This window comes from Brevibacillus sp. BD137 (assembly GCF_041644655.1).
GTDB lineage: Bacteria > Bacillota > Bacilli > Brevibacillales > Brevibacillaceae > Brevibacillus > Brevibacillus brevis_D.
Window position 1 is genome coordinate 173,014 of the sequence record NZ_JAOTNO010000010.1, and the last position, 57,671, is coordinate 230,684.

Annotated in this window: 52 protein-coding genes (2 of these 52 only partly in view); 32 read left to right on the plus strand and 20 right to left on the minus strand. The window is 45.9% G+C overall.

Annotated elements, in window-relative coordinates; translation table 11 throughout:
- Window positions 1-841, minus strand: the 5' portion of a protein-coding gene (locus ODZ53_RS20810; RefSeq protein ID WP_372679699.1) for an SMI1/KNR4 family protein. It extends 230 nt beyond the left edge of the window; only the first 841 of its 1,071 coding nucleotides appear in the window; its start codon is at window positions 839-841; its stop codon lies beyond the left edge, outside the window.
- A gap of 31 nt (window positions 842-872) precedes the next feature.
- Between ODZ53_RS20810 and ODZ53_RS20815 the strand changes: the two genes are divergently transcribed.
- Together ODZ53_RS20815 and ODZ53_RS20820 are read left to right on the plus strand one after the other, a co-directional pair.
- On the plus strand, window positions 873-1,628 hold the full coding sequence (locus tag ODZ53_RS20815) for a metallophosphoesterase family protein (protein WP_372679701.1): 756 nt from the start codon (window positions 873-875) through the stop codon (window positions 1,626-1,628).
- A 1-nt stretch (window position 1,629) separates the two neighbouring features.
- A complete protein-coding gene (locus ODZ53_RS20820) occupies window positions 1,630-1,776 on the plus strand; it encodes a hypothetical protein (RefSeq protein ID WP_238351883.1) in 147 nt (48 codons plus the stop codon).
- Window positions 1,777-1,814: 38 nt separating this feature from the next.
- Here ODZ53_RS20820 and ODZ53_RS20825 read toward each other — a convergent pair whose 3' ends face one another.
- Together ODZ53_RS20825 and ODZ53_RS20830 are read right to left on the minus strand one after the other, a co-directional pair.
- Window positions 1,815-3,431 carry an MDR family MFS transporter gene (locus tag ODZ53_RS20825; RefSeq protein ID WP_372679704.1) on the minus strand — a complete coding sequence of 539 codons (1,617 nt, stop codon included), beginning with the start codon at window positions 3,429-3,431 and terminating at the stop codon, window positions 1,815-1,817.
- Entirely contained in the window at window positions 3,419-3,868 is a 450-nt protein-coding gene (locus tag ODZ53_RS20830; RefSeq protein ID WP_372679706.1) for a MarR family winged helix-turn-helix transcriptional regulator, read from the minus strand. The genes ODZ53_RS20825 and ODZ53_RS20830 overlap by 13 nt, the downstream gene beginning before the upstream one ends.
- A gap of 274 nt (window positions 3,869-4,142) precedes the next feature.
- Here ODZ53_RS20830 and ODZ53_RS20835 point away from each other — a divergent pair, with 274 nt between their 5' ends.
- Window positions 4,143-5,870, plus strand: coding sequence for an amidohydrolase (locus tag ODZ53_RS20835; protein WP_372679708.1), 1,728 nt, complete (start codon window positions 4,143-4,145; stop codon window positions 5,868-5,870).
- A gap of 607 nt (window positions 5,871-6,477) precedes the next feature.
- Here ODZ53_RS20835 and ODZ53_RS20840 read toward each other — a convergent pair.
- A complete protein-coding gene (locus ODZ53_RS20840) occupies window positions 6,478-6,786 on the minus strand; it encodes a DUF3139 domain-containing protein (RefSeq protein ID WP_372679710.1) in 309 nt (102 codons plus the stop codon).
- Between the two features lie 311 nt (window positions 6,787-7,097).
- Between ODZ53_RS20840 and ODZ53_RS20845 the strand changes: the two genes are divergently transcribed.
- Together ODZ53_RS20845 and ODZ53_RS20850 are read left to right on the plus strand one after the other, a co-directional pair.
- A complete protein-coding gene (locus ODZ53_RS20845; RefSeq protein ID WP_372679712.1) occupies window positions 7,098-7,808 on the plus strand; it encodes an MBL fold metallo-hydrolase in 711 nt (236 codons plus the stop codon).
- On the plus strand, window positions 7,789-8,265 hold the full coding sequence (locus ODZ53_RS20850) for a GNAT family N-acetyltransferase (RefSeq protein WP_372679714.1): 477 nt from the start codon (window positions 7,789-7,791) through the stop codon (window positions 8,263-8,265). Before ODZ53_RS20845 ends, ODZ53_RS20850 begins: the two co-directional genes overlap by 20 nt.
- Window positions 8,266-8,335: 70 nt before the next feature.
- On the opposite strand, the gene ODZ53_RS20855 is transcribed toward ODZ53_RS20850, so the two are convergent.
- Both ODZ53_RS20855 and ODZ53_RS20860 read right to left on the minus strand, forming a co-directional pair.
- On the minus strand, window positions 8,336-9,043 hold the full coding sequence (locus tag ODZ53_RS20855) for a response regulator transcription factor (RefSeq protein WP_372679716.1): 708 nt from the start codon (window positions 9,041-9,043) through the stop codon (window positions 8,336-8,338).
- Between the two features lie 35 nt (window positions 9,044-9,078).
- Window positions 9,079-10,242, minus strand: a complete 1,164-nt coding sequence (locus tag ODZ53_RS20860) for a sensor histidine kinase (protein WP_372679718.1) — start codon at window positions 10,240-10,242, stop codon at window positions 9,079-9,081.
- Between the two features lie 228 nt (window positions 10,243-10,470).
- Here ODZ53_RS20860 and ODZ53_RS20865 point away from each other — a divergent pair, with 228 nt between their 5' ends.
- The 10 genes from ODZ53_RS20865 (at window position 10,471) to ODZ53_RS20910 (ending at window position 23,810) form a co-directional block, all read left to right on the plus strand.
- On the plus strand, window positions 10,471-10,854 hold the full coding sequence (locus tag ODZ53_RS20865) for a MarR family winged helix-turn-helix transcriptional regulator (RefSeq protein WP_372679720.1): 384 nt from the start codon (window positions 10,471-10,473) through the stop codon (window positions 10,852-10,854).
- A 38-nt stretch (window positions 10,855-10,892) separates the two neighbouring features.
- Window positions 10,893-14,024, plus strand: coding sequence for an efflux RND transporter permease subunit (locus ODZ53_RS20870; protein ID WP_372679722.1), 3,132 nt, complete (start codon window positions 10,893-10,895; stop codon window positions 14,022-14,024).
- Window positions 14,025-14,044: 20 nt separating this feature from the next.
- Window positions 14,045-15,274 (plus strand): efflux RND transporter periplasmic adaptor subunit, encoded by a 1,230-nt coding sequence (locus tag ODZ53_RS20875; RefSeq protein ID WP_372679724.1) that lies wholly within the window; start codon window positions 14,045-14,047, stop codon window positions 15,272-15,274.
- A 189-nt stretch (window positions 15,275-15,463) separates the two neighbouring features.
- Window positions 15,464-16,915: a polysaccharide deacetylase family protein gene (locus ODZ53_RS20880; RefSeq protein WP_372679726.1), complete on the plus strand. Its 1,452-nt coding sequence runs from the start codon at window positions 15,464-15,466 to the stop codon at window positions 16,913-16,915.
- Between the two features lie 159 nt (window positions 16,916-17,074).
- The gene (locus ODZ53_RS20885) at window positions 17,075-18,082 is read left to right on the plus strand and encodes an ABC transporter substrate-binding protein (protein ID WP_372679728.1); all 1,008 of its coding nucleotides are present in this window, start codon (window positions 17,075-17,077) and stop codon (window positions 18,080-18,082) included.
- A 176-nt stretch (window positions 18,083-18,258) separates the two neighbouring features.
- Window positions 18,259-19,026 (plus strand): ABC transporter ATP-binding protein, encoded by a 768-nt coding sequence (locus ODZ53_RS20890; protein WP_372679730.1) that lies wholly within the window; start codon window positions 18,259-18,261, stop codon window positions 19,024-19,026.
- 13 nt (window positions 19,027-19,039) lie between these two features.
- Window positions 19,040-20,917, plus strand: a complete 1,878-nt coding sequence (locus ODZ53_RS20895; protein WP_372679732.1) for an FtsX-like permease family protein — start codon at window positions 19,040-19,042, stop codon at window positions 20,915-20,917.
- A gap of 190 nt (window positions 20,918-21,107) precedes the next feature.
- Complete coding sequence (locus ODZ53_RS20900) at window positions 21,108-21,731, plus strand: hypothetical protein (RefSeq protein ID WP_372679734.1); 624 nt, start codon at window positions 21,108-21,110, stop codon at window positions 21,729-21,731.
- A gap of 505 nt (window positions 21,732-22,236) precedes the next feature.
- Window positions 22,237-22,896, plus strand: coding sequence for a uridine kinase family protein (locus tag ODZ53_RS20905; protein ID WP_372679736.1), 660 nt, complete (start codon window positions 22,237-22,239; stop codon window positions 22,894-22,896).
- Window positions 22,897-22,934: 38 nt separating this feature from the next.
- The gene (locus ODZ53_RS20910; protein WP_372679738.1) at window positions 22,935-23,810 is read left to right on the plus strand and encodes a hypothetical protein; all 876 of its coding nucleotides are present in this window, start codon (window positions 22,935-22,937) and stop codon (window positions 23,808-23,810) included.
- Window positions 23,811-23,916: 106 nt separating this feature from the next.
- Here ODZ53_RS20910 and ODZ53_RS20915 read toward each other — a convergent pair whose 3' ends face one another.
- Window positions 23,917-24,732, minus strand: coding sequence for a DUF4097 family beta strand repeat-containing protein (locus ODZ53_RS20915; RefSeq protein ID WP_372679740.1), 816 nt, complete (start codon window positions 24,730-24,732; stop codon window positions 23,917-23,919).
- A 432-nt stretch (window positions 24,733-25,164) separates the two neighbouring features.
- Here ODZ53_RS20915 and ODZ53_RS20920 point away from each other — a divergent pair, with 432 nt between their 5' ends.
- From ODZ53_RS20920 to ODZ53_RS20960, 9 genes are all read left to right on the plus strand, one after another.
- Entirely contained in the window at window positions 25,165-26,184 is a 1,020-nt protein-coding gene (locus ODZ53_RS20920) for an ABC transporter substrate-binding protein (protein ID WP_173626976.1), read from the plus strand.
- Between the two features lie 20 nt (window positions 26,185-26,204).
- Window positions 26,205-28,265: a Fe(3+)-hydroxamate ABC transporter permease FhuB gene (gene fhuB, locus ODZ53_RS20925; RefSeq protein WP_372679790.1), complete on the plus strand. Its 2,061-nt coding sequence runs from the start codon at window positions 26,205-26,207 to the stop codon at window positions 28,263-28,265.
- Between the two features lie 113 nt (window positions 28,266-28,378).
- Complete coding sequence (locus ODZ53_RS20930) at window positions 28,379-29,968, plus strand: helix-turn-helix domain-containing protein (RefSeq protein WP_372679742.1); 1,590 nt, start codon at window positions 28,379-28,381, stop codon at window positions 29,966-29,968.
- Window positions 29,969-30,085: 117 nt separating this feature from the next.
- Window positions 30,086-31,111, plus strand: coding sequence for an ABC transporter substrate-binding protein (locus ODZ53_RS20935; RefSeq protein ID WP_372679744.1), 1,026 nt, complete (start codon window positions 30,086-30,088; stop codon window positions 31,109-31,111).
- Window positions 31,112-31,363: 252 nt separating this feature from the next.
- Window positions 31,364-32,422, plus strand: a complete 1,059-nt coding sequence (desA, locus tag ODZ53_RS20940; protein WP_372679746.1) for a Delta(5) desaturase DesA — start codon at window positions 31,364-31,366, stop codon at window positions 32,420-32,422.
- A 63-nt stretch (window positions 32,423-32,485) separates the two neighbouring features.
- Entirely contained in the window at window positions 32,486-33,628 is a 1,143-nt protein-coding gene (locus ODZ53_RS20945) for a sensor histidine kinase (protein WP_041749242.1), read from the plus strand.
- Window positions 33,625-34,224, plus strand: a complete 600-nt coding sequence (locus tag ODZ53_RS20950; protein ID WP_012684534.1) for a response regulator transcription factor — start codon at window positions 33,625-33,627, stop codon at window positions 34,222-34,224. The genes ODZ53_RS20945 and ODZ53_RS20950 overlap by 4 nt, the downstream gene beginning before the upstream one ends.
- Window positions 34,225-34,390: 166 nt before the next feature.
- A complete protein-coding gene (locus ODZ53_RS20955) occupies window positions 34,391-34,960 on the plus strand; it encodes a helix-turn-helix domain-containing protein (protein WP_372679749.1) in 570 nt (189 codons plus the stop codon).
- A 184-nt stretch (window positions 34,961-35,144) separates the two neighbouring features.
- Complete coding sequence (locus ODZ53_RS20960) at window positions 35,145-36,398, plus strand: CynX/NimT family MFS transporter (protein ID WP_372679792.1); 1,254 nt, start codon at window positions 35,145-35,147, stop codon at window positions 36,396-36,398.
- A gap of 149 nt (window positions 36,399-36,547) precedes the next feature.
- On the opposite strand, the gene ODZ53_RS20965 is transcribed toward ODZ53_RS20960, so the two are convergent.
- The 7 genes from ODZ53_RS20965 to ODZ53_RS20995 all read right to left on the minus strand — a co-directional run bounded on the left by ODZ53_RS20965 (window position 36,548) and on the right by ODZ53_RS20995 (window position 40,197).
- Entirely contained in the window at window positions 36,548-37,114 is a 567-nt protein-coding gene (locus tag ODZ53_RS20965; RefSeq protein ID WP_372679751.1) for a hypothetical protein, read from the minus strand.
- A gap of 193 nt (window positions 37,115-37,307) precedes the next feature.
- Complete coding sequence (locus ODZ53_RS20970) at window positions 37,308-37,601, minus strand: spore coat protein (protein WP_016741119.1); 294 nt, start codon at window positions 37,599-37,601, stop codon at window positions 37,308-37,310.
- Window positions 37,602-37,613: 12 nt separating this feature from the next.
- Complete coding sequence (locus tag ODZ53_RS20975; RefSeq protein WP_012684540.1) at window positions 37,614-37,808, minus strand: hypothetical protein; 195 nt, start codon at window positions 37,806-37,808, stop codon at window positions 37,614-37,616.
- A gap of 30 nt (window positions 37,809-37,838) precedes the next feature.
- Complete coding sequence (locus tag ODZ53_RS20980; protein ID WP_372679754.1) at window positions 37,839-38,975, minus strand: zinc-dependent alcohol dehydrogenase; 1,137 nt, start codon at window positions 38,973-38,975, stop codon at window positions 37,839-37,841.
- 15 nt (window positions 38,976-38,990) lie between these two features.
- Window positions 38,991-39,362: a spore coat protein gene (locus tag ODZ53_RS20985; RefSeq protein ID WP_012684542.1), complete on the minus strand. Its 372-nt coding sequence runs from the start codon at window positions 39,360-39,362 to the stop codon at window positions 38,991-38,993.
- A 13-nt stretch (window positions 39,363-39,375) separates the two neighbouring features.
- Window positions 39,376-39,621 carry a spore gernimation protein GerQ gene (locus ODZ53_RS20990; protein WP_188067117.1) on the minus strand — a complete coding sequence of 82 codons (246 nt, stop codon included), beginning with the start codon at window positions 39,619-39,621 and terminating at the stop codon, window positions 39,376-39,378.
- A gap of 222 nt (window positions 39,622-39,843) precedes the next feature.
- On the minus strand, window positions 39,844-40,197 hold the full coding sequence (locus tag ODZ53_RS20995; RefSeq protein ID WP_142498677.1) for a DUF805 domain-containing protein: 354 nt from the start codon (window positions 40,195-40,197) through the stop codon (window positions 39,844-39,846).
- A 205-nt stretch (window positions 40,198-40,402) separates the two neighbouring features.
- Between ODZ53_RS20995 and speD the strand changes: the two genes are divergently transcribed.
- Entirely contained in the window at window positions 40,403-41,212 is an 810-nt protein-coding gene (gene speD / locus ODZ53_RS21000; protein WP_372679757.1) for an adenosylmethionine decarboxylase, read from the plus strand.
- A 446-nt stretch (window positions 41,213-41,658) separates the two neighbouring features.
- Here the strand turns inward: speD and ODZ53_RS21005 are convergent, their stop codons facing one another.
- From ODZ53_RS21005 to ODZ53_RS21025, 5 genes are all read right to left on the minus strand, one after another.
- Window positions 41,659-43,377, minus strand: coding sequence for a hypothetical protein (locus tag ODZ53_RS21005; RefSeq protein WP_372679759.1), 1,719 nt, complete (start codon window positions 43,375-43,377; stop codon window positions 41,659-41,661).
- Window positions 43,378-43,581: 204 nt separating this feature from the next.
- The gene (locus tag ODZ53_RS21010; RefSeq protein ID WP_372679761.1) at window positions 43,582-44,247 is read right to left on the minus strand and encodes an ankyrin repeat domain-containing protein; all 666 of its coding nucleotides are present in this window, start codon (window positions 44,245-44,247) and stop codon (window positions 43,582-43,584) included.
- Between the two features lie 284 nt (window positions 44,248-44,531).
- Window positions 44,532-46,001, minus strand: a complete 1,470-nt coding sequence (locus ODZ53_RS21015; RefSeq protein ID WP_372679763.1) for an S-layer homology domain-containing protein — start codon at window positions 45,999-46,001, stop codon at window positions 44,532-44,534.
- A 238-nt stretch (window positions 46,002-46,239) separates the two neighbouring features.
- Window positions 46,240-46,932 (minus strand): response regulator transcription factor, encoded by a 693-nt coding sequence (locus ODZ53_RS21020; RefSeq protein ID WP_372679765.1) that lies wholly within the window; start codon window positions 46,930-46,932, stop codon window positions 46,240-46,242.
- Between the two features lie 15 nt (window positions 46,933-46,947).
- On the minus strand, window positions 46,948-48,411 hold the full coding sequence (locus ODZ53_RS21025) for a sensor histidine kinase (protein ID WP_372679767.1): 1,464 nt from the start codon (window positions 48,409-48,411) through the stop codon (window positions 46,948-46,950).
- A 169-nt stretch (window positions 48,412-48,580) separates the two neighbouring features.
- On the opposite strand from ODZ53_RS21025, the gene ODZ53_RS21030 reads away from it, so the two are divergent.
- The 3 genes from ODZ53_RS21030 (at window position 48,581) to ODZ53_RS21040 (ending at window position 51,842) form a co-directional block, all read left to right on the plus strand.
- Window positions 48,581-49,378, plus strand: a complete 798-nt coding sequence (locus tag ODZ53_RS21030) for a carbon-nitrogen hydrolase family protein (protein ID WP_372679769.1) — start codon at window positions 48,581-48,583, stop codon at window positions 49,376-49,378.
- A 108-nt stretch (window positions 49,379-49,486) separates the two neighbouring features.
- Window positions 49,487-49,735 carry a hypothetical protein gene (locus ODZ53_RS21035; protein WP_012684553.1) on the plus strand — a complete coding sequence of 83 codons (249 nt, stop codon included), beginning with the start codon at window positions 49,487-49,489 and terminating at the stop codon, window positions 49,733-49,735.
- A 721-nt stretch (window positions 49,736-50,456) separates the two neighbouring features.
- The gene (locus ODZ53_RS21040) at window positions 50,457-51,842 is read left to right on the plus strand and encodes an L-cystine transporter (protein WP_372679771.1); all 1,386 of its coding nucleotides are present in this window, start codon (window positions 50,457-50,459) and stop codon (window positions 51,840-51,842) included.
- A 340-nt stretch (window positions 51,843-52,182) separates the two neighbouring features.
- Here the strand turns inward: ODZ53_RS21040 and ODZ53_RS21045 are convergent, their stop codons facing one another.
- Entirely contained in the window at window positions 52,183-53,814 is a 1,632-nt protein-coding gene (locus ODZ53_RS21045; RefSeq protein WP_372679773.1) for a peptide ABC transporter substrate-binding protein, read from the minus strand.
- Window positions 53,815-54,036: 222 nt separating this feature from the next.
- Here ODZ53_RS21045 and ODZ53_RS21050 point away from each other — a divergent pair, with 222 nt between their 5' ends.
- From ODZ53_RS21050 to ODZ53_RS21065, 4 genes are all read left to right on the plus strand, one after another.
- A complete protein-coding gene (locus ODZ53_RS21050; RefSeq protein WP_372679775.1) occupies window positions 54,037-54,600 on the plus strand; it encodes a hypothetical protein in 564 nt (187 codons plus the stop codon).
- A gap of 260 nt (window positions 54,601-54,860) precedes the next feature.
- The gene (tnpB, locus tag ODZ53_RS21055; RefSeq protein WP_199927288.1) at window positions 54,861-55,970 is read left to right on the plus strand and encodes an IS200/IS605 family element RNA-guided endonuclease TnpB; all 1,110 of its coding nucleotides are present in this window, start codon (window positions 54,861-54,863) and stop codon (window positions 55,968-55,970) included.
- Window positions 55,971-56,147: 177 nt separating this feature from the next.
- Window positions 56,148-56,963 carry an SDR family oxidoreductase gene (locus ODZ53_RS21060; RefSeq protein WP_372679777.1) on the plus strand — a complete coding sequence of 272 codons (816 nt, stop codon included), beginning with the start codon at window positions 56,148-56,150 and terminating at the stop codon, window positions 56,961-56,963.
- 95 nt (window positions 56,964-57,058) lie between these two features.
- A protein-coding gene (locus ODZ53_RS21065; RefSeq protein ID WP_372679779.1) for a hypothetical protein crosses the window boundary here: on the plus strand, window positions 57,059-57,671 show its beginning. Its footprint extends 692 nt past the window's final position; only the first 613 of its 1,305 coding nucleotides appear in the window; it begins with the start codon at window positions 57,059-57,061; the stop codon falls past the right edge of the window.

Consider the following 57,671-nt stretch of genomic DNA (forward strand, 5'->3'; position numbering starts at 1 on the left):
TATTATCCAGTGGGGTCAGCTCTAAAGCACTAAATGATACATGTTCCATGTAGAGGGAGACGACAAGGTGATCGTTGACCTTGGTATACTCTGAATATCCCCCCGCAAGCATGAAATCACCCGGGCAAAAATATTCAAACTGAAACAAAAAGTCATTGTTTAGCTTGCGTACGTGCAAATCCCTAACATTTCCGCCAAGCTTCACATCGGTAATGACGCATTCAAACTTGTCGTTTTGTTCCAAGTAGGCCAATCTGCGGGTCATCTGCTGATTGAGCCATTTGAGATAATACGCTGCAAACGAATCACTGACGAAACGCGCACCCTGTCCATTACAGGTATCGATGTAGTACAGCTTTCCGGCAAGCTCACCTGATACAATCATGACAATAAAATACCCGCAACCATCGTTATGTAGGGTGATGGTACCGTGAAGTGCCTCCGTAATCATCTGATCATATCCATTGTCCGTAATCGTATCGTCTTCTGTCTCGTCTAAATCATCGTCAAAGCAACGGTTGCAATTGTCCAAGGAAAAGGGGAGACTCATATATTCTAAGCCAACAGTTTTTCGTAAGCTTTCTTCCAAACACCCCGTTGCATGTGACAAGGACAAGGGGAACTGTTTGGCGTGTTTCCCACCATTTCCGATGTGGAGCAGGAAATCTTTGTAGTCTTGCGGTAATACTATGTGAGCCGAGGATTCGAACTGTTCGATTTGCTCCAATGTCAATCGTTCATTCAAAACATACGGACAATTTCCGTCATAGAGGCTGTGGTATTGATCCAGCATTTCTTCGACCTTTGTAATGAACGCGCTTTTGGGGGAGGTATCTTTCATCCTGTCTAGCACCTCAATTGTAAAGGAGTATATGACCTTGAGCCAAAACAACCATTCCATCGCGGTGATCTCTGACGTACACAGCAACGCCTATGCATTAGAAGCTGTTCTGCACGACATAGATTCCCGCGGAATTGAAACCATTGTGAATTTGGGCGATACCTTATTCGGGCCGCTTGATCCGATCAAAACAGCAGAGCTCTTGATGGAGCGAGCTGAAATCATCCACATCATGGGTAATTGTGACAGATATTTACTGGGAGAGCAAATGGAGTCAATTACCTTCCAATACGTGAAACCACTGCTTACAAAAGAAATGCTCAGCTGGATCGGGTCATTCCAAAAACAATGGACACAGGATGATCTGTTATTTTGCCACGGAACACCTTTTGCCGATGATGTCTATTTAGTGGAGAACGTCGCTCCCTACGGAATAGAAGACAAAAGTGCGAATGCGCTAATGATTGAGCTGACAGGTATCCAACAAAAAGTCATTTTTTGCGGACACTCTCATGTGCCCAAATCCGTGTGGCTCCCAGATGGGAAGCTCGTAGTAAATCCGGGGAGTGTCGGATTGCCAGCGTATTTTGAAGAGACGCCGTACCCGCATTCGATGGAATCGAAAACCCCGCATGCCAAGTACGTCACGGTAAAACCACAAGGTGGCTCGTGGCTTGTGGAGCATGTATTGGTTCCGTATGATTTCGAGAAGGCAGCGAGAAGAGCGGAAGAAAACGGACGCAGAGACTATGCGTATGCGATCCGAACGGGAAGAGCAGAGCTGTAGCATGTTTAGAGGAGCGCAATTAAAAGGAGTAACCGGTTTAGAAGAAGCTACTATCATAAGTATTAATATCGGTACCGTCGAGCAGCCAGACATTCTTGCCGGAGAAGAAGCGAGAAATTGGCTCATACAGCAAATCCATACCCCATGAAAAAAGGAAGAGGACAAGCGCCCTCTTCCTTTTCCCTATTAAGCCTTTCCTGCTTCGCCCTCAGGCTTCTGTCCCATCTTCCCACTACGCAGTGGAATTTCCTTCAGGAACAGCGCGATGATGACAGCCATACCTGCTACAATCGCCCCAGTCAAAAACGTAGTCGTAATTCCATAGCTCATCGCTTCCCGGATCATATCCAGCATGTGAGTAAACAGCGGCTGCAAATCCGGTGGCAGACTAGCCAGCGTGGCTTCAATTTTCGGCTGATCCAACAAATTTTGCGGATTCGTAAAGAGCGACAGCTTCTCTGCCAGAGCAGGATCGGCTGCAGCGGGATTGTTCACCTGACCCATGGCTCCCGACAGCTGCGTCATTTTCGCAGTCATGCTGGCACTCATGACGGTTCCCATGACAGCAATTCCAATGGTCCCACCGAGGTTGCGGAAAAGCTGGGACGTTGCTGTAGCAACACCCAATTGCTGCGGTGCGACTGCATTTTGCACGGTCAAGGAGAAGACCGGCATCGCAATTCCGATCCCCAAACCGAGAATAATCATGTAGATCACGAGCAAGTAAATCGGTGTGGTTGGCGACATGAAATACATCAACACCATGCCAAAGGTCATGACGAGAAGTCCACCCAGCGCCATCTTTTTATATTTTCCCGTCTTGGTCATGATTTGTCCGGCGATTGCAGAGGTCGCGAGCATGGCAATCGACATCGGCATCGCTACATAACCAGCCATCGTCGGAGAGATGCCTTTGACCCCTTGGACAAAGAATGGCACATAAATGATAGCGCCCATCATCCCCGCGTTGAGGAAGAATCCGACCAGATTAGAGACAGTAAAGATACTGTTTTTGAACAAGCCCAGCGGAAGCACGGGAGTCTTTACTTTCCTCTCAATCATAATAAACACGATCAACGCAATGATTGTGGAGGCAAACAAGCCAATAATTTGCCACGAGCCCCAAGCGTGTTTGCCTGGGCCATTACCTGCCCATGAGAAGGCGAGCAGCATCGGTACGATGGTAAGTGTCAGGAACAGCGAGCCGAAGTAATCCACAGACTCTCCTTCTTGCTTCGGTACTTTTGGGAAATGAATCATGATCAACAGAAAGGCAATTACGCCAATCGGCAAGAAGATCCAGAACACCCAATGCCAGTCGAGATGGTCGACGATATAGCCGCCCATCAGAGGACCAAGCACACTGGATACGCCGAAGACGGCACTCATGATTCCGCCCCATTTGGCGCGCTCGCGAGGTGCATACAGATCTCCCATGGCGGTAAAAGCAGTGGACATGATGATCCCGGCACCCGCCCCTTGAATACCACGATACGTAATCAGTTGAAAAATATCGGTAGAAAACCCGGACAACAATGCTCCGATACTAAACAACGCGATACCCGTCAAAATAAACGGTTTTCTTCCATATATATCGGAGAGCTTCCCAACCAGTACAGAAGCGACGGTTGAGGTCAGCAAATAAATCGTAATCGCCCACGAATAGTAATCCATGCCACCCAGCTTCGAAATAATACGCGGCATGGCAACCCCGATAATGGTCTGGTTGATCGCGGCGAAAAACATGGCCGTAATAATCGCGATCATAATCGTCACTTTCTTTTTCTCTGTTAACTGTTGCAATCTTGATGCTCCTCTCTTTGTTGATCTATATTCTTCAGAACCTGGTGATAGATGCGGACTAAGTGTTGTTTGTCTTCATCAGATACGCCTGCAAAAAACTGTTCAATCGTGCTCCTCACCACGGCTTTGTATTGCCGCAGGATATCTTTTCCTTGATCGGTTATGTCCAGTTGCACGACGCGGCGGTCCGTACTGTCACGATTTCTCGTGGCATAGCCGCAAGCAATCAATTTATCAGCGAGACTCGTAACGGCTCCGGGGGTAATGCTCATACGTACTGCAATAGAAGATGCTTTCTGCGGACCGCTCATATCTAGGATTCGCAAAAGCATCGCTTGTGATCCTGATACGAGTGGGTCCAAACGCTTGTGTGACTCAGCGGAAACCTTTCGTTGGAGTTGTATATAAAGTTCTTCAAAATTGACTTGGCTTTGCATCGAACCCTCTCCTGTTTTCATTGCTTAATTATATACGGTGTTAAATATTTACCCCCTAAAACATTTATGAGTATACATCGATTCATGAAGGAGAGTCAAATTAACCTTTTACCAATTTGACCAATTCAGGTGGTCATTATGTGATCAATTTCGGCATAAATCGGGGAAAAATACTATTTTTCGACCGGACTTCATGGAATTTTCAGAGTTGCGATGCTACAATCAGTTTTGGCATTCTTTTCATCTTAGATAAATAGATAGGTGGGATCTTAACGTGTTTGGGAAAAAATTAACCAGCGCATTGCTCGCCACAGCGCTGATGAGCCCGATGTCGGCTTTTGCCGCCCAAGAGACAAAACAGCCAGCAGATGTCGTATTAACGAACGGTGCGGTCTACACAGTGGACAATAAGAACAGCTGGGCAGAGGCAGTGGCCATTCGCGGTGATGAAATCGTCTTTGTCGGTGCAGATGAATATGCGAAAGCACACATCGGCAAGAATACGAAAGTAATCGATCTGAAAGGACAAATGGTATTGCCGGGCTTTATTGACAGTCATACGCATGCAAGCAAAACGACGGGACTCATTTACTCCATTGATTTGTTTGACGGAGGCTCTGTCGAGGAATACGTTGCGACCATCGGGAAATTCGTAAAAGAGCATCCAAACGAACCAACATTGCAAGGACGCGGCTGGAGCAATCCGGTAGTGCCTGGTATTGGTCCGCGCAAGGAAGTATTGGATACAATCGTGCCAACGACGCCAATCGCGCTGACCTCCGACGATGGACATTCTTTGTGGGTGAACTCGGCAGCATTGAAGTTGGCTGGAATCACGAAGGGCACGACAAACCCTGAGGGCGGCATTATCGAGCGCGATCCGAAAACAGGAGAACCATCTGGAACGCTGCGTGAAAGCGCAATGAATCTGGTGCTTTCAAAAATCGGGGGATACACCGTCCAGCAATACAAGTCCGGAATTGAAGCCTACCAGGAAAAAGCCGTTGAACGCGGTGTAACGACAGTGCGCGACCCGGATATGCTGCGCTATCCGAACGTCTTGGAAGCGTACGAGGAGCTCGCGAAAGAGGACAAGCTGACCATTCGCTTCCGCAATGCGTTGACAGCGAACCCAGAAAAAGGACCTGAGCAGATCGCGGAATTTGTAAAAATCCGTGAGCGTAATCAAAATCAAAATCCGCTATTCCAGGTGAACGCCGTCAAAATCTTTTTGGATGGAGTCGTAGAAGGCGCCACAGCTTACCTGGAAAAGCCGTATGTCCATAAGGAAACAAACGGAGAATTAATCTGGAAGCCAGAGGTTTACAATCAAACTGCTGCCGCAGTAGACAAGGCAGGCTTCCAATTGCACATTCATTCCATCGGGGATGCTTCTACCCGCATTGCACTAGACGGTATGGAGCTCGCTGAAAAACAAAATGGCAAGCATGATGCTCGCCACTCGCTCGTTCACTTGCAACTGGTCAATGAGCCAGACATCGAGCGCTTCAAAAAGCTGGGTGCAGTCGGAATCGTGCAGCCATTCTGGTTTATGCAGGAAGAGGGCTACTACGATGAAATCGAAGTGCCGTACTTGGGCCACGAACGCGCAGAAAAAGAATACCCGATGAAGAGCTTCCTGAAAAAAGGGGTCCATGTAGCTTCTTCGTCTGACTACATCGTAACGCCAGAATTCAATCCACTGCACGGCATTCAACAAGGCATTACCCGGATCGAGGAGGGTGTAACCGATCCACGCAAAATTGCCAACCCGGATGAGCGTGCAACGCTTGCAGAAATGATCGCCAGCTTCACGATTGATGGTGCTTACGCCAACCACGTGGATGACATCACAGGCTCGATCGAAGTCGGCAAGAAGGCTGATCTTATCGTTATCAATAAAAACTTGTTTAAAATTCCAGCCACTCAAATCAAGGATGCAAAAGTCGTGCTGACCTTGGTTGAAGGCAAGGAAGTTTATCGTCAGAAGGAAGCAAAGTAAGAGGGGAAAAATGGCTGTCCTTGTTTAGGAGGCAGCTGAAAAAGTTGTGTTTTGGCAAACAACAAAAAATTTAGGGGGGGAAAATTATCTCTCCCTGAACGCGAAACAAGCCTTAGAAGCAATAAAATGTACCCTATAGGGTGACTTTTTTAGTGTCTACTCTATAGGGTACATTTTACGATTCTACAGGCTCGTTTTTTTTACAACTTGATACCTCTACCAAGAGATTTCATCGAAAAACGGTGTCACCATGGTTTAAGGGATATGGTGCAGGAGACAACCCGTGTATTGATGAACTCATTGATTAATTTAAGTGTAATCAAGGAGCGCATCCAAAATACTCTCCCTTGACGGTCGAGACGCTGTAACACTGAAAATCCAGGGTGCTTACAGGAATTAGAAACATTACACGAACGCATCCGCAAATACCCTTGAACGACCACTTTTCGCTAAATGAGCAGGACATAATCGGAAAAGGGATAATCCCCCAAAACAGAGAAAAACGCCCCGGAATTGAGGATTCAGACGTATGTTTTCATAATGCCTATGATCGGGACCAAATAAAGCTGAGGTGACAGGGGGTGGGGTAGTACCAGTGTCCGGGGACTCAATTATGTTTGTATTCGTATCCTTTGGGTTTAAGCGTTGAATGTAAAGTTATTATTTTTCCGTTTTTTTCAGTATAAAAGTATTTTACATCGGGTTCATCAGCAAAAATAACTTCTACACTATAGAGCGGAAGCTTCCCAAAAACGCCACCTACACTAACTATTGTTTTCTCATCAATATTTTTCTCGGTAATGAGATGTTGGCGTACCTGATTCTCTAAGCTTAATAGGGTTCCTTGAACATATATAGCTGGAACAGAGATAAGGATTAAGCCTAGGAAAACTATAATCATTATTTTTTTGTTCATATTCGCTATCCCCCAAAAGTGATTGTATATGGCCTTTGATAAACCACAATGTAGGAACGGACTACGGTATAATTCACGTTCATCCAAAAGGACCCGGGATCGTTCCAAGTGGGGGTTCAACCGAGATATACACGCTGTATCTCGATTATACCCCAAATAAAGGGAAAAATATAAAAAAGAAGCCTTCTTTCCATATGTCTTCCGTAAATTCTAAATGGCCATTTTTTATGGACCAACAAACGGGAAGGGAGAGGATTATCCCCTTCTTTTAGGGAATCATTCATACCATTCAGATTCAAGCAAATGTGGAGGTGTCCGATTTGACCCAAACAGAAGGAATCAAAACGATCAAACTGGAGATAAACGCAGGAGGCAATCCATTCGTCGTCCACACCGCAGTGCTATGGGATGAGAATGAAGCCATTCTTGTGGATACAGGCATCCCCGGACAATTGGAGCTGATTCAGAACGTACTGGCGCAAGAAGCGATTCCTTTTGAAAAATTGACGAAAATCATCATTACCCATCAAGACCGGGATCATATCGGCAGCTTGCCTGAAATAGTAGCAGCAAAGAAAGGAAGCGTACAGGTGGTTGCTCACGAGGTAGCGATTCCGTATCTGGCAGGAGAAACGCCCTTGATCAAAAGTGGGGTACTGGCCCCTCCGGTAAAAGTGGATCATGCCGTACAGGATGGCGATGTTCTCCCTTACTGTGGAGGTATCCAGGTGATTTATACGCCCGGTCATTCCCCCGATCACATCTCTTTGTATCATATTCCGAGCAAGACGTTGATTTCAGGAGACGCCCTCACAGCACAAGATGGGGTACTGATGCCTTTCAATCCCGAATTCACGCCAGATCAAACAACAGCTCTCCAATCGATCCGCAAACTGCTTGAGTTCGATATAGAGACAGTGATTGCCTATCACGGCGGTGTTTGTACAGGGGGTATCAAACAACGTCTAGCGGAAATCGTAGCAAAGGAGGGCATGAATTCAGATGAACATCCGCAGAGGTAAAGGAAAAGAAGCAAGCGAACTGAGTGAGCTTGCCTATCGCTCCAAAGCTTATTGGGGATACAGTGATGAATTCATGGAGGCTTGTCGCGATGACCTGACGCTATCACCTGCCTATATCAAGACGCAGGAAGTATATGTGTTAGAGGACGAGGGTAGCATCAAAGGCTTCATGAGTTTGGAAAAGGATGCAGAGCAAGAGCAGTGGCTATTAGGCTATTTGTTCATGGAACCGGAGGCAGTTGGAAAAGGTTACGGAAAGGCTCTGTGGCAGCATATGGTGGAGGTGGCACAAAAGCTGGATATCCCAGCCGTCACCATCCACAGCGACCCCTACGCAGAACCGTTTTACTTGTCGAGAGGGGCAAAGTGCGTAGGAGAAATCGCATCTACCGTTTTCCCGGGCAGAACATTGCCGTTGTTGGAAGTAGAAATCGAAAAGGAACGGAGTGTGGAATAGCTGCAGTCTATTCCAAGCAGCTTCAACGCTCAAGCATGTAAAATGCTTGGGCTTTTTACGCTTCTCTTCCTTATTTCACGATTTTATACCGGATTGCCTTGGCAACTGCCTGTGTACGATCTTCTACGCCCATTTTCTGCAAAATCCGATGGATATGCGTCTTGACGGTTCCCCCTGAGATAAGCAGGTGCTGCGCAATTTGATCGTTACGTTTACCGTAGGATAGCTGCTCAAGTACGTCCCGCTCTCGATCGGTCAACTGATCAAACATGACAAGGGGTGGAAGCGCAGAGTCACAGTCAGCATCAGAGTCAGGCTCGTGATTCTTTTGTTGAAATTGTAGAACCTCCGCGAGAGCCTTGGCAGCTGTAGCCGTGTAGAACAGTGCCTCTCCCTGATGGGCCCTGCGAATGAGATCCAACATATCCTGTGAATCGGAATCCTTTAGCATATAGCCGACAGCACCGGCGCGAATACCGTCTACGATGTAATCGTACGTGTCAAATGTAGTGAGGATTAATACTTTTATCGAAGGATGGAGGCGAGTGATTTCTCGTGTTGCATCGATTCCTGACATATTCGGCATTTGTACATCCATTAAGACTACATCAGGAATGATTTCTCCGACGATCTTCACGGCTTCTTCTCCATCAGAAGCCTCCCCGCTTACTTCCATATCCTTCTGCATTTTGATGACATATCCCAATCCTTGACGGATCATCGTTTGGTCATCGACTAAGACAACACGAATGGTCTCTTTTTTGTTTGGATTTTCCATGCTGGCATTCCTCCGTATTTATCGCTATTTGTTTATTAAAGCGGAAAGCTGATGTCAATTTGAAAGCCGTGGGGCTCTCGAATGGAATAGGAAAGGTCTCCGTTTAATTGCTTGGTTTGTTGGACGATACCTGTTAAACCAGAGCCCAGCTTGATTTGATGATGATTCGTTATATTCCCATTGTCCCAAATAGCCAGGTATAGATAGTTTTGCTTTTTTTCAATCGTGATGAAAATCTCTGTTGCATCAGAATGTCGTATGGAATTGGTAATCGCTTCTTGGAGAATCCGGTAAAGCGTAATGGTTATCTGCTGAGAGAGAGGAATGTCTGGATTGGGACTGATCAGCTGCATTTTGATGTCGGTATGCTGTTGGGCTCGTGACAAGAGTATACGCAGTGGTGTGATTCCCAGAGAGGATTTGTCTGCAGCCAATGTATGTACAGACGAGCGTATATCATCGAGGCTTTGCTTAGACACCGTAAGCATGTCTCGGACAACCTCCTGTGCGTCACTCGGTCCACCCTGCAGCATGTATTTCAAAGCATTCAATTGAACGATTAACGATGTGAGACTGTGTCCCAAAGCGTCGTGAACATCACGGGCGATTCTGGTCCTCTCCTCGAGGACAGCGGCACGAAGTGTATTCACAGAGGCCTCTTGAAGTTCAGAATGAGCTTCCTGGAGTTCGACATGTGCCTTTTGCAATTGTTTCAGATGCTGCTGACTCGATTCCTTTGCTTGATTTTGAAGAGATAGACCTCGTGCCCCGAGATACCATCCGATATAGGTCACGATATAGCCGATAACCTCTTCAAACATATAGTCTTTAAGAAAAAACATGTAAGAAAAGGAGCATGAACCAAAAAAAGTTGCATAGTACAATGCTCGCCGTTCAAGAATGTGAAATCCAATAAATGCCACCAATGGCAAGGATAGACCGACCTCTTGCCCTACATATAGAACCTTTATAAATGACACGGTACCAATAACGATAATGGCGATGTCTTTTTGAAATGGTTTCCAATTCTTTTTGGGTCTGAGAAACATCAGCAGGAAGCAGAAGATGATGATCATCGAGATGATAAATGGAATGGTGGGCTCATGAATGTATGCACTTGGAATGAGAAAAAATGAGATCAATACAAAAAAACAAATGAGCAGGAAACGGGAACGGAAAGATGCAGCTGAAGCGTTCAAGAAGACAACCTCCTTTCTTGGTATACGTACCCATTATATTTTCATTTTAGCATGCGCTGTCGTCTATCTCCGGGTGTACGGTCTTCTATCTCTGGATAGATAAAATCAAATTCCACAATTTGACTACCCGATAGACTTCGGGGACGAATCGTATAAGTACAATTTGATCTATGGAGGGGAACACCCCAAACGATAGTCCGAAAAATAGAGATTGGGTAGGAGGCTTTTATGAACGAACTGTTTCAGTTAGCGAAGATTCTAAGAGATACGAGCACCGTATTTTCCACACTTTCCATGCAAGCATTGGATTCAAGTGATATCACCTGGCAACAAGTTCTCATTCTGGAGCAAATTGCGATCAGCCCGAAAACAATGGGAGAAATCAGCAAGGCGATTGATCTTTCCTATAGTACGACCTCAGGTTTAATCAGTCGGCTGGAACAAATGAACTTGGTGCGCAGATTTCGTGATAAATCGGATCGGAGAATTGTGTGGGCAGCATTGACGGAGCGTGTAGCAGCGAATTGGACGGAAGAAGAAGGAAGTGCTTGTACACCTACATCGCTGCATTCCTTGCGAGCGCTTATTTTGGAGAAAGAAATACTGAGCTGATACGCTGAGCCCCCTATAAACGAAGAGGTGAGAAAATTTTGAATATATCAGAACTGTCCATTAAACGTCCGGTCACGATGATTATGATATCCATAGCCATCTTCATTTTTGGTTTGGTTACCTTTCCTCGCTTGGCTATTGAATTAATGCCATCGCTGAATGCTCCTGTCGCCGTAGTTGTTACCTCTGTGGAGGGGGCGGCTCCAGCTGAGGTAGAAAAGCTGGTTACCAAGCCGATCGAAAATGCACTAGGCACGGTTCCGAATTTAGACAAGGTCACATCAACCTCTGTTAATGGCTCCTCCTCGGTCATCGTCCATTTCAAGTGGGGAACAGACATGGATCAAGCGACGTTGAATATGCGAGATAAGGTAGATTTGGTCCGAGGGAGCTTGCCTGAGTCAGCTGGTTCACCAAGGGTGTTGAAATTTGATCCGACAAGTCAGCCGATACTTGATCTGGCTGTAACTGGCGATCAAGATGTCAACAAACTGAAAAAAATCGCGGACGATGTAATCAAGGCCCGTTTGGAACGAATTAACGGTGTTGCTTCTGTCACGGTCACTGGTGGGCAAGAGAGAATTGTCGATATCATTGTAGACCCAGCCAAACTAGCCGCCTATGGATTGACATTGGATCAAATAAAGGCAGCACTAGAAAACAGCAATGTATCAGGATCAGCGGGTGCGATACGGGAAGGTGACGCAAAGACCAGTATTCGCGTGCAAGGAGAATTCACCAATGTGGACACCATTGCACTCACGCCGATCTCTGTCGGTGGGAGCTTCATCCGATTGAGTGATATTGCCAACGTAACAGACACCATCAAAGAAGTGACCAATTTGAGCTACATTGATGGAAAGCCAAGCCTGGGAATTTCCGTGATGAAAGGCACAGGCGGCAATACGATCAAAATCGCAAAAGACGTAAAGGCTGAGCTGGAGAAGATTAATAGCACGCTTCCAGCAAATGTAGAAACAAGTATCGTTCTCGATACCTCTACCTATATCCAGAGCTCCGTTGACAACACGGTAGTACATGCTCTTGCAGGTGGTGCCATTGGCGTACTCATGCTGTTCTTCTTCTTGGGCAGTCTGTCGTCTATGCTTATTGCGGTCATTGTCCTGCCTGTATCGATCATATCAACCTTCCTCTTGATGTATATGACAGGTCAAACAATCAACCTGATTTCCCTGGCAGGTCTCACGCTCGGATTGGGATCATTAGTGGACTTCGCGGTTGTTATGCTGGAAAACATTTTCCGTCAGCGGGAACAAGGTAAAAGCATGATGGAAGCGGCATTGGTTGGTTCCAAAGAGGTAGGAACTGCGGTGATGGCATCCGCATTGGCACAAATTTGCGTATTCTTACCGATTGCACTGACAGAGGGTATTGTTGCTGAGCTTTTCGCACCGTTGGCATTGACGGTCGTTTTCTCACACATCGCAGCACTCGTTTTCACCTTCTTGCTGGTTCCAATGATGAGTGCGCGCCTGTTAAAAACTGTCCCGGAGCATACAAATCATGAAAACTATCGAGGCTTTAATCCACTAACCTGGTTTAACATCGGATTTCATAAGGTGGAAAAGGGCTATCAAAGGGTTCTCAAATGGGCATTGGGTCATCGAAAAACCGTGATTGGATCTGCTTTTGCCATGTTGATTGGCTCATTGATGCTAGTTCCCACTCTCGGAGCAGGGTTTTTCCCGGATATGGACCAAGGAGTAATCCAAGTAGAGATCAAGCTGCCGAAGGGTACTGTCTTGACGGAAACAGAAAAAGTAATGAAGCAAGTAGAAGAAGTGGTCAATCAAGTGCCAGAAAAGAAATTGGTCAAGTCCTCGGTCGGGGGTGGCGACGGTATTTCAGAGAGCGGTGCATCTACTTCTCATAACGCAACGATCGAACTTCACGTAGGAGAGATTACTACGAGACAGCGATCGACAGAGGCAATTGCTGTGGGCCTGCAAGAGCAAGTCAAGCATATAGCAGGAGCAGATATCAAGGTGAAATCCCTTTCCGGTGGTATGGGGGGCGGAGCAGCCATCTCGATTGAAATTCGCGGAGATGATCTGGACGTCTTAACCGAACTGAGTGAGATTGTAAAAGGGGAAATAGCCAAGGTACCGGGAACGATGAATGTATCTACCAGTGTTAAGGAAATGAGTCAGGAGTTCGATGTGAAGGTCGATACAGAGAAGGCGAGCTTGTACGGGTTGACAACAAATGAAATCCTTTCTGCTGTGCGAACTTCTTTCCAAGGTCAAACGGTTACCCAGTATCGTACGGGTGAAGATGAAATTGATATCAATCTCAAGCTGCCAGAAGACTATAAGGAAGATATCAATTACTTGAAGAACCTGCGTATTTCCACGCCAACAGGCGCTCAAATCAGTCTCACTTCCGTAGCGACCATTAGCAAAGTCGAAGTACCACCATCGATTGAGCGCAAAAACATGACGCGTGAAGTGACGGTCACAAGCGATTTGATCGGGGATAACCTGCAAGCGGCCGCGACGGAGGTTACGAATATCATCAATAAGCTGAATGTTCCGGATGGCTACACCATCGAAATGGGCGGACAGAGCGAGGATATGGGAAATTCTTTTGTGAATCTGGGTCTCGCGATCATCTTGTCCGTCGTGCTTGTGTACATGGTCATGGCTGCTCAGTTTGAATCACTTTTCAGTCCATTTATCATCATGTTCTCGGTTCCTCCGAGCCTTACTGGAGTCATATTGGGGCTTTTGTTTACAGGAACACCTATTACCGTATCGGTTTTGATCGGGTACATTTTGCTGATCGGTCTGGTCGTGAACAATGCGATTGTGTTAATCGATTTGATCAATCAGTTGCGTGCAAAAGGTTGGGAGCTACATGAAGCGATTTTACATGCAGGACCTGCTCGTCTGCGTCCAATTTTGATGACAACCCTCACGACGATTATGGCCATTGCCCCGCTCTCCGTTGCTGCTGGGTCTGGTTTAGAACTGCAAGCGCCCATGGCTACTACCGTCATGTATGGCTTGATTTTCTCCACCATGATCACGCTCATACTCGTACCTGTGGTTACCGTATGGTTTGATGAGATGGGACAAAAGAGACGCAACAAACGCAAGCAAAAGCAGGAAAAGAAAATCCGTACCACGTTAGAATCGACAAATGCATGAGAAAAGAGGAGGAACCATTCATGATCAAAAATAAAAGAATCGCGATTGTGGCGCTACTTTCCCTTACCTTGATCACAGGCTGCGCAAGCCAGGAGGATGCAGCGACGACTGCTGCTCCTCCAGCAGAAACGGTTACCCCTGTACAGGTTGCAACGGTGGCACACGGCGTGGTCACATCGGAGGCTGGATTGACTGCAAAATTGGCACCAAGTGAGGAAGTCCAAATGTCACCAAAAACTAGCGGGAAAATTGCATCTCTCCCAGTAAAGCTGGGTCAGGCCGTAACAAAAGGACAATTATTGTTTACACTCGATACGAATGAGTTGTCTAACAGTGTAAGAGAGCAAGAAGCAGCTCTCCGTGTGGCAAAAGCGAACTTAACCCAAGCAGGCAGCACTTCTAACCAAAGCTTGGTGGAAGCACAAAATGATTTGACGGAAGCAGAACGAGCGCTTGCTGACGCCAGACTGAATCAACAACGTAATCAGAAGCTACTCGCAGAGGGAGCGATTGCTACTGAGAAAATGGAAGAGGTAAATACAACGCTCACAAAAGCCCAGATTGCCTATGACAATGCAAAGCAGAAGCTGCAAGGCGCGAAACAAAAAACGGGTGTGCAAGTATCGGCAGCGAGTGTAACGGAGTCCGAGGTCAGACTGCAAAATGCTCGTGAGCAACTGGCAAATGCAAAGGTTGTCTCCCCCATCGACGGATTTGTCGCAAGCGTGACCGGAGCAGTAGGGCAAATGGCAGGCCAGCAACCCATTGTGACCGTCGTCAAAACGAATCCACTTGTGGTCAAAGCAAATTTGTCTGAAGCAGATGTAACGAAAGTAAAAGTAGGAACAGTCGTCAAAGTAAACGTGCAGTCTACAGGCAAAACGATTGATGTAAATGTAACGGCGATTAGTCCTGTCATGGATTCGCAGCTCAAAGCCTATCCGGTAGAAATCACGATTCCGAATGCTTCGCATGAATTGAAGTCCGATATGGTCGTGAATGTTACCTTCCCGCAAAGCTCAGATGGAGCGAAGTCACTCGTCATTCCTCGCAAGGCCGTATTTGAGCGTGAAGGCAGACAATACGTGTTCAAGCTGGAAGGGGAAACAGCCAAGCAAGTGGAAGTGTCAACGGGCAACTCGACAAGCGAGTTGATTGAAGTAGTATCCGGCCTAGCGAATGGAGATAAAGTCGTGGTAAAAGGACAGACGCTGCTTGCAGATGGCGGCAAGGTGAGTATTCAGGAGTAAGTAGATAGGGAAGAAAAAGAGGCGGAGCAGATCCGTCTCTTTTTGTTATGAAATGGTAAAAACATTTACTCTACCAAATATGCTAAACAGAGTATAATTTTAGCTATGATCAATGGAGAGTTAAAAATCAATGCCTCGAACTTTTGCATAATCCCGACATCAAAGCAATGAGGGGATAAGGAGTCATACGTGATTATATCTACAAAACTGTGCAAAGGAATTGCACTGCTCATGACAGTCGTGCTCGTCTCTGGATGCTCGATGTTTGCGAGCAAAGATGAATCCACAGAGCGCCAGAAGACAGAGAAGAAACAGAATATCACTCGTTACACGGGTGAAAAAAGCAAGGTGCTGCCTTATGTATACACGGGGCGCAAGGAACTGGCCCTGACGTTTAACGGCATGGGCGACGATAAGATGATGAAAAGTCTTTTGGAGCAGCTAGATGCCCATAAGATCAAAGCCACTTTTTTTCTGCCGGGTATGCGTGTCGCCGAGGAGCCAAGCATCGCCAAGGACATTTTGGCCCGGGGTCATGAAATCCAGAACAACACATTGAATCAACTGGATATGAGCAAGCTCAGCTACGAGCAAATTTATCGGGAGATTCAGTTGAGTAATGAAGTCATCAAACGCGAGACGGGTATTTCCCCTCGCTATGTGAGAACTAAATCTGGCGATGTGACGGATGACGTCCGTTTGGCAGCCGCCCATCTCGGGATGGAAGCGGTCGTCAGCTACAATATCAACCCAAAGGACCGTGATTTGCAAAAAGACGCCAAAACCATTGGAGATTACATAACTCGCTACATGTCCAGAGGCAGCATTATCTCACTCAATACAGACATCAATCCTGAGGTGATCCCAGCCATTCCGTTGATCGCCAAGGCAGCAGCGGATATCGGCTACCAGTTTGTCCCGCTCAGTGAGATGGTGAAAAACGGCGGTGAACGCAAGCCGCTGGAACAAATACCAGGCTTTGACGCAGTAAAACTGAATCCGCAATTCGAAAATGCCGAGTACAAAATCATCTCTCAGGTCGACACAAATAAAAAACAGATCGCGCTCACCTTTGACGACTGGGGAAGCGACAAAACCGTAACGAAACTATTAGACATTTTGGCAGAGCATGATGTCAAAGCGACGTTCTTCTTACGGGCAAAAGGGGTGGAGGACAATCCAAATTTGGCGAGAGCGATGGTGGAGAGTGGTCATGATGTGGCCAACCATTCGTATAGCCATCCGGTCATAACGACGCTGACAGCGGAAGAATTACAAAAGGACGTGGTCAAAGCACACCAGGTCATTACTGAAGCTATCCAACAGCAGCCTGTCATGCTGTTCCGTCCGCCGACTGGCGTAGTAGACGATCATACAGCCAAAGTGATTGCAGCTACGGGATACAAGGTCATTGCGTTGTACGATGTCACCACATTGGATTGGGACAATAAAAACAGCGCCCAAGATATCGTAAATGGCGTCATGAGCAAGACGAAAAATGGCAGTGTCATTTTGCTGCATATGCTCGATGACATCCACACGATTGAAGCACTCCCAATTGTACTGGAAAGCCTGAAAAGCAAAGGCTACACCTTTGTAAAGATGGACGACATGATCAAACAAAGCCGCTCCGACAACTAATCCCTTTCTCAGAAAGGGATTTTTTTTGCTTTTTTTCGCAAAGCTCGGGCGATTGACAGTAAAAATACTGTTTGTTATAGTTTTATCGATAATGATAATCAATATCGATTATGACATTACTTACATCTATCTTACAAACGTACATAAGGGAGGCTCATCATGCTTACGAACCAAACAGTAAAGGCTGTCCTTGCTGTCATTTTGGTGTTCTCGCTTTTTTTGACGGCATGCGGTGGAGCAAATACAGCAACGCAAGCACCCGCAACGGATTCTGCTTCCAAGCCAGCTGACAAGTCAACAGCAGCCCCTACTGAGAACAAAATGCGCAGCATCGAAACACCCAAAGGGACCATTCAAATTCCTGACAAGCCACAGCGTATTGTGACGGATTACTACGCAGGCGAGTTGATTGCAGTAGGCGGAAATGTAATCGGCGCAGAGACGGAAGCTTTTAAAAGCCCGTTTACCGTTGAACCATTAAAAAATGCGCAGGACGTGGGCAGCCCGCGGATCAATGTGGAGAAAACGTTAGAGCTGGCTCCTGACCTCATCGTCGTCATGTATGACGATAATTATGAAGCCTTGTCCAAAATCGCTCCAACCGTTTATCTTCCGTACGGTACGGCGACAAACATTTATGATACCCTCAAATTGTTCGGAGAAGTGGTTGGCGATAAAGAAAAGGCAGACAAGTTCATTGCAGACTTTGACAAAAAGGCTGCCGAGGGGCGCGAAAAGCTGAAAGGCATCGTGGATGAGAATGCAACAGTTGGTCTCTACGAGCTGACGAACAAAGGAGATTTGTGGATCTTCGGCGATCACGCAGGGCGCGGTGGTCAAACCGTGTACAATGCATTGAAGCTGAAAATGCCGCACGCAGACAAATCCAAAGAGCAAACCTTACAGCTGTCCATGGAAACCTTGCCAGAATACGCTGCGGATTACATGTTCGTGACTTTCTACAATCCGGAAAAAAATAGTGAAGCCTTGAAGACCTTACAGGAGTCTGCTGTCTGGAATGCTACCCCTGCTGCGAAAAACAATCAGATCTTCTACAACGACTACGATACATTCTATCGCTATGACCCAATCGCGATCACAGCACAGATTGATATGTTCGTAGATATGCTGATCAAAAGACACGAAGAGAACAAGAGCAAAAAATAGATCACAAGAAAAGTCATTCCTCGCCGGATGACTTTTTTTCGTCTTACGAAATAAACCTTACAAAATGTAAAGAAAACTGTAAGGAACATCAATAGCTCCTATTCTGGAATTTGGTTACAGTTAATAGCGACGGAAACAACGAACGCGAGTCAATAGATAGAATGGAGGAACGTAGAATGAGTACTGCTGTACTAGAAGTGAAAGACGTTCAAAAAATATATGGGTCAAAAGGTGAAAGCCAATCGCATGCCTTAAAAGGCGTATCGATGACCATAGACAAAGGTGAGTTCGTGGGAATCATGGGGCCATCCGGTTCGGGTAAGACGACTTTGCTCAACGTGATTTCCACACTGGATCGTCCAACAGAAGGCTTTATTGAGATTGCGGGAACGAACATTACACAGATGAAGCGTAATCAGCTCGCAGATTTTCGTTCGCAAAAGCTCGGCTTCATTTTTCAAGATTTCAACCTGCTAGAGAATTTGTCCGTGTATGAGAACATTGCATTGCCGCTGTCTCTGCAAGGGGTCCCTTCCAAAGAGATCAACACCAAAGTAAGTAAAGTAGCACAAACACTCGGGATCGAAGAGATTTTGCAAAAATATCCGGTTCAAATTTCCGGGGGACAAAAACAACGCGCCGCGGCAGCACGCGCACTTGTGCATGATCCTGCGATTTTGCTGGCGGACGAACCGACAGGCGCCCTCGACTCCAAGAATGCGAAAAGCTTGCTGGAAACGATGACAGATTTGAACGAGAACCACCAAGTATCAATCATGATGGTTACGCACGACGCCTTTTCTGCGAGTTATTGCAAACGGATCTTGTTCATTCAGGACGGCAAGCTGTATATCGAGATTCAACGTACGGGAGATCGTCAGCAATTCTTCAAACAAATTCTGGATGTACTGGCCGAGCTAGGTGCATCACATGATGTACGCTAGGAGGTAACGATTCATGCTTTTCAAGCTATCCTTGTCCAGTATGCGGAAGATGATGAAGGACTATCTGGTTCTGCTCGTGGGTCTGGTCATCTCCATTTCGATTTTTTACATGTTCCAGACGCTTGCCCTCAATTCTGATTACACGAAAAACAACGCGATGATTTCTTCGATTCAGATCGTTTTCAATGTAGGGGCATTCCTGCTGGCGTTTATCACGATTTTCTATATTTTCTATGCCAACTCATTCCTACTCTCGCTGCGGCGCAAAGAGCTCGGAATGTACATGGTCTTAGGAGCGAAGAAGGGGAAAATCAGCCAGATTTTGTTCCTGGAAACATTGACGATGGGGATTATTTCCTTAGTGATCGGTAGTTTGGTTGGTATTGCGCTCGCAAGCGGCATCGGCGTCTTGCTCATGAATCTGCTGGAGATTTCGACAGATGGGTACTATCCTTTTTATCTGCCAGCGGTTTGGATGACATGGGGATTCTTCCTCATTCTGTTTATCATCACATCTACGATCAATGCTGCTCGTTTGGCTCGCGCAACTGAGCTCGCTCTCATCCGTGCTGAGCAGCAAAATGACCAAATCAAGTCAAAAGGAATCGGAGCCGTTTTGGTCGCTATCCTTGGCGTGATTCTGTTGGCTCTGGGCTATACATGCTTGCACTTGATTATGTACCTGCAAGCACTCGGCTTTATCGTAGGAGCGATTTCATGCACCATCGGGACGTACTTGATTTTCATCTCGTTGTTGCCAGTTCTTGTACAGGCTTTGAAGAAAAATAAAAAGCTGAATGACAGCAAGCTGAACGCATTCACCTTTGCTCAGCTACGTTTTCGGGTGAACAACCTGACCAAAATTCTCGGTACGGTAGCTATGCTGATCGGGCTTGGTGTCGGGGCGATGGCAGGGGGCTTGGCCTTCCAGCAAAACGTCAATTTGTTTACCACGGTGTTTCATGTGTATGACGTGAATCTGCATGATCCGGTTGACGCGGATTATCAGGCACTGAAAAAAATGAACGTTCTGGAGCAAAATACGTATCGATACAAAGTTGACGACAAGGCGTATTACTACTTGAAGGAAGACTTGCTGGCAAATCCGTTACTGCTTTCCACGAACAGCATTCAAAATTACTCTGCTGACAACAAGCCAAAACTTGTGACTGATCCGCTTCCGAAAGAGACGTATATCGTTAGTTCGTCAAAAGATGACAAAGGTAAATACGATGCTATTCCTGAGGATTGGGACAAAGCGATATTCACCAACTTTATCAACTACCAGATGATTGAGGGCAAATCTGTTCTGGTTGTGGATCAGGCAACGTATGAGCAAACTGCTGGAAGTGAACACAAGGTTCTCCTTGCCCAGGTTGACGACTATTTGAAATACACGCAGGAATTAAAAGCCATGGATGAACGTCAAAAGCAACTGATTGGGTCTATCACAAATGTGGAAGCGAAAGACGTATACACTTCTTCCAAATACAGCACGTATGCGGGGATGTATATTTTCACAAGCGGAACGATGTTCATGGGCTTCTTCCTCGGAATTGCTTTCCTGGCGATGATGGCGAGCTGCCTGATGTTCAAAATCTTGTCCGGTGCTTCCCGTGACAAAGATCGTTACAGCATGCTGAGAAAAATCGGCGTACGTCAATCGTTGCTCGTAGGCTCGATCTATAAAGAGCTGTTCATGGTATTCATTTTCCCGGCGATCATCGGTCTGATGCACGTATTGATCGGTATGGAGATGTTCTCGTTCATCCTTTTGGATCCGTACCTGAACATCTGGATTCCAACGCTGATTTTCGTTGTGATCTATGCGATTTACTATTACATTACAGTTCAGCTTTATCGTGGAATTGTGTTGCCAAAAGAAGCGTAATTTTAAGAAAATCAATCCTCCTCATTAGAGGGGGATTTTTTCTTTTTTTACGGAAAGGGACGAAAACATGGGATAAGCTATATGACCAAAGAACTTTAATAAAAATTTTAAGTTTACCCCACTTTATATTTTAGAAGTTTTTTCTAACTTATACCTAGGAAAGAAATCATAAACACGAAGGAGAATTGGTATGAAAATAAACCTTAAAAAAACATCCGTACGTTTGGCAGCTTTAGGATTGGCTACTGCGATTTCCCTATCTGGAGCTTTAGTAGTAAGTGCAAATGAAAACCCAACTAAAAAGACTGTAGCTCAAAATCAAGAATTGTATGCAGGAACTTACAAAAAGCTCTCAGCTTCCGAAGCTCTTGCCGACAAGGCTGTGAAAGCAGCAATCGATAACGTCTATGCACAGTTTTCAGAAACAAAATCTTATGAGATCAGTGCTTATCAAGATGTGGTTTCAAAAGGTGAGTATGATAAGTATGTTATTAGACTTGAAAAAGATTCAAAAAACTTTTTTCACTTTGCAATAGATTCGAAAACGGGGAACCTCAGCTATACCATACAATCATTGGATGCTGCTACAGTTCTATCATACCCAAATGTAAAACCCGGGGTAGATAAATTCTATGCCTCACATCCAGAAGCAAAATCCTATGTGATTTCAAGTGCCAATATTGTAGACAACTTTGTAGGCAAATTTAGCAGATATAACCTTACGTTTACTGGAAAAGATCCCAAACAATCTATCACGATTGGAATAGATGCGAAAACGGGAGAGATTATTCCTACGAAAAAGCAAGAGCTCTAGGAATTAGTGTTGTAGACTGAACCTGTTGAGATGCCAAAGTTGTTTTTGAGTGAGGCTATCTAGAAAGTCGGCGTAGACTGACTTTCTAGATAGCCCCTTTACGTTTTATCACGACCATAAGGCTTTGGTTGCTTGAACTATCCTGCCCGTAGTGTAATGATCCTGCGAGTCTAAGTGATCAAAGATAATAATGTTTTAGACTGAGAAAATATAGTATTAGCCTGACTTTCGGACATTACGCTAACGGGCAGGATAGTTGAGCAACGCTCTTCGAGTGTACGGCTTGTAAAGGATCAGGATACCTACAAAAGCGAGAGTTATTGCTAAGCACGTAGGGGGAAACTTACGTAAATAGGTAGAAGGGATTGATTTTCTGCTACCGAATGAAAATTATATTTAAAAATGGGTATAGTGGGAATTTATACCTCCACTTTTAATTTCATGTATGATAAAGGGGAAGAATATTGCGCTTTTATTTCGTTAAACAATATTTAAGGGGGAAAAGATGGATAAGTTATTACAAGATATCATAAATTGGATCAGAATGGCTGATGATCAGATTATTGTTGGTGTTTCAGGACATGGAGCTGCTGGAAAAACAACGTTTACTAAGCGGCTCGTAAACCTACTAAATCAAAATGAAGTGAATTACATTAATACAGATTCGTATATGGTTAGTTCGAACATACGAAAGCATACAATTATCGACTATACATATCAAAACGAAAATCACCGTTATAAAATGACTGCTTGTCATCCATCAGCACATCATTTACCTTCTTTAGAAAGAGATGTTCAGATGGTTAGAGACGGTTTAGATTTATATACGATAGATGCTCATTATGTGAAGAGCGAGTTAATCTCCTCAAAAAACAAAGTAACGATTGTTGAAGGAATGAGTGTTGCATTTATTAAACCTGATTTATTTGATTTAAAAATTTACTTTTATACAGATGGTGAAACGGAATTAAAGAGAAGATTGAGCCGTGATATTGTTGAAAGAGGAACCGATATCAACTATTTAAGGCAGTCACATGAAGAACGTCGGATTCAGTACGAAGTGTTTATGCATCCGTACAGTCAGCGGTTTGATATTATTATCAAAGCTTCTGATGAAGGAGTATGTCTAGAAAAAAATACATTTGATTTTAAATTATTCAGCTAACGGGTTCATTAGTTAAATAAATAAGGAGAAGTTTTCTGATGAATATCGAGTTGAGACGTTTGCTCGAAGAAGATCAAAGTGATTTAAAGAATACCCCAGTTGATCGTGTAGAAAGAGATATGTTAAGGAGGAATCGGGTACGAGGAATTCTTTCCGAAGGAGGGGTGACTGAAGGCATTGATTTTTTTCACGCTGCGTTAATCTTCCAACATGGTGATTCATTAGATGATTGGTTTCAAGCGCATGAATTAGCTAAGAAAGCAAGTGAGCTCGGATATCACGAAGCAAGATGGCTCGCTGCTGTAGCACTGGATAGATGGCTTGTCTGGCAAGGTATTCCAGCAAAATATGGTAATCAGTTGATTTCTTTTGGTGGCACCTATCGTTTACCATGTGTTGATCCAGCCACAACAGATGAAGAGCGGAAAAAGTGGGGAATAGCTACTCTCGCTGATTTACTTGCGTTTCATGGTCTTCGTGGCTTTGCTTCGTTAGAAAAAGAAAATATTGTTTCAGCAGCTGTTGAAGGATTTCAAATTAACGTGGTTAGACTTGAGCGTCATCTCGTCCATAGCCCGAAATTAGAAGGTGTTCTCTGCGGTTTTGATGAAGAAAATCGTACTATCTTGAAAAACTCATACGGCTGGCGCTGGGTTATTAATAATATGGGGGATTTTATCACCTGCTGGCTTTCTTTTCCTTATGCCCCTAAGATAGCCCATATCATAACTAGTGAAGAATCTCCCACTTTCGAAATAACCGAGTACCAGGACCGTCCTGCAATATGGGTTAAGTGCAATGGTTTGTTGACCCTTTATTTTTTAAAGCGAGACGAAATTTGGGCTGTTTCAGGTCGTGATCGTAATGATATAGTAAAAATTTCGAGCAAGGTTGGGATGCGTACTGGAACATAGTATTACAGAGTGGGCTCAAGTATCCATTCGTCTGTTGATCTAATAATGGATGCTAACAATACCAGGCCTGATCATGATTATGGCAAGCCTGGTACGATGATGACACTTATTTTTTGAATAGAATTTCGCCCACTTGTGTGGAGATGTTGAGGGTTGCATTCTCGGATTGAGCCTCACCCACATATCCATGGAGTTCTTTGGAAACAACCGATGTGGTATTTGTTGCTTTTTCAAGATTAACCTGATTATCAATATTCCCCATTTCAGTTGATAAACTTACATATAGAGGTGCTAATTGATCCGGTAGAGCGAATTCTACGTTTCCAAGGTTAGTAGATATGTTACTGCTTTCCTTGCCAATGACATCCGTTACGGTGATGTTGCCAGCATTGCTGCTCACATTTAAATGTTGGACCGACAATTCTGACTCAATGAATATGTTGCCAACTTCATTAACTATCTCAAGGGATTTGAAGTCTTTATAAGGAAGATGGATTGTTAAGGATGGCAATGGATCCGTATTTATCAACTTCTTTTGTTCCTGTTTAAGCATAATCTGTAATGTTCCATCTTGCATCGATGTAGTCACGTTGGTATCTATTCCTTGTGAACTGCCCTTGGATAATTCCCATTCTGCTTGAGTGATTTGTTTGTCTCCTATGACTTTAACTATAGCAGCGTTACTCTGAATTTTTAGGGAATGAATGTTAGTTACATCTATTTGAGAAATATCTCCTTTTCCTGCATTCGAGACATTCTTAATGTCCGATGTTTCTGAATTTGCAATTGTGTTCGTCGGTATAGAGGCGTTTTGCTGGGAAGAACTTTGTGTACTAGTGACGGAGGATTCCTTCGTACATCCAGCGATTCCGATACTGGCAGCGGCCAGGAGAATCATTGCTAACTTCATGTTCTTGTTCAAACGTTTATCTTCCTTTCTGCTGCATATGCTAGACAGACCGTCATTTCAAATTACGTGATCTTGTTTGTACATTAATCGTACAGTGGTCAGAAAGATTTGGTAACGGACTTTGGCTTGAATAAGAACTGGACTTAAGTCTAGAAGAGCCTCCGCCTTTAAACCTAGAGGCACATGATGAATCGAATAGCGTAATAAAACAGCGGCGAGTCTAAGACTTTTTTCAAGTCCTAGGTCGCTGCTGTTTTATTATTATTCGGGTTCAGTCTAAAACGAATTTTTCTGAGTCTGGAGATTTTTTTAAGACTTTGAACACATCTCACCGTTGACAAAGATAATGATAATCATTATCATAATCAATGGTTGATTGGAAATCATGTCCATCATCCTTTCTCATTCGGTGTAACACCTAGAAAAGTAAGGGGGAATTTTTTCATGCGTCTTATAAAACTACCAGTGATGCTTGTATTTATGTCTGCGATGCTGTTACTTGCTGCTTGCGGTAACGCAGGGTCAACGGCACAATCTGGTTCCAACCAAGCTGCTACAGCTCAACCTGACGCGGCGAAGCCGGCAGAAGAGCAAGTGCGCACAGTGAAGCACATGATGGGAGAGTCGACTATCAAAGGTACTCCTAAGCGTATCGTTGCATTGGAATGGAGCTCAGCAGAGCATTTGTTGGCTCTTGGTATTCAGCCTGTAGGGATTGCAGATATTCCGAATATGAAAAAATGGGTCAAACTCCCGGTGGAGATTGCTCCAGAAGTAGTGGATGTAGGGAGTCGTACTTCCCCGAACCTGGAATCGATCATGATGTTAAAGCCAGATTTGATTATCGGTATTAAACGAAATGTAGAAGCCAATTACGACGAAATGAGCAAAATTGCTCCAACGATTGCTTTTGATACGAATCCTGCTGAAGGTCAGGGATCACAGTATGATCGAATGATCGAGATTTTCAAGCAAATTGCGGATATTACGGGTAAAAATGCAGAAGCTGAAGCTGCTTTGAAAGACCTCGACAAGACTTATGCGGAAGCAAAAGAAAAGCTAACCAAAGCTGGTGCAGATAAAGTTCCATTTGTCCTCGCGATGGGCTACAGCAGCCAAAATGCAGTAGAATTCCGTTTGTCTACGGATAACTCTACAGCAGCAAGCATCTTGATAAATATTGGTCTGACAAATAAGTATAAGCCTAAGAAATTTGAGCAAACAGGAATGACACTGGCAGATGTGGAGGCACTTCCAGCGTTGCAGGATGCGAATTTCCTCCATATCATTCAAAATGATGACAACGTGATTGAGAATCAATTGAAAAACAACCCAGTTTGGAACGGCCTTACTTTTGTGAAAGAAAATCGCGTCTATGCGCTGGGCGGAGATTTGTGGCCGTATGGTGGTACCATGTCTGCAAAGATTCTTGCGAATAAAGCTGTTGATCTGTTGGCAAAATAATGAGTTTAGCCAAAAATAAAATGTTCACACGAACTGACATCACTCCAGCCATTTCCTCACCAAGAGGGGGCTGGAGATTGTTCTTGATGTTAGGGAGTGGACTTGTCGCTCTGTTCGTGCTTACATTTGTCAGTTTGACACAGGGGATGGCAGACATTTCTCTGCGTTCTGTTATTCAGGCCATTATTGCTCCGCAGGACATTTCCGATCACCATATGATACAAGGTGTCAGGCTTCCGAGAACGGTCATGGGGCTTTTGTCTGGTGCAGCATTGGCGATTACCGGAGCTTTGATGCAGACAGTGACACGAAACCCGCTCGCTTCGGAAACGACATTGGGAGTAAATGCGGGTGCCTATTTCTTCGTGGTGTTCGGGATGGTTTTTTGGCCATCATTCTTGCATGACCACCCGCTTCCATTTGCGATGGCGGGCGGAATACTCGCAGCCGTTACCGTATACTTCATGTCTGGCGGGCGAAAAGGCACGCCTGTGCGTGTGGCATTATCCGGGATGATCGTCACCTTGGTGTACTCCTCCTTGACGAGTGCCATCATCTTGTTTAACGAAGAAACGACAAATGGCATTTTCCTCTGGGGCTCGGGCTCCCTGAAGCAAAATGACTGGTCGGGTGTAGAATTCAGTTGGCCTTGGATTGTAGCTGGGATTTTAATCAGCTTTTTTATGGCCAGGCAGCTTGATGTACTTAGCCTTAATGAAGAAACGGCGAAGTCATTGGGGCAAAAGGTGGCAAAAACACGGCTTTTCACCATGTTTATTGCGATCTTGGTTACGTGCGTTAGTGTCAGTGTGGTCGGTCCAATCGGTTTCATCGGACTCGTGGCTCCGCATCTGGTGCGATTGTCAGGCATCACCCAGCATAGATGGCTGCTGCCGTTATGTGCCATCTGGGGGGCAGCGCTGCTTGTGGCTTCTGATACGATTGCACGTATGTTCATCAATCATTATGGTGAACTTCCGGCAGGAGCCATCACGGCTGCTATTGGTGGCCCATGGTTGATTTGGCTGGCTTTGCGTGTCTCGCGCAGTATGACTGCTGGGACTGGAGGCTCGATGAGTGTCGGTGGAGCACAACGCAAAGTTTCGTATCCATTGATTGTGTCTATGCTTACGGTGCTGCTCGTGGTTGTTTGGATGCTCAGCTTGTCTAGCGGAAACTTGTACCTGCCCTGGACGGAGATCATCGCCATTTTCATGGGACAAGGAAACGAGATGTACAGTCAATTGGTGTTGGAGCTTCGGATGCCGCGACTGTTGACAGCGATGTTGGCAGGTGTAGCACTCGCGATCAGCGGAAGTCTCATGCAGAGTGCAGTACGTAATCCACTGGCTGATCCGCAGATTGTCGGTGTCACGAGTGGTGCGGGTGTAGGGGCGATTATCGTGCTCCTCGTGCTTCCTCAATTCTCGGCTTGGATGCCGCTTGGGGCTGTTGCAGGGGGAATCATCTCCGCTGCGATTGTGTATGCAGTCTCTTGGAGAAGGGGACTCAATCCAATCATCTTGACGCTAGTTGGAATTGCGGTTTCTGCCGCAGGTGCCGCCCTTATTAATATCTTAATCGTACATTCGATGATCTTGGCAGCGCCTGCACTCACTTGGCTGGCAGGAAGTACATACGGGCGGGGATGGATGGAAGTAGGCCGCCTGTTGCCTGCGATCCTCGTTTTAGCACCGATCGCGTGGTGGTTAGGACGTCGTGTTGACCTCTTGTCATTTAACGACGAGAGTTCGACTGGATTGGGGTTACAGGTGCGGGTGACGAGGTTGTCTGTGGCAGTCATTGCCGTGTTACTCGCTTCAGCGGCAGTTGCCAGTGTCGGAGCCGTAGGATTTATCGGCCTTCTCGCTCCACATGCAGCACGTATGCTGGTTGGCCCCCATCATCGCCGTGCAGTCGTCGTCTCAGCCATGCTTGGAGCTGTATTGTTGGCTGCTTCTGATTTGCTAGGAAGGATCGTCATGATTCCGAAAGATATTCCGGCGGGGGTCGTGGTGGCGTTGCTAGGCGCGCCCTATCTGTTCTTGCTGATGTTCCGTTCGAATCGTTCCTTACAATAGACGTGGGCAAGTACTTGCCAAATACAAAGATCTCCAACATGATGAAAGTAGAACAGGCTGATTCCGGCAATCAGCTTGTCTACTTTTTCTTGCTATTCCGGTGATAGAAGGATGTGAATCCGTTGACGATTAATCAAGATTATCCTGGCTTTTTGATGATCGCCTTTCGCAAACAGCGATTGAAAAATTTTCACCTGCGTCAGGTGGAGATAAACACCCATGTCCTTTGCTATGTGGCAGAAGGAAGTGCAGAGATGACGGTTGATGGTCAAAAGCAGGTGCTCGACACCGGAAAGCTCTTGTTGTTGCACCCGACGACGAAGATAGAAGAATTGCGGTGCCAATCAGGACCGTTGCACATATACAGGCTGCATTACGCAGAAGCGAGACACGATCAGCACGAGAGCGCTCCCGAGAGGAAAGAAGTCGAGGTTTTGGCTGCCTCTACACCCGCCTCATTTCTTACGGTATTGGAGGAGCTCTCGCAATTGACACGAAAACAGGACTACTCTTCTTTTTTGCGGAGCCAAGCGTTGCTCTACGAGCTGCTTGGTGTTGTTTATGATGAACAGAAAAAGAAAGAGGAAAAGGGCATTGGAGCAATTGAGGAGACCATCGCCTACATGCAAAAACACTACCGCGAGTCACTGGAATTGGGAAGCTTGCCGAGTCTGGCGGGGTTGACCCCCAGCTCTTATTGCCGTGCTTTCAAACGTGTGACGGGAATGACACCCGGGGAGTATTTGACTGGGCTGCGGATGGAGCATGCCAAGGAGCTGCTTGCCCATTCTGGAGGAAGCGTGAAGGATGTAGCTCGTAACGTAGGTTATACCGATGAGCTGTATTTTAGTAGACTCTTCAAAAAACGCGAAGGATTGTCGCCGCAAATATATATGAAGCAAAGTGACCAGCGGGTAGTCGTGGTCAGCAAGCTGTTTTTGCAGGATCATTTTCTTGCGATGGGAATTCAGCCGATTGCTGCCCCCTCCTTCCCGAACTACTTTGAAACGAGGACGGGCTTTCCTTCTTATTTACAGCAAAAGCTGCGCGGGACAAAAGCATTGAATGCAGAGCAGTTTATCGATCCGAAAGAAATTTTGAGGTTGTCGCCTGATGTGATTGTCAGGATGAATTTTTTCCACAATCGGGAGGCAGGAGACTGGGAGAAAATAAGAGGAACGATCTTTTTTGACGGTTATCCGAATTGGATTGACTACCAAACCAGATTGGCGACGCTCTTCAAGAAAGAGAGTCAGGCAGAGATAATCATCAAGCACATCGACAACGTGGAAAAACAAGCAAGAGATGCACTGTTGCCGGTTACACGCAAGGGTGAATGGACGATGATTCGCGTCCTTGCGGATGAGGTGCGCCTGTATGGTGTAGAGGGGCACGCCCTCGCTGATTTGTTTTATCACAAGCTTGGATTTGCGCCTGATCCGAATGTGACCCATGCGGCCTATATACCAAATGCGCTCAACGATCTGATCGAATTAAACCCGGAGCGAATCATCGTGTTCTGGAGTGAACGGGAGCATGTGGCAGCACTGTGGAACAACCCGTTGTGGAGAGACATGCGTGCGGTGAGGGAAAACAAAGTGTACCATCCCGCCAATCACGAATGGGACCCATGGGGACCGTTTGGCAGAGAGCATACGATTCAAAGGAGCAAAGCATATTTTCTCCAGGCCGCACAGGGGTAATCTAGTCCATGGGAATTAGACAATCACGTCCATAGAAAAGTAAGAGGAGTCTCTATATACTATCAATTGATAATTGTTATCACTAAGTTGATAAGCAGAAGTGGGGGCATTCTCGATATGAAAAGTAAGACCAGTTTACGTACCATGCGCCACATCATGACCAGCTTCTTCGCACTGTGCTTGCTGGTTGTCCTTGCCGGTTGTGGAGGCAATGCCAACCAAGTTCAACAAGCGCCAGCTGCATCGGGCACGACGACTGAGGCTACTCCAACATCAGCACCAGCCGATTCCAATGAAGTACGTGAAGTGAAACATGCAATGGGTACCACTCCGATCAAGGGAACACCAGAACGCGTGGTAATTTTAACAAATGAAGGTACCGAAGCCTTGCTTGCACTTGGCGTTAAGCCAATCGCTGCTGTACAGTCATGGGATGAAGATCCTTGGTATCCTCACATCAAAGATGAGATGACAGGTGTAGAAGTGTTGGGCTTCGAAGACCAGCCGAATCTCGAAGCGATTGTAAGCCTGAGCCCTGATTTGATCATCGGGAACAAAGTACGTCATGAAAAAATTTACGATCAACTGTCCAAAATCGCTCCAACCGTATTCTCAGAAGAGCTGTCCGGTAGATGGAAAAGCAACTTCATGCTTTATGCAGAAGCACTAAACAAGAAGTCGGAAGGCGAGCAAGTCCTGAAAGAATTCGATGATCGTGTAGCTGCTGCGAAAGCAAAGCTTGGTCCGAAAGCTTCTACCAAAGTGTCCGTAGCGAAATTCTCCAAAAAAGGTGTACAAATCTATCAAAAAGATACCTTTAGCGGTGTGTTGCTCGATCAACTGGGACTCGCACGTCCAGCTTCCCAGGACGTAAACAACTTTGCAGAAATGATCAGTGAAGAAGGTATGTCCGCTATGGATGGGGACATCCTGTTCTACTGGGTAACGGAGCCAACGAAAGAATCTAAAGATGTTTCGAACAATGCGAAAAAATGGATGGAAAGCCCGGTCTTCCAATCTCTGAATGTGGCGAAGACCAATCAAGTTTACCAAGTAGACGAAACGGTTTGGAACAAAGCAGGCGGCATCAAGGCAGCGAATTTGCTGCTCGAAGATATCGTGAAGCGCCTCGATGGGAAGTAAGAACAATACGGCGTCAAAGCGAGAGACCTCATCCAAAGTATGGATGGGGTCTTTTCTTGGCATAATATGGGATAGCTGCTTAGTTTATGTACCTTAAATTTTCAAGTCGCTTGTTCAACCATGACATTTGTCATGTCTCCGACTTGACGTTTATGACTACAGCGGCCAGACGCTATTTTCTACAATATAGATAGAATATAGTGTCCGGCGCACTCCACGTTTCATGCGCTTCGGTCGAGGAGGAAACGATTGATGCATCAAGCCAACATTGCCGAGTTGAAAAAGAATGTTGCCCCCTTTGAAAAATCAGACATGAAAAAGAGTATCAGACAGCTAATCAATACGTTAGTTCCCCTGATTCTGCTCTGGTACGGAGCTTATCTCAGTCTATCTGTGTCCTATTGGCTGACGCTGCCTATCGTCATTGTTGCAGCTGGCTTCGTCATCCGTACCTTCATCATTTGCCACGATTGCTGCCACCAATCCTTTTTCAAAAATCGTTGGGCGAATGACATCGTGGGGACAATTACGGGTGTGATTACCCTCGTGCCGTATGAACAGTGGAAAAATAGTCACAATATTCACCATGCTACGAGCAGCAACCTCGACAAACGAGGCGTAGGCGATCTGTGGATGTTAACTGTTAATGAATATCTTGAAGCTCCTATCTGGCGTAAAATTGCTTATCGGCTGTATCGTAATCCGATTGTTATGTTTGGCTTGGGCCCAATTTTTGTCTTTTTGCTCCAATATCGCTTTAATGTAAAACGTGCTCGCCGCAAAGAGCGGTTGAATACGTATTTGACGAATGTGCTGCTGGTTGGTCTTTATGCGGTCTTAATCTGGGCGGTTGGCTGGCAAGCATTTCTGCTGATTCAAGGTCCGATCTTTTTTGTCTCAGGATTGTTTGGGATTTGGCTGTTTTATGTACAGCATACGTATGAGGATTCGTATTTTGAGAACGAAGAAGAGTGGAGCTACGTGAAAGCAGCAGTAGAAGGAAGCTCCTACTACAAGCTGCCAAAGGTTTTGCAATGGCTCACAGGCAATATTGGCTTTCACCACGTCCATCATTTAAGCCCACGGGTACCGAATTACAACCTGGAAAAAGCACATAACGAGACACCGCCGCTTCATATGGCGACAACGATTACACTGGCGGCCAGCGTGCAGTGCCTGCGTTTTCATTTATGGGATGAGAGCAACAAGCGCTTTGTGAGCTTCAAAGGCATCAAGCGATTGGCTGCTGTTCGATCTGAAGCGATCATGGATGCACTCCAAGGCTCCAAACCGAGTTTGGAAGGAAAATAAGCCTGCCATAAACCATTGAATTCCGATACACTTGAGAGAGTGGCGAAGAAAAGGTGGGCAAGGATGCAAAAGCAGAAGTGGTATCACATTCTTCAAAAAAATACGGGCTTGAGCCCTTATGTGTGGGTTGTCTTCTACATCCTGCCATTTTATTTCATTTTCCGGTCATCCTCGACGTACGAAGCGGTGATCGGAATCATCATGATCATTCTGTTTTTCATTTGCTATGTATTCTCCTTTCTGTCGAAGGGCTGGCTGATTTACTTTTGGACGGGTGTGCAGATCATCATATCCATCGCCATGACCTTGATGTTCGGCTATGTGTATTTCTCGCTCTTCTTGGCGTTTTTTATCGGGAATATCGAGAACAAGATCGGCTTTGTTACGCTGTACACGGTTCATTTGATTAGTACCGCCATATCGGTCAACATCGGTTTCTTTACCAAAAACGCGCAATTGATTGGCCAGCTTCCGTTTGTTTTGGTTAGCATGGTTGCTGTCATTCTCTTGCCCGTGACCACGTACAACTGGAATAAGCGCGAGAAGCTCCAGGGAGAGCTGGAGCATGCGAACAAGCGGATTTCAGAGCTAGTCAAGCTAGAGGAACGCCAACGCATTGCCCGTGACTTGCACGATACGTTGGGGCAGAAGCTCTCCCTGATTGGGTTGAAAAGTGATTTGGCGAACAAGCTGATCAACAAAAATCCTGCTCTTGCGAGAACGGAGCTGGAGGAAATCAGGCAAACGGCGCGAATCGCTTTGAAAGAAGTACGGGAAATGGTCACGCAAATGCGTGGGACGCGGCTTGAGGATGAGATGTTTCGGATCAAACAAATTTTCAAGGCAGCGGATATCGAGTTCGTGCTGGAAGGCGACACGAATCTGACTAATACTTCGCTGATGACAGAAAACGTGCTGTGCATGTGCCTGAAAGAAGCGGTCAACAATATTGTGAAGCATAGCAATGCCACTGCCTCCTCCATTGTCATCGAACCTACTCGTACCGATCTCGTTGTAAGTGTAACGGATAATGGCATTGGAATGGCGGAGGAATTGGTTTACCGGGGCAACGGTTTGCGTGGGATGAAGGAACGGCTGGAATTTGTCAACGGAAGCATGGAAATCCAGTCCTCAGTCTCTGGAACACAGCTAGTGATCCGGGTACCCAACATCTTCAAACAACCGGAACAGGAGGCGGGAAGATGATTCGCATTGTCATTGCAGAGGATCAGAGAATGCTCTTGGGAGCCCTTGCTTCCCTGCTTGATTTGGAAGAGGATATGAAGGTCGTCGGAAAAGCAAGTAATGGTGAGGATGCGGTCAAGCTCGTGCATCAGCATCAGCCCGACATTTGCATTATGGATATCGAAATGCCAGTAAAAAGTGGATTAGACGCTGCCGAGGAATTGAAAGGCAGCGGGTGCAAGGTGATGATTCTTACAACCTTTGCTCGCCCTGGTTACTTCGAACGAGCTCTGAAGGCAGGAGCAAACGGCTACTTGCTCAAGGACAGCCCGAGCGAAGAGCTGGCTAGCTCGATTCGCAGCATTATGGCTGGGAGGCGGATCTATGCGCCTGAGCTGGTCGATGAGGCATACGGGCAGGAGAATCCGCTGACGGAGCGGGAAAAGGAAGTCCTGCTTTTGGTCGCTGACGGGAAGAACACCAAGGAGATTGCCAGTCAGCTGTACATTACGACAGGGACTGTGCGGAATTACATCTCCGTCATTCTCGACAAGCTCGGTGTGAGCAATCGGATCGAGGCGATTATGCATTCAAAGGAAAAAGGCTGGTTTAAGTAGCAGACCAGCTGGAGAAGGCCCTTTCTGTTTTGGCAGGAAGGGTTTCTTTTTTATGGGGTTATGATTGATGATCTGGTATATTTAGTATGATTTCATTACTATCGTATAGGAATGCTACTAGCATATTTTTTATAGTTTCCATCGTGATGGTAAAGGGAGGCTTAACGTGAATCCAGAAACCGATGATCCTAAACAAGTTGTTTTACAGGTTGGAGGGGTATTAAAAAAAATTCGTAAAGAGAAGCATTTGAGCCTGGAAGATTTATCAGAATTATCAGGTGTGAGCAAGCTGACACTTGGAAATATTGAGCGTGGAGAAACCAACCCAACAATCGGGGTGCTGTGGAAAATTTCGAAATGCTTATCTATCCCACTCTTGGCGTTATTCTCAACCGAGAACAGTGTAAATCTGTCCAGAGCTGGGAAGGGACTTAGAATCGCTGGGGATAATAAAGATTGGGTCATTGAGCCAATCTTTCAAAACGTAAGTAATGAAATTGAAACGTATAGAGCTTATTTACAGCCGAATAGCTCATACTATCCAGAGAAGCACTACCACAATACAACGGAAATTGCGACGGTTATGTCAGGAACCCTTTCCATCCATGTAAATAATGAGTCATACGTCTTGAATCAGTATGATTCGATTAGTTTTTGTGCAGATGGCACGCATTCCTATATAAATCAGTCCGACGAGCTTGTTGTGCTCCATATTATATTGAAATACGGGGTCTAAAAATCGATCCCCTGTATGTTCATAGACTACCACGACTATGACCCTTTATTGACCGAATGGTTGCTAAAGGGTTATTAGTTGTATTATAGTATATGTTGTTTATTAAAAAGTATATTATAATATACTTTTTCTTCGGTTTCGTATTAACTCCTGTATCCAATCTAATAGACAAAGAGGGAAAATGATGAACACGCAAGAGATGAAATCAAAACCAAATGTTTCCAGATCAGCAGTTTGGGTGGTTATTGTAGGAATCATATTTATTGCAGCTAATTTACGGGCTCCTTTAACCTCGGTAGGGCCTCTAGTTGGTCTTATTAGGGACGATGTTCATATTTCGAATACGCTGGCAGGTATGATTACCACATTGCCCCTATTAGCTTTTGCACTTTTTTCTCCTATTGTTCCTAAATTAGGACGAAGGTTTGGAGTAGAAGGAATCATTCTAATTTCCATCATCCTTCTCACTTTTGGGGTTATTTTGCGTTCTTTCTCAGGAATCGGTACTTTATATATCGGTACCGCTGTTCTTGGATTGGCAATTTCCGTTTCTAATGTATTGTTGCCAAGTCTTATAAAGCGGGAGTTTCCTAGACAAATTGGTTTAATGACTGGTGTATATTCCATTTCTATGAATTTATTAGGGGCAATTGCATCTGGTATTAGTGTTCCCATTGCAGTTGGATTAGGAGTTGGATGGCGAGGGGCGTTGGGAATATGGGCCATTCTTAGTTTGGTATCCGTATTATTTTGGTTACCTCAAATGAAACGCCGCAATAGGGAAACAGCCACGATTCAAAATCAATCGGCGGATAGTAGTGTGAATATATGGCGTTCCGCACTAGCATGGCAAGTAACCTTGTTTATGGGACTCCAATCTACGTTTTTCTATGTACTAATCACATGGCTACCTGAAATCTTAAAACAACAAGGAATAAGTTCAGATCAAGCTGGTTGGTTCCTATCCGTTATGCAGTTAGCCTTGCTTCCCTTTACTTTTATCGTTCCGATTATCGCTGGGCGTATGTCCAGCCAACGTTTATTAGTTACGATTACGGCCATTCTTCTTTTAATGGGAACGCTTGGATTACTTTACGGTAGCGCGAATTTCATTGTTTGGTGGATCATCATGCTCGGAATTGGTGGAGGTTTTGCATTTAGTTTATCGATGATGTTTTTTGGTTTACGTACAGAGAATGCTCAACAGGCTGCAGAGCTGTCCGGTATGGCTCAATCAGTTGGATACCTGCTTGCCGCAATAGGCCCGACCCTTTTCGGATATCTGCATGATGCAACGGATAGCTGGACGGTTCCCCTTCTACTTTTGGTTTGTGCGTCAATCTTGCTCTTTGTATTTGGTCAAGGTGCAGCTAGAAATCGTTCTATTGGTTCAAAAGCAACGATTCCACCGAGTAACACTCCGCCAAAAGCGAAGTAAGCAAACCAGGCGTGCACTTTTAGCTTTCCCAGCCTATGGTCAAAAAGAAAAGGAAACAAGCTGACGTCGATTGGGTTTCGACGTCAGCTTGTAGATGAGAGGATGCTATGTTTTTATCTATTATGGATACAGTTATCCAATTGGTCTGATTAGCCTAAATGTTTGATCAGGTTCATATTCCCAGAACTTCTGATCACAATCCATCCGTTAGGAATAGGCGAGCCTAGCATCACCCATACCTCCTGATTAGAGGGAGCGTTGTTCAGATTTTTAAGCAGGTTCATGGTTCCGGTACTTCTGATCACAACCCATCCGTCAGGCATAGGGGAGCCGAGCATTACCCAAACTTCCTCATTAGAAGAGGCGCTGTTCAGATTTTTAAGCAGGTTCATGGTTCCAGTACTTCTGATGACGACCCATCCAGGTGGCATAGGGGAACCGAGCATGACCCAAACTTCGTAACCAGCCGGAGCATTGTTCATATCCTTAATCAGGTTCATGGTTCCGGTACTTCTGATGACGACCCATCCGTTTGGAATAGGGGAGCCGAGCATGACCCAGACTTCCTGACCAAATGCGGCATTTTTGATTATTGTTTTTGCGGAGGCTGGCGCCTTCTTCTGTAAAGGTAGAGCGGTCCCATGGGCTTCTGCGGCTAAACATGGTACAGCCACAACTGAGCTTAATGTCAGGATGATCAAGGCTTTCTTAAACATGAACATCAACCTTTCTTGACAATGGTAATGTAGCTCTGAAACGCTCATCGAGTGGATGCTATGAGATGTATCATCGCCCCTCCCCAAAAATGCCTATATATACCATTTTATAGGATAAACATCTCTTTTACTTTAGGAGATATTGTCGAATAGTAGACAAAATATAAAAAGCACCCAAAAAGGGTGCTTCACTTCACGGAAGATGTAACGCGGTCTGGATATTTTGCTGATCCAATTCAATCTGCTCGGCAATATTCCATGGATGGTACCAGCCTCGCTCAATCATGTATAGGCTGATCTTTTCGTGCAAATCGATTGCTTCTTCCAATTGCTTGGTTAGTGTTGCTTTAATTTCCGGGGTGCCTGTTTCTGTCAGTGCCATCGCATAGTTCCGTACACCGCTCTTTGCGGAGATGAGAAAGTCCATGGCGATTACTTGATCCGTCAGGCCACCCATACCAGCTAAGCTTTGAAGAATGCCAGTCATACGTTTGTCCCCCTATGAATTTGCTTTTGTCAGTAGAGAGCTCAGCTCCTGAAGCTGTCTGGTGGATACGAGAACATCGTCAGCCAAAAGCTGTCTCAACGTCTCATCGGAAACGAGGCCTTGCATTGTCTTGGACTTGGTCATGCAAATGGTTTTAAAAGTAGCAATTTCATGCAGTTCAAGCTGTTCGTGCAATCCGTAACTCATCGCAGAGGTACCCTCCTTCCCATCATTTGATCAAGGCTTAAGAACGACTTTGATGCAATTGTCTGTTTTCGTATCAAACACTTCGTATCCACGCTTTGCTTCACCCAAGGGAATGACGTGTGTGATGATGTCGCCTGGATCGACTTTTCCGGTGGTAATGAGCTCATACATATAGGGCATGTAGTGGATCACAGGAGCTTGTCCGGAACGTATGTTGACATTGCGCTGCATGATGTCTCCAAGAGGGAAGGCATTGTAGCGCCCGCCATAAACACCGGTAATTTGGATCGTACCGCCTTTGCGGACTGCTTGGGAAGCGATGACGATTGCCCCCATAGCGCCTCCTTGTAGCTTCAAGCCACTCGCTAGAAACTCCAGGGCTGACATTTTTCCATCCATACCAACAGCATCGATGACAACATCAGCGCCACCCTTCGTGATTTCTTTCAGGTAGTTACCGATATTTTCCTTTTGCTCAAAGTTAACGATTTCTACGTTGTTCGTACGTTTTGCATGTTGCAGGCGATACTCGATATAATCAACCGCGATCACACGTTTTGCACCTTTCAGCCAGCAAAACTTTTGGACAAGAAGACCTACGGGTCCGCAGCCCAGAACGATCACGGTATCCCCGTCTTTGACACCTGCGTTATCTACGCTCCAATAGGCAGTTGGCATGGCATCGGCAATCAAGCACAGCTTTTCATCCTCTACTTCGCAGCTTTCAGGTAGCTTGAAATGGGTAAAGTTCGCAAACGGCACCCGCAAATACTCTGCCTGTCCCCCAGGATAACCGCCTGTTGTACCGGAATATCCGAAAAAACCACCCATATCGCCATTCTCGTTTGAATTGTCACATTGGCTTTCTAAATGGTTTTTGCAATAAAAGCATTCGCCGCAAGCGATCGTAAATGGAATAATGACGCGATCGCCCTTTTTCAGCTTGGTTACACCAGGGCCAACCTCTTCGACAATACCCATTGGTTCGTGACCGATAATATAATCCTCTTGCAAATTGGGGATCATGCCATGAATTAAATGGAGATCGGATCCGCATATGGCAGTGCTTGTCAATTTCACGATCATATCATCGGGCTTTTCAAGCTTCGGATCGGGCACCTCTTTTACTACTACGTTTTTAATGCCTTGGTATGTAACAGCTTTCATCGATAAGTTCCTCCATCAGTGGTGTTCATCTGGTGTCCGATCGAACATGCTTTTTCGCGAAGTATCTTCAGGGAAAAGGTTCATTTGCCCGATTTGGATCGTTTCCAAGGCTGAGAGGTGGTCTAGTTGATACTGTTCATGAAGCTCGTAGGGATGGAACCATTTTTTACTGAGCATCAGCTCCGCGATTTCTTGATGGAGAGCGATTCCTTGGTGGAGTTGTTTCCGCAATACGGCTCTTGCTTCCGGAGTAATGGTTTCAGTCAGAGCGATTGCTGTGTTTCGGACGCCTTCCTTGGCACGAATGAGGAAGTCCATAGCAAAAGTCATATCTGCCTTCTCCGGCATGTTTAACGCGTTTATAGGATCTTGATAATCGTTGTTCATCGGATTTTCACCTTCAGTTTATGATGGGGGTCGGGCGAGTTTGCGGGATCGGTGCCTGGAAGGGTGCATTCTTGTAAATAGTCTGAAGCTCCTCGATTGCTTGCAAGGATTGTTCTACGTCTTTTTGCATCAGCGCTCGTAAATCCTGATCGAATACGATGCCTTGCATCAGCTTGGATTTGGCGAGACAGAGTGTTTTGAAGTTAAGTACTTCATGAATATCCAGTGATTCATGGGCAGCCAGCGTCTGTTTATTCATCGTACAATCCTCCTTTTGGGCGTTTTTACAGTTCTATTCTGTCCTATGCACATCTTGGTATTCGAAAGAAGTCTTCCGACGGGGTTTTTGTTTTCTGAATAGTCAGTACAAAAAGGGGGGTGGGTGTGTCACAAGTAAACAAAGGAGGGACGAGCATGGCAAAAGAGTTCTTTGAGCTAAAAATAAAAAACCTCTCCCTTATGAGGAGAGGCGATAGAGACATTAGAATGATTGCGAAGCTTTAGGATTCGCACCGTATTGGTTGTCTCCCTGGCTGTCTTGACACATGAAAACGATCAAGATAATTGCACCGATAAAAGGAATTAACCCAAGAAGCATCCACCAACCACTTCTTCCTGTATCGTGCAATCGGCGAGCAGTTACGCTCAAACTAGGCAGTAATACTGCTAGTGAATAGATATAGCCCAAAACAGATGCAGTACCAATTAATGAGTCTACGAGAGCAATTACCAGAGATACGATGATGTTGAACAAAGTGAACATCCAATATTCTTGACGTCTAGCTCTTCCTGTAAAAGCGACGTATTGTTTCAATACGCTTGTATACCAATGCATGATAATTTCCCCCTTTCTTCTAAATTTTGACACACTTCGATATTTTATCACTAAACCCAAGGGATTAGAACCATATTCTGCTAAGTTTCCCTGATGCTATGGAATCATTTTTGGGTAGGGCAAAAGTAATGGGTATTTATGAACGAGATAGAGGAAAAAGTAAGACAAACTGAGTTTTGGATGCTACTACAGGGGGAAATGACGCTTGGAACAAAAAACAGAACATAACGTTACGCTGCATGGCTTCAATAATTTGACCAAGTCACTCAGCTTCAACATGTACGACATCTGCTACACGAGAACAAAAGAGGAACGGGAAGCGTATATCGAATACATAGATGAACAATACAATGCAGAGAGATTGACGAGTATCCTGAAAAACGTGTCGGATATTATCGGCGCACATGTACTGAATGTGGCCAAGCAAGATTATGTACCTCAAGGCGCGAGCGTCACTTTTCTTGTATCTGAGGGGCCTGTCGTAGAAGTCCCTACTGAATCTTATGAAGAATCCCCCGGACCTTTGCCTGAAAATGTGGTGCTGCAATTGGACAAGAGTCATATTACGGTGCATACGTATCCAGAATACCATCCAACAGAGGGCATCAGTACATTCCGGGCCGATATCGACGTGTCGACTTGTGGCGAAATTTCTCCGCTCAAAGCACTCAATTATTTAATTCGTTCGTTTGATACAGATCTGATGACAATTGATTACAAGGTGCGCGGTTTTACCCGGGATATCCATGGATATAAGCTGTTTATCGATCACGACATCAGTTCCATTCAAAATTATATTCCCGAGGAAATTAAGGAATTGTTCCACATGATTGATGTGAATGTGTACCAAGACAATATTTTCCATACCAAATGCAAACGCAGGGAATTTGATCTGAACAATTATTTGTTTGGATACACGAAGGATAGGCTGACACCAGAGGAGCAGGAGGATATTACGAAGCAATTGCAAATAGAGATGGACGAGATTTACTATGGGAAAAATTTTGTGAATTAGTAGCTGTAGTGGGGGAAAGAAGCGCATTTCCAGTCTACGCTTCGGCCTCCGCCCCACAAGGGGGATTCACTGTCCGCTCCGAAATGAATGGCGGGAGCGCTTCAAACCAGAAAACGCAAATGCGTTTTTGTATGTAATAAAAGCTGAAATTCCCCGCCATTCATTTCGGAGCTAAGTAGGGCTCCAGAGGCGCTAGGACTGGAAATGCGCTTCTTTCTACGCAGCTTAAGAAGCTCTGAAATATGAATCGAGATGTCTAAAATACACCAGAAGATGAAGCAAAAGATATCTACCTCAAAAGACTTCCAGACATAACTGAAAAAAGCTCTAATCCCCGAAATAATCTTCAGCTGTTCGAAAGTCATGGCACATGTTTGGAAGGAGACCGCCCGAACGAAGAGAGGATATAGGCGACTGGAAAACATGTGCTATGGCTTCCCCCGACCTCAAAAGTTGGAAGACATCGTTCTTTTATCTTCTCGAAGAGTTGGGTTAAGGTAGAATGCCCGAATCTCCTCCAGCGTTTTTCTAGCAGGCTGCACGAATTCGCGGTCCCAATCTTCCGGAGGGGAATCCAGTGATATGCCTTTTTCCTGTAAGGTTCGAAACAGCTCCTTATCCGCTTGTGTAGGTATCCACCACGTGTAGACGGGATTCGTTTTGCCGTTGAGCAACGATTCGAACATAAATTTCACATAGGTAGCTGTAGAGAGTTCGCCGTAATTGACGTCGAATTCAGGCCCGGGAGCCGGATAGGCCTCTGGATAGCGGAAAGGGCCAAAGTGAATGGAAATACCCAGAAAGCCGACAGGTGGAATGTTGTTTCCATACCCCGGAAGGGAGAACGGCAGATCGGCTGCGAAGTGCAGGCGAATCATGACAGAGTTGATGAATTGTCGTTCGAAGAAACTTTCTTTTTGCCAAATATCGAGTTCTCGTGAAAGAGTATCCCAGTGAATAATGGATGTATTATGCGCGAGCCAGAAGGCGGACGACATCTGTTCAAACGTTTTGTAAAATTCCTCGTCGTGATCGTGGAACGGATCGAGCATGTCGAACAGGCTGAAGCATCCGTGTTTTCTCCTCCATTTTTGCGCGATGATCAGAAAATCAATCAATCGTTGAATTCGTAGCTCCGGGCTACTCTCATTATTGGCAAACAGAAACGTTGCTTCTATTAAATCGGCAGTGAAGTTGCCATTAACAAAATCCCAGTAATTGATTTCACCAGCTTCTACTCGTTCTTCGTTAATCCGCTTCGTATCGGTTTCCCATCGAGCAAAAGTGGTGACATCCATGCCGAAATAAAGCTCAGGTAAGAGATCGCCCAAAATATGAAAGCGATAAGGGCTAGACTGCTGGAACCAAGTTTTGATGAAGTCCAGGCGAGAAGAGGGAGACACGACTGCGGCCCGCTCCACATAGTCCGCTTTGGCAACCATTGACTCAAATTCTTCAACGGATGAGGCGATCGCTACAAAAGGGGCTGCTGAGGTCAAAAAGTCCGCGCCGTCTTCATCGTTGTCGTATTGCACAATGATGTGCTGGAAGGCTGCCTCAGCCAAGGGAGATAACACAAGCTGATTCCAACGGTGTGCGGTTGTATCGTCAATCGCTCCGATGACGACGACAGGTTTGACCGGTTCCCCGCGAAAAGAAACAGAGGCACCGTTTTGGACGACGATCTTGTTTTGACACCGTACATTGATGGATGTCCCTGCTTCAAAGCTGATAGATGTCCCAGCAGCTATGATGACATCCTCTGGTCCGATCATGTACGGACCATTTTCTGCGGTAAATTCCCCCGATTGATTCATGAGCCCCGATAGGCGTTTGTACTTATCCACGTGCAATTGATAGGTGTGCTGCGGGTCTGGATCAGGCCCAATCGTCAGCTGTACATAGTAAAGACCATCTTCTTTTGGAAAAAACGGAAGGATGATGGGGGCGTTCGGACTATATTCAGCTTCTGCAAGTTTTGTTCGATGGATGTCATAGATTCTAATGGTAGTTAATGGATGCGTCAGGTTATTGATGTGGATTTCAATAGCGTCTGTAGAAGCGAGAAAGAGCTTGTACATCTCCACCTTAGCTTCAAGGTTAGGAGAAGCTTTTCGGATTCGTTTATCCGTTTCCAGAATCGATGTATACGAGCTGACGGTCATGTAAAACAGGCTCCTGTCAAAATGGTATAGGCATAATGGAATGATTTACTAGTAGTAGACGCCTAAATATAGGAAAAGTTTTGATTTTTGCAGGGGCTTTTGGGCTAGAAAATAAGAAAAAGGATAGGGGTCAGATGAGTTCTGACGATCCTATCCTTTGTTTCTTCCATAAGGTAGTTCAAAAAATTGACTTGGGTTATCTTCTTATTTTCCGCCAGCCTGCGTGAGCATTTCCATCATTTCTTTGTAGCCATGCTTCTTCGCATGCCCGAGAGGCGTCACACCATCGTGATCAGCGAGATTGACATTCGCATTGTGCTCGATCAAGAGCTTCACGATTTCCTGATGCTTCTTGCCACCATCGCCCAAAATCACTGCTTCTAAGAGCGCGGTCCAGCCCAATCGGTTGACGTGATCAATGTTGACTTCGGAGGTGGTGAGCAGTTCCTTAACGATCTCGACATGTCCACGATCAGCCGCAGGAATCAAGGCCGTTCCGCCAAAACGGTTCGTAATGGTAGTGTCAGCACCTGCTGCTATCGAGGCTTTTACGAACGCGAGTTGGCCTGCTGCACTTGCGAAGAGCAGGGGATTGTCTAAGTTGTTGTCTCGGATGTTGATGTTGGCTCCGCGTTCAACCAACAAGTTGAAAACGTCTAGTAGACCAGAGTGGACCGCGATCATCGCAGAGGTGCGGCCTCTACTATCGGTGGCGTCTATATCCGCGCCTTCTGCAAGCAGCCTCTCAATCGCTGCTTTGTCTCCTTGACTAGTTGCTGTCAATAAGGCTTGATTCAGCTTATCCATTTCAACTTTCACCGCCTGGGTTGCTTGCTGCTCGCCACTCGTCAGGAGGGTGTTCCAATTCATCTGACACCCTGACAGAGTGATGGCGATCGTCATAAGACCAATACGCAGTATAGCGAGCCCACACCTTTCTTTTGATTTGGATACCTGCATTATACAAAAGAGGTAGTTCATAAAGTCATCTTTTGATCACGAAGTAGTTTTGAGAGCAAACTCGGCATCGAAAGTAACGTTCACCTTCGAAGTCTGGTGCTCATGTAGGTTTCCTACACTCCGCTTCTCCTTCTTCAGGTTCACGTTACTTTCTCGGTACTGAAAAGCCGACTTTTTGAACTCTCATAAAAAGACTACTCGACTGTCAGCTCGGCAGAAGATTTGCCAGCCCAATCGCCGACAGGTGTTACCTTGTATGTGGTACCTGCTTTCAGTTTACCATCTTGCTGGATGTCAAACACGCCTGTGGTACCTTTGCGGCTGGAATATTTGTATGTCGCCAGCAGTTTTTCTCCGTCTGCACTAGTGAGTTCTACACTGCGTCCAGAGAACAGCTCGTCTCCCGGGTCCTCTGTCAGGGAAACGGTGATAGAAGTTTCACTAACTGCTTTGGCTTCGCTGATTTCGAGCGGAGCGATTTCTTGTGCGACGAAGGTTGGATTCGCGATATTCGCCCAGTCGGAGGTAATGGTGAACGTAACGCCCGGGGTCAGGACTTGGCCTTCTGGGAGACGGAATTTAATTTCTTGCTTGCCGTCTGTTGATTGTGTGAAAGGCACGTATTTCGCTACGATTGGTTGTCCGCCTTCTGGTGTAATGGTCACTTGTCTTGCTTGCATGGAAGAAATGATTTGATACGTTTTGCCGTTTGCACTGTTGTTTTGATCCAGCACCAAGGCATTTGCACCGCGCCCTCCGCTGTAGGCGGAGATGACATATCCATAATCGATGACACCATTTGCTTGCAGGGACTCGACTTCAAACGTATCGTTTGTTACTTGGCGCACTTCTGTCATGTTGATCTTGGTTGCGTTGCCCGCGAATGTGCCAGCCTTTTTCCCTTTGTATGTCAGGCTGTAGGTGATTCCTGGCTTTTGAACAGAGGTTGGCACGATGTAAGTATTGGTAGAACCTGTTTTCAGACGTGGCATATTGGTCAGTGTCAGTCCATCGCTAAAGACAAAGTCTTCTTTTGCTTTGGCAAATACTTCATTTTCTGCGGTCAACGGAGCATCGAACGTCACAATCAATGTAATTTCGTTCAAGGCGTGTACGCTCGTGATGGTCGCTTTATCAGAAGGGATTGCCTGGCGAGCCACATTCAACAGATAAGCGGCTTCACCGCGAGTAACGTTGCTGTCTGCGGAGAAGAAGCGTTCCGCCCAGTAGTTAACCGACTTCACATCACGCTTGAGCGCTTTTGCGACGATTTGCACGAATTCAGCATCTGTCACGGTTCCACGTGGATCAAAATGGCCATCTTTTGCTTGCATGATATCGAGGGATACCAGATCTACCGCGTATTTATAGAACCAGTCATTTGCTTTCACATCCGTAAACGTTACGGATTTATCTGTTTTGCCGCCTTGCAAGCCAAAGGTGTGTGCGACCATTTTTGCCAGCTCAGCACGCGTAACTTGATTATGAATGTTACTGCCTTGCATGACTTTCAGCTTGGAGAGTTCAGTAACGGCTTGCTGAATTTCTTGAGCATTCAGGGGAGTGGAAGCTGCTTGCACATTCAGTGCAGCGTAAGGAAGGGATGCTGTGCCCATAACAGTTGCGAGCATCATGATCGCGATTTTATTGGAAAACTTTTTCATCAGTTGGTCCTCCTCTAGATCAGTTGAGTGGGTGTTGCTTGATTACTTGTAGGATAGTCGAGAGACCTAAACTGCCAAGAAACAAGAGATTAATAGAATCTAAAAAAGTTCTTAAAAAAAGATAAAATGATCTTTATTGCACCTTCTTACACGTAAAAAAACCTCCAGCTTTGACGTAGAGCGGAAAATCCGTCTTCGTTTTCGCTGAAGGTTTTTGTGATGATCATGGTATTCCCGTTTAGACAGTAAATCGGTAACCGGCACCCCAGACCGTCTCGATATACTGCGGATTGGAAGGATCGACTTCGATCTTTTCCCGCAGCTTGCGAATATGTACCGTAACGGTCGCAATATCTCCACTGGAGTCCATGCCCCAGATTCGTTCGAACAGCTCATTTTTGTTAAAAACCCGATTTGGGTGGGTCGCTAGAAATTCAAGCAGATTGAATTCTCTTGTCGTGAAAATAACTTCCTGATTGCGTACGTAGACTCTTCGGGAGACTTTGTCGATGACGAGACCGCGAATGTGAATCTCTGCGTTCGATGGCTCAACTTGTCGGGCTGTCAAACGCTCGTATCTTGTCAGATGGGCTTTGGCTCTGGCAACCAATTCGCTGGGGCTAAACGGCTTTGTAATATAGTCATCGGCACCGAGATTAAAGGCGCGGATTTTATCGATCTCTTCTTTTTTGGCGGAGACGATCAGAATCGGCACTTCCTTGACCTGTCTGATCTGGCTGCACAATTCGAAGCCATCCATGCCCGGAAGCTGCAAATCAACGATGATCAAACTGTAGTCGCCATTGATGGCAAGCGGCAAGCCTTCGCTGCCAGAGTGGCATAAATCGACCTGAAAGCCGTTCAGTTCAAAATAATCCCGCTCCAGTTGAGCGATAGTCGTCTCATCTTCAATGATGAGGATACGTGACATGGGAATGTGCACCTCCTATTGTTTGTGGGTACGTTTTAGCGTAAAGAAAACGCTGGTACCTACACCTTGCTTGCTCTCTACCCAAATTTTTCCGCCGTGACCCTCGACGATCTGGCGCGCGATGGAGAGTCCGAGACCACTACCGCCCGTAGAAGAATTACGGGATTGCTCCACCCGATAAAAGCGTTCGAACAGGTGAGGAATGGCTTCTTGCGGAATACCGATGCCGTTGTCTTTTATTTCAATGGTAGCCCAATGAGCGTCCGCTTGAACCGAGACACAGATGATTTTTTCAGGTTTATCCATGTATTTTTGCGAGTTGCCAATGATGTTTAAGACGGTGCGCTTGATTTTTTCCAAATCGGCGATGACCAGGGTGCCTTCTGCTGTGCGTTGATTCCACTGAATCGTAATGCCCTTCTTTTCCAGATCGTAGTGCAGCTCGTCGATGCAGTCATCCAAAAACTGGACGATATCTACATGTTCAAACGTAAAGGGCACTTGCTTCAGATCGAGCTTGGAGTAGAGAAACAGCTCATCAACGAGCAAGTCGAGGTCTACTGCCTTGGAGTAAATGATGTTGACGTACTTGTCCATTTTCTCCGGGGTATCAGCTACGCCATCGCGGATTCCCTCTATGTAGCCCTTGATATTGGTGATCGGTGTACGTAAATCATGCGAGATGTTGGAAATCAACTCTTTGCGGCTTTCTTCGTCCGCAAGGCGCAGTCGCACTGATTCCTGCAATCGTTTGCGCATGTTTTCGAACGCTTCGTTCAGTTGTCCAATCTCGTCCTTCGTGTACAGATGGAGCTCAAAGTCTAGATTGCCTTCCTTGATGTTCTCAGCTGAATTTCGCAGTAAATCGAGCGGCTGGACGACACTGCGAGTAATCCAGCGGTACAGCAAGACGTTTGCGATGACAAGGACGCCGAGGAGGAGGAACACGAGCATCGGCAGTAGATTGCGGATCACCTCACCAAATGGACTGCGTTCGCGGATTACAAAAACACTGCCTTTTGCGCCATCCGAAAACTTGAAGTCAAACTTGGCATACGCATAAAATCTTTCGCCGATGTTGAACGTGTTACGAATCTGGTTGTTGTTCAAGTCATAGGGCGGCAAGCTGTTTTCCAGCTCGGGCTGATTGATGGTCGGGGAGGTAAAGACTTGATTGCTCTCTCTGCGGACATACAGGCCGGCTCGTACCGTTTTGAGCTTAAAATCATAATCGGCAAGCAGCTCCTGATTTTGCAGTTGATCCGGCTCATTCTTGGCGAGATATTTCAATTCAAGGAAAATATTCTCTTCTTGTTCTGTCAGCGGATTGAGCTGATAATGCACTTTATAAAAATCGCGAAAGCTGTTGAAATCACCTGTCGCTGCAATCGTAAATAGGCTGGCGGCTACAAAAAACGTTAGCAAGCTGATGACTAGCATCCCTGTGTAAGAGAGCAGCAGCTTGATACGGATGGACATGGACTCACCTACTTTCAATAGGGTGAAAATTTATACGCAAGATGACAAGTCCATTATATACAAGACGTCCAGCTGGTAAAGCATATTTACTTGGAACTCGGTCAAAATCAGTTATACTAGCAAGTAAGAAAACGAGAGCTTTGTATGAATAGGAAGGACGGGGATATTCATGAAAGTAGCCATTGCACAGCTCACAGCGACGATGGATAAGACGCAAAATTTGCAAAAAGCAGCCGATTACATTGCAAAAGCAAAAGCAGCAGGGGCAGATTTTGTAATCTTGCCAGAAATGTACAGTGCGCCTGCCACTCCAAAGTCGGGAGTAACCCCGGCAGAGGTAGCGGAAAAGCTGGATGGTCCATTCGTTTCCGGCTTGGCAGAGCTCGCTTCGAAGTACGGAGTTTATGTGGTTTGTGGTGTGTTCGAATCCATCGAGGGTGATGAGAATCGTGCCTACAATACGACTGTTTTTCTAGGGCGTGAAGGACAGCTGCTACATGCGTACCGCAAGACACATTTGTACGATGCCTTTTCCTACACGGAATCGGACTTCATCGCGCCTGGGGATAATCCGTATCAAGTGGTGGAAACGGAATTTGGCAAAATCGGGCTGATGGTATGCTACGAGGTGCGCTTCCCGGAAATCGCGAGACAGTTTGCGTTACAGGGTGCCGATATTTTGTTTGTGCCAGCAGGCTGGGTAGCGGGAGCGATGAAAGAGGATCACTGGGAGACGCTGGTTCGTGCGCGTGCTATTGAAAACACAATGTTCGTATGTGCGGCTGATCAGGTCGGAAATATTTTTGCTGGACGCAGCATGTTCGTCGATCCGATGGGTGTCGTGATAGCAAGTGCAGGGGAAGAAGAAACGTTATTGGTCACAGAACTGGATGTAAGTCGGATTGAACGAGTACGGGGCAAATTGCCAAGTGTTGCTAACCGTCGAGCAGAACTGTATACCAATTAAATGCCTATGCACACTTTCTCTTTTGTTCAATATGATGGTAACAGATAACTAGTCATTATTTTGGCCCTAATGTAAGCGTCACCATCATAAGAGAGGGAGTGTGTACGAATGTTCTGGTTCGTATGGGCTGTCGTCGGTGTGGTCGTTTGGTGGGCAATGAGCTTGATCTGTAAAGGAAAAGCGACAGGATCAGGCTGGTGGGCTTCGCTCATTGCTGCTCTTTTGGGTAGCTGGCTGGGCGATTTGGTACTGGGTGATTGGCTGTGGATGTGGGCAGGCTTTAACGTCATTGCCGGAGCCATTGGTGCGGTCGTCATCACTTGGTTGTGGTGTTTGGTGGTGAAGCAATTAAAATAAGCGAAATGATTTCGTATTACTAACGAACCAGGGATCGTCCAAATGGGCGGTTCCTGGTTTTTTCATTGGTCACTTGATATGTGGCTGCGGTGGGGAGAAGAATATTTCCAGTCTAGGCTTCAGTGCTCCGTCCCGCCGGGGGTCAGGACTGCCCGCTCCGAAGGGATTCGCGGGGAAACGCAAAAGTGGTAGCCGCTACGCCGTATGGGCACGGTTGCGTTTCTATTTTCCCGCGAATCCCTTCTCCGCTCGGTAGGACTTCACAATTCGCTACGTCTGGAAATATTCTTCTCTGTCGTAATGTACTGCATTTTTCAATCTTTTAAGGCATGTAAGACCCGTTTAAACAAGGAAGGCTCGTAGAGGAAACAGGAGAAAACAGCGAAGATCTTAGGGACACCGCCCGAGGCGCAATGAAAAAAAGAGAAACAAGCCCTTAGCGTCCACCTCTGAGTTCCCCCTTGAATGGACGACTTTGGACGCAGGTTTCGCTTTTTTTCATGGAGCCGGGCAGTCAATCCCCCAGGGGGTGGCCCTAGAATCTGAGCGTTTTCTCCTGTTTCCTCCCCACCACAACAGCCGGACAAAGCTATTCATGTAAGACAGTTTGGAATAATACAAAAACAATTCATACTTGACCAGTAGGTATTGTTGGTAATATAACTATATCTATACCGAATACAATAATGAGAGGTACATAGAACGAAAGGGAGGGGAATATATGTCGACGTTATTGATCATCGTAAACATTGTTTTGTTGCTCTTATTCATTGCTGGATTGTACGCCATGCAAAAGAAGCATATTTCTTTTTCCAAGCGGGTATTTGTCGGCCTCGGACTCGGGATTTTATTTGGACTCATTTTGCAATACGTATACGGAGCCAAATCGGACGTACTCAAATCCACCATCGAATGGTACAACATTGTAGGGAAAGGCTATGTGAAGCTGCTTCAAATGATCGTAATGCCACTGGTATTCATATCTATTTTATCGGCTTTCACCAAAATGAAACTAACCAATAACATTGGAAAAATCAGTACGCTGATTATCGGACTTTTGGTAGGGACGACTGCTGTCGCGGCAGCAATCGGGATTTCGACTACCTTGGCATTTAATCTCGATGGCGCACAATTCCAGCAGGGGGATGCGGAATCCGCTCGGATCGAACAGGTAGAGCAGCGCTTGGGTGATATCGAGAACTTGAGCATGCCCGCGAAAATCCTAGAGCTGCTTCCAGCGAATCCGTTCCTCGATCTGACTGGAGATCGGGCGACTTCCACGATTGCCGTCGTGATTTTCTCTGCGATTATCGGTGTTGCGTATTTAGGGGTAAAACGTAAAAATCCGGAGCAAGCTGAATTGTTTGCGAAAATCGTGGACGCATTCCATACCATCACTATGCGTATCGTGACATTGATCTTGCGCCTGACGCCATATGGTGTACTGGCAATCATGATCAGAGTCGCAGCTACCAGCGATTACAATGCCATCTGGCAGCTGGGCAAGTTCGTTGTTGCATCGTATGTGGCGCTGATCATCATGTTTATCGTTCATTTGTTGCTGTTGACGTTTGCAGGATTGAATCCAATCACCTATGTGAAAAAAGCATTCCCTGTCCTGACGTTCGCCTTCACTTCACGTACGAGCGCGGGTGCGCTGCCGCTGAATGTAAAAACGCAGCAAGGCATGGGAGTTCCTGAAGGAATTGCCAATTTCGCAGGCTCCTTTGGACTCTCCATCGGACAAAACGGCTGCGCAGGTACGTATCCAGCCATGCTGGCTGTCATGGTAGCACCTATCGCAGGAATTGATCCGCTGACACCATCGTTCATCCTGACACTGATCGCAGTTGTGGCACTCAGCTCCTTCGGGGTTGCAGGAGTAGGGGGCGGGGCGACCTTTGCAGCACTGCTCGTCTTGTCCACGATGAATTTGCCAATAGCCATTGTCGGTCTGCTCATCTCCGTTGAGCCGCTGATTGACATGGGCCGCACAGCACTAAACGTAAGCGGAAGCATGACCTCCGGACTTTTGACGAGTAGAGTGACAAAAGAGCTGGACACTAATGCTTACCACGGAAACGACCAAAAAACGCTGACTGTGTAAATGTAATAAAACAGGCTGTACCGTCTATCCAGACAGGTACAGCCTGTTTTATTTGTGTTATGTGTTTTTCAAGAAACTCGTGAATACAAAGGTTTCGGAGAGGAAGAGAAAAACGGAGCGACCGGAGGCCTTGGCACGCCTACCCAGTCGAAACGGAAAAAAGCGGTACACGCTTGTCGACCAACCTCTTCCCTGAGAAGCTTCCGCCCATCGGGTGGCTTTTGGTCGACGTACCGCTTTTTGGAGTGGAGACGGACATCTCCGCTTCCTCGTTGGCGTGCCACGAACGGAGGAAGCCCGTTTTTCTCTTCCCCACCACTATGTTCGCACAAAACCTGCCCTATTGAGTAATTGAGGTGTACTTGAAGTACGCACCACCAAGCGGGAAGATGATGAAATCCTTCACCTTATCGTTTTTCACATAAGGGCTTCCACGGAAGTTGATTGGAGCCAACGGCATTTCCTCCATAAGAATCGTTTCCGCTTCAAGCAGGATTTTTTTCCGCGCGTCCAGATCAGGCTCGTTGTAGCTCTTATCGATCAGCTCTTTAAACTTGGCATTTTCCCAATCCGGGTGGTTGTTTCCGCCCGTTTTATCGCGGAACATCTCCAGGAAGTTGATCGGGTCGTTGAAGTCTGCGCCCCATTGGAAACGGATCATGTCAAAGTTCGCTTGCGATCTCATGTCGCGGTACACCTTCAGCTCCGCTGTGTACAGCTTGACGTCAACACCGAGTGCTTTTTTCCACTGATCTTGCAGGGCTTCTGCCAGTTTTTTATTGGTATCATTCGTGTCAAACGTGTAGGTAACGGTCGGGAAGGTCGAGAGTCCGAGCTCCTTCATACCTTCATCTAGTAATGCTTTGGCTTTCGCCTGGTCTTCTTTAAAGTAGCCGTCTGGTTTTAATCCCATGGAAGTCGGTACCCAACCATAGGCGGCTGGAACACCCGTCTGCAAAATATTGTCGATGATTTCCTGACGTTTGATGGCATAAGCGAACGCTTGGCGAATTTTTTTATTGTTGAACGGTGGTTTGTTTGTATTAAAAACAACGGATTGCGTGCCGGGATTATCCGCGACCATCAGCTTGCCTGCATCCTTGAGTGTAGGGATTGCGTCGGTCGGAAGTGTTGAGGCAGGATAGCCGCCCCAGTCGATGTCGCCATTTTCAAACATGGAGAACGCTGTATTGTTATCCTCGATCATAGCGATTTCAATCCGGTCGAGCTTGACGCTGTCTTTGTCCCAGTAGTTCGGGTTTTTCGTAAAGACGATTCTGCTTTTATGCTCCCACTTGTCCATGATGAAGGGACCATTTCCTACGATGGTTTTCGCTTCATTCGCCCATTTCGGGTTTCCTTCCAGCGTTTTTTGATGCAACGGGAAGAGGGTCGGGAAGAAGGTTAGCTCACGGAAAAACGGAGTGGGTGACTTCAAGTTGAATTCGACGGTGTAGTCGTCTACAGCCTTGACGCCTACATCCTCTGCTTTGCCTTTTCCCGTATTGTACTCCTCTCCTCCTTTAATGTAATAAAGCTGATAGGCGTACTCAGACGCTGTTTTCGGATCGAGGTTGCGTTTGATCGCATAGACGAAGTCATGGGCGGTGACGGGGTCTCCGTTGCTCCATTTGGCGTCCTTGCGAATTTTGAAGGTGTAGTTCATGTAATCCGGCGAGTTGGTGAAGCTCTCAGCCGTTGCATTGACGAGTTGTCCATTCAGATCATAGCTGGTCAAACCCTCAAAGGCAGCATAAATCATGTCAAACGAATCCGCGTCGACGGCGATCCCAGGGTCCATCGAAGGAGGCTCGCTGTTAATGCTCCATTTTAACACCATCGGCTCTGTTTTTGTCGCTTCTGCAGGTGTAGTGGAGCCAGTGGGTTCAGCAGGTGCGGAAGAGTTCGAGCACCCCGCTAGTACCCCGAAAAGCAAGGTAAGACAGGTTGCAATTGCCAGTCCCTTTTTCATAAATACCCCCTTAAAATGTTAGGAAACGTATATTCAGAATATTTGCTTGGTGTTTCGATAGCAAAGAAATTTTTTTAGTTTCTCGATAAAAAATATTTATTTAGGTCATTGATAGATAGGAATAATGAGAGGGAATTGATAGATTTTTCTTAAAAATTTACTCGTTTTTAAAATTATGGTATATTTTGGTAGAATTTAATGATAGGAGAGGTGGGAATCACTTTGTTCAAGAAAATGGTTTTTTCAGCATTGAGTGTAGCCGTATTTTCCGCAGTGCTAACGTCTCCGATTCAAGCCGCAAACACATCATCTAGTGTTGATAGTCAGAAAGAACATTCATCCGTTTCTGCTAGATGGAGCTCAGATGAGGAATGGATTCGAAAATCTGCTGCTGTCCCAGCAGGTTGGGTGGTCATTCGTGAAGATCTCGGTTCCAAGCTCATTAAAAATACAGCAGGTGCTCCCTATGGTCAGGAATTACGAGTAAGTAAATATTCTCCCGTTCCAGCGGGATGGGTAGTTTTAAGAGATGAAGTAGCTGGTCGCGTGATCAAATATGTAATAGGAGCATCTTATCGTACGGAGTTCAATGTGACCAAGTTCTCCCCCATTCCAACTGGATGGGTTGTATCGCGAGAAAATTATGATAGCAAGACGATCATGAATGTCGTTGGAGCTCCTTATGGAACCGTATTATTAGTAAGCAAATATTCACCTGTTCCGCCAGGATGGGTTTACGAGGGACAAGTGGCTACTGGCATGTACATTAAAAACTTGAATCGCTAGTAGTCGTATAAAACATGAGAGAAAGAACTGATGGATAAGGTGTATATAACCATCAGTTTTTTTTTATTTTATCATAATAAGCCGAGAAGACTCCCACTTCTACGTCTTGCATCGCTTGGCGAAAGTGGGAGATGAATCGGCAATGCAAAGAAAGAACGACTGCTTTCTCAGTCGCCTTTGTACTATTGGAAAAATCATGCAATAGATATAGAACGTACGTTCTTGATGTGGTAAACTCCTCCTAGGAGGAGGTGAATATTGTGCTATGTAAAAAAGCGTTCCGGTTTCGCATTTTTCCCACGCATGAACAAGCTGTACTCATCTCGAAAACATTGGGTTGCAGCCGCTTTGTGTTCAATCGATTTCTTGCTCGGTGGAACGAAACCTACAAACAAACGGGCAAGGGGTTAACCTACCACTCATGTTCGGCTCAACTACCACCGTTAAAAAAGGAATTTCCCTGGCTCCAAGAAGTGGATAGCACCGCTATTCAATCCTCCCTTCAAAACCTCGCAGATGGATTCATACGATTTCTCAAGAAACAAAATGAAGCGCCGCGTTTCAAAAGCAAAAAGAATCAAGTCCATTCGTATACGACGATACATACGAATGGAAACATCCGGATCAACAGGAACCAAATCAGACTGCCGAAGCTTGGCTGGGTGAAATTTGCCAAATCCAGAGAAGTAGAAGGGCGGATTCTAAACGTCACGGTGCGAAGAAATCCAACTGGGAAATATTTTGTTTCGGTGCTTTGTGAAGTCCCTTACTCTTCGTATGTTCAAGTGGATAAAAAGAAAAGCATTGGCATCGACCTCGGTCTCAAAGATTTTGCTACATTTTCCACGGGGGAAAAGATCCGCAATCCTAAGTACCTTCGCTTGTATGAAAAGAAACTGATTCAATGGCAAAAGAAACTGTCCCGCAGGCAGAGAGGCGGGAACAATCATGAAAAAGCGAGAAGAAAAGTAGCCATCTGGCATGAAAAAGTAGCCAACACCCGAAAAGACTTCTTACAGAAACTGTCCACCAGACTGATTCGCGAAAACCAAGTAATCTGTTTGGAGGATTTGCAAGTGAGTAACCTGATCAAGAATCACAAGCTGGCCAAAAGTATGGCGGATGCGTCATGGTCCACCTTTCGTGACATGCTTGTCTACAAAGCTGAATGGTATGGACGAACGATCTCTTTTGTAGGGAAACAATTTCCTTCCAGCCAACTCTGCTCCACTCCCAACTGCGGGAATCGTAACACAGACGTTAAGAACCTGAACTTACGTGAATGGACATGTTCCAACTGTGGGACACTGCATGACCGTGACGAGAATGCCGCCATCAATATCGAGTGTGAAGGACTTCGCTTGTTGTGAGAAACAACTTAACTGTCGGGACGACAGGGATAGCTTGGCTGACTTCACTTCAGTAGAAGTGACTACCCAAGAATCCCCCACCTCTAAGCGGTAGCGTGGGTGGAGGGAGTGTTCAATAGAGAAAATAAGGCAATGTGTGAGATGACTTTGAGCTGCAGGGGAAAAGGGGGCAAAAGCATGTCCATTCTCATCACAGGAGCAACGGGCAAACTAGGGAGCCTGATTATCGAACAGCTTTTGAAAAGGGTGGAAAGAGAACGCCTCATTGCCTGTGTGCGCGGAATGGACAGAGCGACACGGTTAAGAGAGTTGGGAATCGAGGTAAGACAAGCGGATTATGATGACCCTCTATCTCTGGAACGCTCTTTTGCGGGCGGCACGAAGCTTTTGTTTATTTCTAGCTCGCACACGGATGATACCGTTCGTGTACGACAGCATAGTCATGTCATAGAAGCGGCGAAAAAAGCAAATATCACTCACCTGGTGTATACCAGCTTTGCCTTTTTGGAAAAGGCAAATATCTCGCTCACGCATCTTCATTTCGCAACGGAACACGCCATTCGCACGACAGGGATACCGTATACGTTTCTGCGGAATGGACTTTACAGTGATGTGATTGCGGCATTTGGTATTCAGCAGGCAATCGAGACAGGAGAGCTCATTACATACCCTGGCAAGTGGAGCTTTCACACAGTGACACGCGAGGATCTTTCAATTGCTGCTGCCACTGTCATCAGCACAGAGGGGCACGAAAATCAGACTTACGAGCTTACGGCTTCCCGAGCTTGGAATTTCGTAGAGCTGGCTGAGGTGTTGACGGCACAGACAGGGAAATCCATCAGGCATCGGGAGGACCCTGTTGCAGAAAGTTGGCTGTATCGCTTCTTGCTGCAAATTGATGCGAGTAGCACGACGACGGATTTGGAGAGAATCATCGGCAAGCCTACTGCTTCACTCGAGCAAATGGTTAGGCAAATCATGGAGCAAGCGTAGTGCAGCGTGCTTAGCATCCAGTAGACAAAGAAAACGGCACATGATATGAATGAGGAAAAGGTGTCGATCATGACGAGGTAGGAGATAACGCCCTTATGTATAGAATCGGTGTTGTAGGACCATTTCCTTCGGTGGAGCGGATACTGGCGGTCGCCAATGAATTTGAGCATGAAATCGAATTTGTCCCCTTTCGTTATGAAGACGTACGTGAGGTGAGCAATATCGTCCAGGAACATCATCCAGAGTTAAACGGATGGTTTTTCTCAGGGCCGGTTCCGTTTACCATCGCAAAAAAGGTGCTAACCCCAGATGCCAATATCGTGTATTGCCCGCCGAACGGTTCGAATTTGTATCGTTGCTTCATTCAGATGTCCATTGACCAAAACACAGCCGTGAACCGTGTCTCCATCGATATGATCGAGTCGGAAGGGACGCATTTGCGAGAGTCGATGTCGGAGCTGGACATACCCGACGAGGAGATTTACGTTACTATGTACGATGAGCATTTTGACCTCGATGCGATCACGCAGTTTCATGTATCGCTGTGGCGTGAAGGCAAGACACAAGGAGCATTCACCACGTTTTCTGTAGTTGAACATGCGCTGCGTGAGGAAGGCATTCCTGTCTATCGTGTTCTTATGACGAAAATGGAGATTCGTCAGGCGATGAAAATCGTCATCGAAAAGGTGAAAAGCTCCTATTTTAAGG

Bases quoted from the DNA above. Each gene is read 5' to 3' on its own strand.
- ODZ53_RS20895 (WP_372679732.1), top strand. From the start codon at position 19,040: ATGCTTTTCAAGCTATCCTTGTCCAGTATGCGGAAGATGATGAAGGAC.
- desA (WP_372679746.1), top strand. From the start codon at position 31,364: ATGCATCAAGCCAACATTGCCGAGTTGAAAAAGAATGTTGCCCCCTTT.
- ODZ53_RS21030 (WP_372679769.1), top strand. From the start codon at position 48,581: ATGAAAGTAGCCATTGCACAGCTCACAGCGACGATGGATAAGACGCAA.
- ODZ53_RS20830 (WP_372679706.1), bottom strand. From the start codon at position 3,868: ATGCAAAGCCAAGTCAATTTTGAAGAACTTTATATACAACTCCAACGA.
- ODZ53_RS20960 (WP_372679792.1), top strand. From the start codon at position 35,145: ATGAACACGCAAGAGATGAAATCAAAACCAAATGTTTCCAGATCAGCA.
- ODZ53_RS20840 (WP_372679710.1), bottom strand. From the start codon at position 6,786: ATGAACAAAAAAATAATGATTATAGTTTTCCTAGGCTTAATCCTTATC.
- ODZ53_RS20905 (WP_372679736.1), top strand. From the start codon at position 22,237: ATGGATAAGTTATTACAAGATATCATAAATTGGATCAGAATGGCTGAT.
- fhuB (WP_372679790.1), top strand. From the start codon at position 26,205: ATGTTCACACGAACTGACATCACTCCAGCCATTTCCTCACCAAGAGGG.
- ODZ53_RS20850 (WP_372679714.1), top strand. From the start codon at position 7,789: ATGAACATCCGCAGAGGTAAAGGAAAAGAAGCAAGCGAACTGAGTGAG.
- ODZ53_RS21005 (WP_372679759.1), bottom strand. From the start codon at position 43,377: ATGACCGTCAGCTCGTATACATCGATTCTGGAAACGGATAAACGAATC.
- ODZ53_RS21020 (WP_372679765.1), bottom strand. From the start codon at position 46,932: ATGTCACGTATCCTCATCATTGAAGATGAGACGACTATCGCTCAACTG.
- ODZ53_RS20990 (WP_188067117.1), bottom strand. From the start codon at position 39,621: ATGAATAAACAGACGCTGGCTGCCCATGAATCACTGGATATTCATGAA.
- ODZ53_RS21035 (WP_012684553.1), top strand. From the start codon at position 49,487: ATGTTCTGGTTCGTATGGGCTGTCGTCGGTGTGGTCGTTTGGTGGGCA.
- ODZ53_RS21025 (WP_372679767.1), bottom strand. From the start codon at position 48,411: ATGTCCATCCGTATCAAGCTGCTGCTCTCTTACACAGGGATGCTAGTC.
- ODZ53_RS20945 (WP_041749242.1), top strand. From the start codon at position 32,486: ATGCAAAAGCAGAAGTGGTATCACATTCTTCAAAAAAATACGGGCTTG.
- ODZ53_RS20900 (WP_372679734.1), top strand. From the start codon at position 21,108: ATGAAAATAAACCTTAAAAAAACATCCGTACGTTTGGCAGCTTTAGGA.
- ODZ53_RS20965 (WP_372679751.1), bottom strand. From the start codon at position 37,114: ATGTTTAAGAAAGCCTTGATCATCCTGACATTAAGCTCAGTTGTGGCT.
- ODZ53_RS20950 (WP_012684534.1), top strand. From the start codon at position 33,625: ATGATTCGCATTGTCATTGCAGAGGATCAGAGAATGCTCTTGGGAGCC.
- ODZ53_RS20910 (WP_372679738.1), top strand. From the start codon at position 22,935: ATGAATATCGAGTTGAGACGTTTGCTCGAAGAAGATCAAAGTGATTTA.
- ODZ53_RS20995 (WP_142498677.1), bottom strand. From the start codon at position 40,197: ATGCATTGGTATACAAGCGTATTGAAACAATACGTCGCTTTTACAGGA.
- ODZ53_RS20920 (WP_173626976.1), top strand. From the start codon at position 25,165: ATGCGTCTTATAAAACTACCAGTGATGCTTGTATTTATGTCTGCGATG.
- ODZ53_RS20865 (WP_372679720.1), top strand. From the start codon at position 10,471: ATGAACGAACTGTTTCAGTTAGCGAAGATTCTAAGAGATACGAGCACC.
- ODZ53_RS20815 (WP_372679701.1), top strand. From the start codon at position 873: ATGACCTTGAGCCAAAACAACCATTCCATCGCGGTGATCTCTGACGTA.
- ODZ53_RS20985 (WP_012684542.1), bottom strand. From the start codon at position 39,362: ATGAACAACGATTATCAAGATCCTATAAACGCGTTAAACATGCCGGAG.
- ODZ53_RS20890 (WP_372679730.1), top strand. From the start codon at position 18,259: ATGAGTACTGCTGTACTAGAAGTGAAAGACGTTCAAAAAATATATGGG.
- ODZ53_RS20885 (WP_372679728.1), top strand. From the start codon at position 17,075: ATGCTTACGAACCAAACAGTAAAGGCTGTCCTTGCTGTCATTTTGGTG.
- ODZ53_RS20980 (WP_372679754.1), bottom strand. From the start codon at position 38,975: ATGAAAGCTGTTACATACCAAGGCATTAAAAACGTAGTAGTAAAAGAG.
- ODZ53_RS20975 (WP_012684540.1), bottom strand. From the start codon at position 37,808: ATGAGTTACGGATTGCACGAACAGCTTGAACTGCATGAAATTGCTACT.
- ODZ53_RS21010 (WP_372679761.1), bottom strand. From the start codon at position 44,247: ATGAATTGGAACACCCTCCTGACGAGTGGCGAGCAGCAAGCAACCCAG.
- ODZ53_RS20935 (WP_372679744.1), top strand. From the start codon at position 30,086: ATGAAAAGTAAGACCAGTTTACGTACCATGCGCCACATCATGACCAGC.
- ODZ53_RS21045 (WP_372679773.1), bottom strand. From the start codon at position 53,814: ATGAAAAAGGGACTGGCAATTGCAACCTGTCTTACCTTGCTTTTCGGG.
- ODZ53_RS20875 (WP_372679724.1), top strand. From the start codon at position 14,045: ATGATCAAAAATAAAAGAATCGCGATTGTGGCGCTACTTTCCCTTACC.
- ODZ53_RS20855 (WP_372679716.1), bottom strand. From the start codon at position 9,043: ATGGAAAATCCAAACAAAAAAGAGACCATTCGTGTTGTCTTAGTCGAT.
- ODZ53_RS20970 (WP_016741119.1), bottom strand. From the start codon at position 37,601: ATGACTGGCATTCTTCAAAGCTTAGCTGGTATGGGTGGCCTGACGGAT.
- ODZ53_RS20820 (WP_238351883.1), top strand. From the start codon at position 1,630: ATGTTTAGAGGAGCGCAATTAAAAGGAGTAACCGGTTTAGAAGAAGCT.
- ODZ53_RS21015 (WP_372679763.1), bottom strand. From the start codon at position 46,001: ATGAAAAAGTTTTCCAATAAAATCGCGATCATGATGCTCGCAACTGTT.
- ODZ53_RS21040 (WP_372679771.1), top strand. From the start codon at position 50,457: ATGTCGACGTTATTGATCATCGTAAACATTGTTTTGTTGCTCTTATTC.
- ODZ53_RS21060 (WP_372679777.1), top strand. From the start codon at position 56,148: ATGTCCATTCTCATCACAGGAGCAACGGGCAAACTAGGGAGCCTGATT.